Origin of the sequence: Hafnia sp. CBA7124, assembly GCF_002355555.1 — a bacterium.
In the GTDB taxonomy this organism is placed as follows: Bacteria; Pseudomonadota; Gammaproteobacteria; order Enterobacterales; family Enterobacteriaceae; genus Hafnia; species Hafnia alvei.
The window spans coordinates 2,819,123-2,876,793 of record NZ_AP017469.1; the positions used below are offsets into that span (position 1 = coordinate 2,819,123).

The 57,671-nt window shown below is 50.3% G+C and carries 41 protein-coding genes, 2 CRISPR repeat arrays and 1 riboswitch (2 of these 44 running past the window's edge); of the genes, 20 read left to right on the forward strand and 21 right to left on the reverse strand.

All coding sequences use genetic code 11. The annotated features are described in order from the left end of the window. Window positions 1–4,899: the start of an Ig-like domain-containing protein gene (locus tag CPY98_RS13130; protein WP_231899412.1), read on the reverse strand. 8,517 nt of this gene lie to the left of the window's left edge; the window shows 4,899 of its 13,416 coding nt (coding positions 1–4,899); it begins with the start codon at window positions 4,897–4,899; its stop codon lies off the left edge, out of view. A 495-nt stretch (window positions 4,900–5,394) separates the two neighbouring features. On the opposite strand from CPY98_RS13130, the gene cecR reads away from it, so the two are divergent. The 7 genes from cecR (at window position 5,395) to rcsB (ending at window position 14,629) form a co-directional block, all read left to right on the forward strand. Beyond that, on the forward strand, window positions 5,395–6,126 hold the full coding sequence (gene cecR / locus CPY98_RS13135) for a transcriptional regulator CecR (RefSeq protein ID WP_025798052.1): 732 nt from the start codon (window positions 5,395–5,397) through the stop codon (window positions 6,124–6,126). Continuing rightward, window positions 6,119–7,117 (forward strand): secretion protein HlyD, encoded by a 999-nt coding sequence (gene hlyD, locus CPY98_RS13140; protein WP_025798050.1) that lies wholly within the window; start codon window positions 6,119–6,121, stop codon window positions 7,115–7,117. The genes cecR and hlyD overlap by 8 nt, the downstream gene beginning before the upstream one ends. Window positions 7,118–7,125: 8 nt before the next feature. Further along, on the forward strand, window positions 7,126–8,865 hold the full coding sequence (locus CPY98_RS13145) for an ATP-binding cassette domain-containing protein (RefSeq protein WP_096388021.1): 1,740 nt from the start codon (window positions 7,126–7,128) through the stop codon (window positions 8,863–8,865). Then, a complete protein-coding gene (locus CPY98_RS13150) occupies window positions 8,862–10,007 on the forward strand; it encodes an ABC transporter permease (protein ID WP_025798046.1) in 1,146 nt (381 codons plus the stop codon). Before CPY98_RS13145 ends, CPY98_RS13150 begins: the two co-directional genes overlap by 4 nt. 9 nt (window positions 10,008–10,016) lie before the next feature. Further along, a complete protein-coding gene (locus tag CPY98_RS13155; protein ID WP_043494014.1) occupies window positions 10,017–11,141 on the forward strand; it encodes an ABC transporter permease in 1,125 nt (374 codons plus the stop codon). Between the two features lie 139 nt (window positions 11,142–11,280). Continuing rightward, window positions 11,281–13,986, forward strand: a complete 2,706-nt coding sequence (gene rcsD, locus CPY98_RS13160; RefSeq protein WP_046450248.1) for a phosphotransferase RcsD — start codon at window positions 11,281–11,283, stop codon at window positions 13,984–13,986. Beyond that, window positions 13,979–14,629, forward strand: coding sequence for a response regulator transcription factor RcsB (gene rcsB, locus CPY98_RS13165; protein WP_025798039.1), 651 nt, complete (start codon window positions 13,979–13,981; stop codon window positions 14,627–14,629). The genes rcsD and rcsB overlap by 8 nt, the downstream gene beginning before the upstream one ends. Before the next feature lie 124 nt (window positions 14,630–14,753). Here rcsB and rcsC read toward each other — a convergent pair whose 3' ends face one another. Together rcsC and gyrA are read right to left on the reverse strand one after the other, a co-directional pair. Beyond that, window positions 14,754–17,618: a two-component system sensor histidine kinase RcsC gene (rcsC, locus tag CPY98_RS13170; RefSeq protein WP_025798037.1), complete on the reverse strand. Its 2,865-nt coding sequence runs from the start codon at window positions 17,616–17,618 to the stop codon at window positions 14,754–14,756. Window positions 17,619–17,751: 133 nt separating this feature from the next. Beyond that, window positions 17,752–20,412: a DNA topoisomerase (ATP-hydrolyzing) subunit A gene (gyrA, locus tag CPY98_RS13175; protein ID WP_043494023.1), complete on the reverse strand. Its 2,661-nt coding sequence runs from the start codon at window positions 20,410–20,412 to the stop codon at window positions 17,752–17,754. A 288-nt stretch (window positions 20,413–20,700) separates the two neighbouring features. Here gyrA and ubiG point away from each other — a divergent pair, with 288 nt between their 5' ends. The 9 genes from ubiG (at window position 20,701) to CPY98_RS13220 (ending at window position 31,279) form a co-directional block, all read left to right on the forward strand. Then, window positions 20,701–21,408, forward strand: a complete 708-nt coding sequence (ubiG, locus tag CPY98_RS13180) for a bifunctional 2-polyprenyl-6-hydroxyphenol methylase/3-demethylubiquinol 3-O-methyltransferase UbiG (protein WP_096388023.1) — start codon at window positions 20,701–20,703, stop codon at window positions 21,406–21,408. A 653-nt stretch (window positions 21,409–22,061) separates the two neighbouring features. Next, the gene (nrdA, locus tag CPY98_RS13185; RefSeq protein ID WP_025798033.1) at window positions 22,062–24,347 is read left to right on the forward strand and encodes a class 1a ribonucleoside-diphosphate reductase subunit alpha; all 2,286 of its coding nucleotides are present in this window, start codon (window positions 22,062–22,064) and stop codon (window positions 24,345–24,347) included. A gap of 67 nt (window positions 24,348–24,414) precedes the next feature. Further along, window positions 24,415–25,545, forward strand: a complete 1,131-nt coding sequence (gene nrdB / locus CPY98_RS13190; RefSeq protein ID WP_025798031.1) for a class Ia ribonucleoside-diphosphate reductase subunit beta — start codon at window positions 24,415–24,417, stop codon at window positions 25,543–25,545. A 58-nt stretch (window positions 25,546–25,603) separates the two neighbouring features. Then, window positions 25,604–25,891: a class I ribonucleotide reductase maintenance protein YfaE gene (gene yfaE / locus CPY98_RS13195; protein ID WP_046449928.1), complete on the forward strand. Its 288-nt coding sequence runs from the start codon at window positions 25,604–25,606 to the stop codon at window positions 25,889–25,891. 356 nt (window positions 25,892–26,247) lie between these two features. Beyond that, entirely contained in the window at window positions 26,248–27,828 is a 1,581-nt protein-coding gene (locus CPY98_RS13200) for an ABC transporter substrate-binding protein (RefSeq protein WP_096388025.1), read from the forward strand. Between the two features lie 36 nt (window positions 27,829–27,864). After that, complete coding sequence (locus CPY98_RS13205; protein ID WP_025798025.1) at window positions 27,865–28,908, forward strand: ABC transporter permease; 1,044 nt, start codon at window positions 27,865–27,867, stop codon at window positions 28,906–28,908. After that, entirely contained in the window at window positions 28,908–29,732 is an 825-nt protein-coding gene (locus tag CPY98_RS13210) for an ABC transporter permease (protein ID WP_096388027.1), read from the forward strand. The genes CPY98_RS13205 and CPY98_RS13210 overlap by 1 nt, the downstream gene beginning before the upstream one ends. Continuing rightward, a complete protein-coding gene (locus tag CPY98_RS13215; protein WP_096388029.1) occupies window positions 29,725–30,576 on the forward strand; it encodes an ABC transporter ATP-binding protein in 852 nt (283 codons plus the stop codon). The genes CPY98_RS13210 and CPY98_RS13215 overlap by 8 nt, the downstream gene beginning before the upstream one ends. Next, a complete protein-coding gene (locus tag CPY98_RS13220; RefSeq protein WP_043494043.1) occupies window positions 30,563–31,279 on the forward strand; it encodes an ABC transporter ATP-binding protein in 717 nt (238 codons plus the stop codon). Before CPY98_RS13215 ends, CPY98_RS13220 begins: the two co-directional genes overlap by 14 nt. Before the next feature lie 86 nt (window positions 31,280–31,365). On the opposite strand, the gene CPY98_RS13225 is transcribed toward CPY98_RS13220, so the two are convergent. The 13 genes from CPY98_RS13225 to moaA form a co-directional block, all read right to left on the reverse strand. Then, window positions 31,366–32,076, reverse strand: a complete 711-nt coding sequence (locus CPY98_RS13225; protein WP_025798019.1) for a Bax inhibitor-1/YccA family protein — start codon at window positions 32,074–32,076, stop codon at window positions 31,366–31,368. A gap of 149 nt (window positions 32,077–32,225) precedes the next feature. Beyond that, window positions 32,226–32,804 (reverse strand): flavodoxin family protein, encoded by a 579-nt coding sequence (locus tag CPY98_RS13230; protein ID WP_043494046.1) that lies wholly within the window; start codon window positions 32,802–32,804, stop codon window positions 32,226–32,228. Between the two features lie 127 nt (window positions 32,805–32,931). Further along, a complete protein-coding gene (locus CPY98_RS21020; RefSeq protein WP_071842631.1) occupies window positions 32,932–33,189 on the reverse strand; it encodes a hypothetical protein in 258 nt (85 codons plus the stop codon). An 89-nt stretch (window positions 33,190–33,278) separates the two neighbouring features. Further along, a CRISPR array of direct repeats spans window positions 33,279–33,606; the repeat unit is 28 nt; unit sequence TTTCTAAGCTGCCTGTACGGCAGTTAAC. Window positions 33,607–33,815: 209 nt separating this feature from the next. Next, window positions 33,816–34,370, reverse strand: coding sequence for a type I-F CRISPR-associated endoribonuclease Cas6/Csy4 (cas6f, locus tag CPY98_RS13240; RefSeq protein WP_096388031.1), 555 nt, complete (start codon window positions 34,368–34,370; stop codon window positions 33,816–33,818). A 9-nt stretch (window positions 34,371–34,379) separates the two neighbouring features. Then, window positions 34,380–35,378 (reverse strand): type I-F CRISPR-associated protein Csy3, encoded by a 999-nt coding sequence (gene csy3 / locus CPY98_RS13245; RefSeq protein WP_096388033.1) that lies wholly within the window; start codon window positions 35,376–35,378, stop codon window positions 34,380–34,382. A gap of 10 nt (window positions 35,379–35,388) precedes the next feature. Beyond that, entirely contained in the window at window positions 35,389–36,321 is a 933-nt protein-coding gene (csy2, locus tag CPY98_RS13250; protein WP_043494058.1) for a type I-F CRISPR-associated protein Csy2, read from the reverse strand. Then, window positions 36,314–37,630, reverse strand: coding sequence for a type I-F CRISPR-associated protein Csy1 (gene csy1 / locus CPY98_RS13255; protein WP_043494060.1), 1,317 nt, complete (start codon window positions 37,628–37,630; stop codon window positions 36,314–36,316). Before csy1 ends, csy2 begins: the two co-directional genes overlap by 8 nt. Window positions 37,631–37,654: 24 nt before the next feature. Beyond that, window positions 37,655–40,897 (reverse strand): type I-F CRISPR-associated helicase Cas3f, encoded by a 3,243-nt coding sequence (cas3f, locus tag CPY98_RS13260; RefSeq protein WP_096388035.1) that lies wholly within the window; start codon window positions 40,895–40,897, stop codon window positions 37,655–37,657. Continuing rightward, window positions 40,894–41,877, reverse strand: a complete 984-nt coding sequence (cas1f, locus tag CPY98_RS13265) for a type I-F CRISPR-associated endonuclease Cas1f (RefSeq protein WP_231899413.1) — start codon at window positions 41,875–41,877, stop codon at window positions 40,894–40,896. The genes cas3f and cas1f overlap by 4 nt, the downstream gene beginning before the upstream one ends. A 168-nt stretch (window positions 41,878–42,045) precedes the next feature. Continuing rightward, a CRISPR array of direct repeats spans window positions 42,046–43,454; the repeat unit is 28 nt; unit sequence TTTCTAAGCTGCCTGTACGGCAGTGAAC. Window positions 43,455–43,593: 139 nt separating this feature from the next. Further along, window positions 43,594–44,046: a molybdopterin synthase catalytic subunit MoaE gene (moaE, locus tag CPY98_RS13270; protein ID WP_025798003.1), complete on the reverse strand. Its 453-nt coding sequence runs from the start codon at window positions 44,044–44,046 to the stop codon at window positions 43,594–43,596. Between the two features lie 2 nt (window positions 44,047–44,048). After that, window positions 44,049–44,291 (reverse strand): molybdopterin synthase sulfur carrier subunit, encoded by a 243-nt coding sequence (gene moaD, locus CPY98_RS13275; RefSeq protein ID WP_025798000.1) that lies wholly within the window; start codon window positions 44,289–44,291, stop codon window positions 44,049–44,051. Beyond that, a complete protein-coding gene (moaC, locus tag CPY98_RS13280) occupies window positions 44,288–44,770 on the reverse strand; it encodes a cyclic pyranopterin monophosphate synthase MoaC (protein WP_043494066.1) in 483 nt (160 codons plus the stop codon). The genes moaD and moaC overlap by 4 nt, the downstream gene beginning before the upstream one ends. Window positions 44,771–44,806: 36 nt before the next feature. Next, the gene (gene moaA / locus CPY98_RS13285) at window positions 44,807–45,793 is read right to left on the reverse strand and encodes a GTP 3',8-cyclase MoaA (protein WP_040044673.1); all 987 of its coding nucleotides are present in this window, start codon (window positions 45,791–45,793) and stop codon (window positions 44,807–44,809) included. Then, a riboswitch (molybdenum cofactor riboswitch) is annotated at window positions 45,784–45,938 on the reverse strand. (Overlaps the previous gene by 10 nt.) Window positions 45,939–46,188: 250 nt before the next feature. On the opposite strand from moaA, the gene yvcK reads away from it, so the two are divergent. Then, window positions 46,189–47,097, forward strand: coding sequence for a uridine diphosphate-N-acetylglucosamine-binding protein YvcK (yvcK, locus tag CPY98_RS13290; RefSeq protein WP_096388039.1), 909 nt, complete (start codon window positions 46,189–46,191; stop codon window positions 47,095–47,097). 89 nt (window positions 47,098–47,186) lie between these two features. Here yvcK and CPY98_RS13295 read toward each other — a convergent pair whose 3' ends face one another. Then, a complete protein-coding gene (locus CPY98_RS13295) occupies window positions 47,187–48,380 on the reverse strand; it encodes a nicotinamide mononucleotide deamidase-related protein YfaY (RefSeq protein WP_096388041.1) in 1,194 nt (397 codons plus the stop codon). A 208-nt stretch (window positions 48,381–48,588) separates the two neighbouring features. Between CPY98_RS13295 and tyrP the strand changes: the two genes are divergently transcribed. Further along, on the forward strand, window positions 48,589–49,800 hold the full coding sequence (gene tyrP, locus CPY98_RS13300; protein WP_025797991.1) for a tyrosine transporter TyrP: 1,212 nt from the start codon (window positions 48,589–48,591) through the stop codon (window positions 49,798–49,800). A 180-nt stretch (window positions 49,801–49,980) separates the two neighbouring features. Continuing rightward, the gene (gene trpS, locus CPY98_RS13305) at window positions 49,981–51,006 is read left to right on the forward strand and encodes a tryptophan--tRNA ligase (RefSeq protein ID WP_096388043.1); all 1,026 of its coding nucleotides are present in this window, start codon (window positions 49,981–49,983) and stop codon (window positions 51,004–51,006) included. Between the two features lie 82 nt (window positions 51,007–51,088). Here trpS and CPY98_RS13310 read toward each other — a convergent pair whose 3' ends face one another. Further along, the gene (locus tag CPY98_RS13310) at window positions 51,089–51,634 is read right to left on the reverse strand and encodes a YfaZ family outer membrane protein (RefSeq protein ID WP_025797986.1); all 546 of its coding nucleotides are present in this window, start codon (window positions 51,632–51,634) and stop codon (window positions 51,089–51,091) included. A gap of 388 nt (window positions 51,635–52,022) precedes the next feature. Here CPY98_RS13310 and CPY98_RS13315 point away from each other — a divergent pair, with 388 nt between their 5' ends. Next, window positions 52,023–53,456 carry a catalase gene (locus CPY98_RS13315; protein ID WP_025797984.1) on the forward strand — a complete coding sequence of 478 codons (1,434 nt, stop codon included), beginning with the start codon at window positions 52,023–52,025 and terminating at the stop codon, window positions 53,454–53,456. Between the two features lie 73 nt (window positions 53,457–53,529). On the opposite strand, the gene CPY98_RS13320 is transcribed toward CPY98_RS13315, so the two are convergent. The 3 genes in view from CPY98_RS13320 to CPY98_RS13330 are tightly spaced (at most 12 nt apart) and all read right to left on the reverse strand, a layout consistent with a single transcriptional unit that may run on beyond the window. Next, window positions 53,530–54,696 carry a fimbrial protein gene (locus tag CPY98_RS13320; RefSeq protein WP_080723951.1) on the reverse strand — a complete coding sequence of 389 codons (1,167 nt, stop codon included), beginning with the start codon at window positions 54,694–54,696 and terminating at the stop codon, window positions 53,530–53,532. A gap of 12 nt (window positions 54,697–54,708) precedes the next feature. After that, window positions 54,709–55,431, reverse strand: a complete 723-nt coding sequence (locus tag CPY98_RS13325) for a molecular chaperone (protein ID WP_096388045.1) — start codon at window positions 55,429–55,431, stop codon at window positions 54,709–54,711. A 12-nt stretch (window positions 55,432–55,443) separates the two neighbouring features. Beyond that, window positions 55,444–57,671, reverse strand: the 3' portion of a protein-coding gene (locus CPY98_RS13330; protein WP_367620831.1) for a fimbria/pilus outer membrane usher protein. 325 nt of this gene lie beyond the right edge of the window; only the last 2,228 of its 2,553 coding nucleotides appear in the window; its start codon lies beyond the right edge, outside the window; it ends in the stop codon at window positions 55,444–55,446.

Consider the following 57,671-nt stretch of genomic DNA (forward strand, 5'->3'; position numbering starts at 1 on the left):
AGCATCCAGTACGTCATTGCCCGCAAAGACGTTAACGCTAAGCAGCGGCGCAAATTTTGGATCAGAATCAACCGAAATAGTTTCTTGCAGGCTCGCTCCGTTACCGGCTTTATCTGCCACGCTCACGCTAATGGTGGTATCACCATTGCTCAGCGCTTTCAAATCGGTTGCAGGAATCGAGGTGGTCCAGTTGCCGCTCGCGTCTACCGTCGCGGTATACGTTTTGCCATTCAGAATAATAGTTACTTTTTGACCCGCTTCGGCACCTACAGCGGTACCCGAAAGCGTTTGTGCCTGAGTGGCTTCCTGAATATTCAGGCGGTTATCACCAGCGAAATTATTAATCGTAATCACCGGCGCAACGGTATCGACTGATGCGGTGAGAGATCCCCCGACTTGGTTACCAGCAATATCGCCAGCGGTCACTTTGATGACCTGATTACCATTTTGCAGCGCCTGCACATCAGCCTGTGGCACCACGACTGACCAATTGCCATTAGCATCTACGCTGCCGGTATAGTTATGCCCATTTAACGTCAGGGTGATAGTTTGCCCTGCGCCGGTGATCCCCGTTTTACCGGTGATGGTTTGCGCGCTCTGCGCTTCGGTGGCGTTAAGCACGCCGTCGCCAAACGGCACGTTGATGGTTGGGTTCGGCAAGGTATGCGTGAGCACATTGAGATCGTGCGTCGCACTCACTGAGTTGCCTTCTTTGTCTGTTACGGTCGCCGTCACGGTAGCTACGCCGTCTTTCAGCGCTTTTAAATCAACGCTGCTCACCGACGTTTGCCAGTTACCATTAGCGTCAACCGTCGCTTGATAGCTTTTGCCGTTCAGCTTGACGGTAACAGAGCTGCCAGCGCTCACGTTAGTGGTGGTGCCGTGAATGTTGAGAGTGCCGTTGCTCTCAGCAACGCTGAGATAGTCATCACCGGCGATAATGGCAATCGCAATACTGCCGTGAGCAGTATCGGTATCAACGTTGAAACTGAATTTGCCGTTAACGGTTTGCCCCGCTAAGTCGGTAACGCTAACATTACCGTTGGCAATGCCATCGGGGAGTTTTTCCAGATCGGCGGAAGGGATCGTCAGGCTCCACGAACCATTGGATAGCACATGTGTGGTGTAGGTTTGCCCGTTGAGCGTCACCGTAATCGTGCTGCCGGTTTCAGCGTTAGTGGTAGTGCCTTTGAGTATTTGAGCGGTTTGGGCCTCGCTGTTATCCAGCGTGCCATCACCGGCAAAGGTGGAAACCGTGACCGTCGGCAGAAGATTTTTCACCACGAAGTTATGGCTGCTGGTGGTGCTATTACCCGCGCTGTCGGTCAGCGTGGCGGTAATGGTGTGATTACCGTTAGTCAGCGGAGCGAGATCGGCAACTGGAACACTGACGCTCCAACGACCATCGGCCCCCACGGTGGCACTGTAATGCTTGCCGTTAATCTGAACATCAACCAATTTTCCTTGTTCGGAAGCAGAGGCTGTGCCTGACACGGTTTGTGCCGTTTTTTGTTCGCTGGCATTGAGCACATCGTCACCGGCAAAAACGGCAATCGACAGCTGTGGCGCAAGGGTATCAACGTTAAAGTTACCGTTTATCTTGCCGTTGTTGCCTGCCACATCGGTGGCAGACACTTGATACGATAGCGAGCCCTGTGGGAAGCCGTGCAAATCGCTAACAGGAACGGACACTTGCCAATGCCCTTGAGCATCAACCACGGCGTTATAAACTTTGCCGCCAAGGGTGATGGTGACGGTTTGTGCCCCGTGAATCCCGGAAGTCCCACTCAGGGTCTGAACCTTGCCAGACTCCTGCAAGTTCAAAATACCGTCGGTAAATGGTGTATCAATGGTTGGCGCTGGCAAATCATGCGTTAACACATTAAGCGTGTGTTGGTTAGAAACCACATTACCCTGTGAATCCGTCACCGACGCGGTGATCTTAATAGAGCCGTCAGCCAGCAGAGCAAGATCGGCTGGCGGTACGCTGACCGTCCAGTGTCCTGCTATACCCACCGTTGCGCCATAGGTTTTGCCGTTGAGCAGCACCGTAACATGTGCTCCAGCGCTCACGCCCACGGTGGTGCCGTTAATCGCCAGCGGCTGTAGCGCCTCGTTGGCGCTTAAATAATCGTCGCTAGAAACAATAGAAATGGCGATGGATGAGTTGTCGCCCGCGGCTTTAAAGCTGTGGGTGCTATTCGCAGTCTGGTTTGCCAAATCGCTCACGCTGACGGTGAAGCTATGGTTGCCTACCGTTAGGGAACTTAAATCACTGGAAGGAATAGAAACTTTCCAAGAACCATCAGATTGAACGGTAGCGAGATAAGTTTTGCCACTGTCGAGTTTGATTGTGACCACACGACCTGCTTCAACGTTGAGCGTACTTCCGCTGAGCACTTGGGCAGTTTTTGCCTCCGCACCGCTCAGGGTGTCGTCACCGGCAAATTGCGCAACGCTAATGGCTGGCGTGGTGGTTTTTACATCAAACTGTTCGGTCTTGGTGTTGGTGTTGCCGTATTTATCGGTAATGGAGACCAATAGATTATTCTGCCCCTGCGGCAGATGCTGTAGATCGCCGCTGGTGACACCAATGCTCCATGTGCCATCGACCCCGACTACTGCGGTATAGCTTTTCCCGTTAAGCGTCAGCGTGACTTTTTGACCGGCGTTATCCGCGCTGGTTTTTCCGCTCAAACTCTGAGTTAGCGAACTCTCTAGCTTGCTCAGAATATTGTCACCCGCAAAGGCATTGAGGGTTAAATCAGGCAGCACTGTTTTAACGTTGATCCCCAGTTGCGTCGTGGTGCTGTGGCCTGCGCTGTCGGTCAAGGTAGCGCTGATATTCAGGCTACCCTGCGGTAGCGCTTGTAAATCCGCGGTTGGAATATTGATGCTCCAACTGCCATCTTTGCCCACGAGTCCGGTATAGGTTTTGCCACCCAGGGTAACCGTTACCGTGCGCCCCGCATTCGAGGCCGTTGTGCTGCCGCTGAGCACCTGGCTGGCTAAACTTTCGTTGTGATTAAGAATGTTATCGCCCGCAAAGGCATTCACTTTTAAGGCTGGATTTCCCGTCGTTGTGGTGTCGACATTGAACTGCTCGGTCTTGGTGTTGGTGTTGCCATATTTATCGGTGATAGAGACCGATAACGTGTTCTTGCCCTGCGACAGATGCTGCAAATCACCGCTGGTGACACCAATGCTCCACGTACCATCGGCTCCGACTATCGCAGAGTAGGTTTTCCCGTTTAGCGTGAGCGTGACTTTTTGACCGGCGTTAGCCGCGCTGGTTTTCCCGCTCAGACTTTGAGTAACCGTGCTCTCTTGCTGGCTCAGAATATTGTCGCCAGCAAAGGCATTGAGGGTTAAATCAGGCAGCGCCGTTTTGACATTAACCGTTAGCTGTGTGGTGGTGCTGTGGCCTGCGCTATTGGTCAAGGTGGCGCTGACATTCAAGTTACCCTGCGGTAGCGCTTGTAAATCAGCGGTTGGAATATTGATGCTCCAACTTCCATCTTTGCCCACAATGCCAATGTACGTTTTTCCGCCCAGTGTGACTGTTACCGTGCGCCCTGCATTCGAGGCCGTTGTGCTGCCGCTGAGCACCTGGCTGGCTAAACTTTCGTTGTGATTAAGAATGTTATCGCCCGCAAAGGCATTCACTTTTAAGGCTGGATTTCCCGTCGTTGTGGTGTCGACATTGAACTGCTCGGTCTTGGTGTTGGTGTTGCCATATTTATCGGTGATAGAGACCGATAACGTGTTCTTGCCCTGCGACAGATGCTGCAAATCACCGCTGGTGACACCAATGCTCCACGTACCATCGGCTCCGACTATCGCAGAGTAGGTTTTCCCGTTTAGCGTGAGCGTGACTTTTTGACCGGCGTTAGCCGCGCTGGTTTTCCCGCTCAGACTTTGAGTAACCGTGCTCTCTTGCTGGCTCAGAATATTGTCGCCAGCAAAGGCATTGAGGGTTAAATCAGGCAGCGCCGTTTTGACATTAACCGTTAGCTGTGTGGTGGTGCTGTGGCCTGCGCTATTGGTCAAGGTGGCGCTGACATTCAAGTTACCCTGCGGTAGCGCTTGTAAATCCGCGGTAGGAATATTGATGCTCCAACTTCCATCTTTGCCCACAATGCCAATGTACGTTTTTCCGCCCAGTGTGACCGTTACCGTACGCCCCGCATTCGAGGCTGTTGTGCTGCCGCTGAGCACCTGGCTGGCTAAACTTTCGTTGTGATTAAGAATGTTATCGCCCGCAAAGGCATTCACTTTTAAGGTTGGATTGGTTGTTCCTCCATTGCCATTACCATTGCCGCCGTTGCCATTTCCATTGCCATTGCCATTTCCATTGCCATTTCCACCATTTCCATTTCCTGAGCTGCTGTCTCCATGCCCTCCGCCTCCCCCACCTGCGGCCAGTGCAATACCGCCGCCGATAGCTAATGCCCCGAGAACTCCGCCAATCACGCCAGCAGAGATGCCATCATGCCCAACTAACGTCGTGATCCCGTCACCCAGCGTCTCATAAGTCGGGATCACTGTTTGCGCGGTAGAAGAACCTGCCATGTCTGCAAATGGGAAAATGGCATGGTGTGTCGTTTTGCCATCATCGAAAACTAACTCGCTGTGCTCACCGTGCTCATCAATAAAGAAAAAGCGCTGATAGCGCACGGTAGATCCATCTTTCATGTGGACAATCAAATCATTGCCCTGCCGCTCATAGCTAGCCACTAAGGAAGTGTCACCGTGGATTTTCACCACGCTGGACTCCGTTAACGTTATGACTCGATTTCCTTGAGCATACTGAGCAATTTCTTTCCCATTGGAACGAGTAACAATATCAACGCTTCCTGAACCCGCAGATGCGCCAGAAGATAAATTTGACTGTGCCATAACCACTCCTTTCAATCACTTTGCCGTGTATAAAGCGCGCCTAAATGCAGCGCAAACTTAGCCGCAGCTCGGCTGAGAAGCCGTGCTGTGAAATCATTGACCTGGTTAAAAAATTAAAAACAGCGAATCGAAACGTGTAGACACTTTCTAAATTAAAAATTCTTACTTAGAAATATATAAACAACGATTGATATTAAGGCAATCCGATATTTACATAAATTTAACTATAACTCACAAATTAGACACAATTAAGCGATATGCCATTGGATGAATTTTTTATGACAAAAATTATTATCATTTAATACATATAGTTAAAAGAAAACATTCGGAGCGGGAAAGGAAATACCTAATGTTAATGATTAGTAAATTTATTCATTCACAAAATCCATTATTAGCCACACTAATCATAATTTCTAATTATTTATTATCGGTCTTTACAGCGATATCTTTAGCGCCTAAAGTTAATCAATCATATGATTAACTTTATAGCGTGAAATGAAACCATCAACAAAGCCATCAGATACGCCGATGACTTCTCGCGGCGAGCAAGCGAAGCAAGCACTGATCGACTCCGCTATTGCCTTGTTTGGTGAGCGAGGGTTGGAAGGTGCCACAACACGCGATATTGCCTTAAACGCGGGGCAAAACATTGCCGCGATTACCTACTACTTTCAGTCCAAAGAGGGGCTTTATCTCGCCGTAGCTCGCTGGATCAGCGACTTTATCACTCAGGCTTTCGCCCCTCTACAGCAAGAGTGTTCACTATTTCTTTTACAGAAAGACCCCAAACCTGATGCGTATTTAGCTTTCATTCATCGAGGGCTTGCTATCTTTTGCCACCTGATGACACAGCCAGAAACGCTGCACCTCAGCCAAATTATGTCACGTGAGCAGTTGGCCCCCACCGCTGCCTATCCACTGATACATCAGCAATGCATCGCGCCACTGCATCGGCTCATGACGCAGTTAGTCGCAGGTTACAGTGGCCTCCCTGCAGATAGCGCAGTGACAACGCTGCATACCCATGCATTGTTAGGCGAAGTGCTGGCTTTTCGTATGGCGCGTGAAACGATCCGCATTCAGGCTGGCTGGGAGTCAATCGGCCCCGAGCAAGCAGACCTGATTAATCAAGTTTTACAACAACATATTGATTTACTTCTGAACGGATTGCGTATGACTTATTCGTCAACGGCGCAATCGACTACGGATGGGATGAGTGATGAATAACAAAAAGCTCGTTGGAGTCGTTGCAGTTTTAGTCATTATCGCGCTGGTGATTGGCGGCATTTATTACTACCGCAGCCAAGAGGATCGGGATTTAACGCTGTACGGTAACGTGGATATTCGTACCGTTAACCTTGGTTTTCGCGTTAGCGGTCGTTTAGCCTCACTGGCCGTGGATGAAGGCGACACCGTCACCCCCGGTGCGCTATTAGGGAAACTCGATGATGCCCCATTCATTAACTCGCTTAATGAAGCCAAAGCTAACGTGGCCGCCGCGCAGGCTCAGCTCGATTTGCTGCTGGCGGGATACCGTACAGAAGAAATCGCTCAAGCGCGTGCAGCGGTGGCACAACAACAGGCGGCGTTCAGCTACGCCGACAGCTACTTAAAGCGTCAGCAAGGCTTATGGGCCAGCAAAGCCACTTCTGCCAATGATTTAGAAGACGCGAAAACAGCACGCAATCAAGCATTAGCCAATCTGCAAGCTGCCAAAGATAAGCTGTCTCAGTACGAGACGGGGAATCGCCCGCAGGAAATCGAACAGGCGCAGGCTACTTTAGCGCAGGCACAAGCGGCAGCCGATCAGGCTGAGCTAAATCTAAAAGACACCCAGCTTTTTGCACCTTCCACCGGCACCGTTCTCACCCGCGCCGTTGAACCTGGCACCATGCTGGCCTCCGGCAGCACCGTATTCAGCGTGTCACTCACCCGTCCGGTGTGGATCCGTGCCTATGTCAGCGAAGAAAACCTTAGCCGGGCGATACCCGGAACCGAGATTGAAATTTACACCGATGGCCGCCCAGATAAGCCTTATCACGGCAAAATTGGTTTTGTTTCACCCACCGCCGAGTTCACGCCGAAAAGCGTCGAGACGCCAGAATTACGCACCTCGCTGGTCTATCGCCTACGCGTCATTGTGACCGACGCCGATGACAGCTTGCGCCAAGGCATGCCTGTGACCTTACGTTTTAACGATAACGGTGCCAAACGCTAAGGGATGTGATGATGAGTGCGCAACATGAAATCGTGCTCGACGGCGTAGAAAAGCGTTTTACGGGCATGGATCAACCGGCGGTCGCGAGTCTCTCCACGCGCATCGCCAGTGGCGCAGTGATGGGGCTGGTTGGCCCCGACGGCGCAGGAAAAACCACGCTGATCCGCATGTTGGCTGGCTTGTTAAAGCCCAGCGCGGGCACGGTGAGCGTGGTGGGTTTAGATCCGCTGACGCAAGACAGCGAATTACACGCCATTTTGGGCTATATGCCGCAAAAATTTGGCCTGTATGAAGACCTTACCGTTATCGAAAACCTGACCCTATACGCAGATTTACGCGGCGTTATCGGCGAAGAGCGGCGCAAAACCTTTGAGCGCCTGCTTAAGTTTACCGATTTAACCCGCTTTACCGAACGCTTGGCGGGCAAGCTGTCAGGCGGCATGAAGCAAAAATTAGGGTTAGCCTGTACGCTGGTCGGCGAGCCTAAGGTTTTATTGCTGGATGAGCCGGGCGTTGGCGTCGACCCGATTTCTCGACGCGAGCTGTGGCGTATGGTGCATGAACTGGCCGATGAAGGGATGCTAATCCTTTGGAGCACCTCCTATCTCGATGAGGCCGAACAGTGCCGCGAAGTTTTGCTCATGAACGAAGGTAAACTGCTCTATAGCGGTGCCCCGCAGCAGTTAACCCAACGCATGGCTGGGCGCACCATTTTGCTGCGCGCCAAAAATATCTCACATCGAAAACTACTCCAGCGCGCTATCTGCTTACCTTCTGTTAGCGACGGCGTGATCCAAGGCAAGTATCTGCGCCTTATTCTCAAAGATAACGCCGATCACCACGCGTTGTTACTTGATTTAGACCAGCCGGACGCCGAATTGCTGGAGGCTGAACCTCGCTTTGAAGATGCCTTTATCGATCTGTTAGGCGGCGGGCCGGATCACGAATCTGAGCTGGCAAAAATAATGCCGCAGGTGAAAGTTGATCCCAACGAAACCGTGATTGAAGCGCAGCAGCTCACCAAAAAATTTGGTGATTTTGCCGCTACCGATCACGTTGATTTTCAAGTTAAACGCGGCGAAATTTTTGGTTTACTGGGGCCAAACGGCGCGGGTAAATCCACCACCTTTAAAATGATGTGTGCCCTTCTCAAACCCACCAGCGGTAAAGCGCTGGTGTTGGGTATGGATCTGAAAACAGACTCCGGGCGTGCTCGCCAGCATCTGGGCTATATGGCGCAGAAATTCTCGCTCTATGGCAACCTCACGGTGGCGCAAAACCTGAAGTTTTTCTCCGGCGTTTACGGACTAAAGGGGAAACAGCAGAAGGAAAAAATTGAGGGCATGGTTAACGCGTTTAACTTCACCCCCATTTTGAATCAAACGCCGGACTCTTTACCGCTCGGTTTTAAACAGCGGCTGGCGCTGGCCTGCTCGCTGATGCATGAACCAGACATCCTGTTTTTGGATGAACCAACGTCGGGCGTCGATCCCCTCACCCGTCGAGAATTTTGGCTGCACATCAACGGCATGGTGGATAAAGGTGTCACCGTGATGGTCACCACGCACTTTATGGACGAAGCGGAATACTGCGATCGTATCGGGTTGGTCTATCGTGGGAAAATCATTGCTGCAGGTTCACCCGATCAGCTAAAACACAGCGTCGCTAACGATGACAATCCAAATCCGACCATGGAGCAGGCGTTTATTGAGCTGGTTCAGGGCTACGACAAGGAGCAAACGGCATGAGTGAAAGCGCCAACAGTATTCACTTTTCGTGGCGGCGATTGCGCGCCCTGTGCCGCAAAGAAACGGCTCAGATCCTGCGCGATCCCAGCAGCGCGCTGATTGCGGTGGTGATCCCTCTGTTATTGCTGTTTATTTTTGGCTACGGCATCAACCTGGATTCCAGCAAACTGCACGTGGGTATTTTGATGGAGCAGCAGTCAGAAGACGCTCGCGATCTCACCAATACGTTTCTTGGCTCGCCGTATATTGCCGCTACGGTCAGCGATAACCGACAGGCGCTGATCCAGCAAATGCAGGCGGGTAAAATTCGTGGGCTTATCGTCATCCCGGTTGATTTCTCTGAACAACTGGCTCGTCCGCAGGGAAAATCTCCGATTCAGGTGATTACCGACGGCAGTGAGCCAAATACGGCAAACTTCGTCCAAGGCTACGCGGAAGGCATTTGGCAAATATGGTTACAGCAGCGCGCCGTTGATAAAGGGGGCGAATTCAAGCCGCTTATCGATGTGCAGCTACGTTATTGGTTTAACCCTGCCGCCATTAGCCAGCACTTTATTATTCCCGGAGCGATAACCATTATTATGACGGTTATCGGCGCCATCCTGACATCGCTGGTCATCGCCCGCGAGTGGGAACGCGGCACGATGGAGGCGCTGCTTTCTACTCAAGTAACGCGCACGGAATTACTGCTGTCAAAACTGCTGCCGTATTACGTATTGGGCCTGCTGGCTATGACCCTGTGCATGGTGGTTGCCGTTTTTGTGATGGGGGTGCCTTACCGAGGGTCACTACTGATTTTATTCGTGATGACCACACTGTTTCTCGCCAGCACCCTCGGGATGGGACTGCTTATCTCTACGATCACCCGTAATCAGTTTAATGCGGCAATGGTGGCTCTTAACGCGGGGTTCCTGCCTGCCGTTATGCTTTCAGGGTTCATCTTTGAAATTGACAGTATGCCAGCCATTGTTCAGGCCGTGACCTATGTGATCCCCGCCCGCTACTTTGTGAGCACCCTACAAACGCTATTCTTGGCCGGTAATATCGGCAGCGTGCTGATGGTTAACCTGCTGTTTTTAATTATTTCCGCCGTGGTCTTTATTGGACTTACCGCGTGGAAAACCAAGCGCCGACTGGATTGAGGATTTTTCATGTTCTATAGGCTGTGGACATTAATCATTAAAGAACTTCAATCGCTGCTGCGCGATCCCCAAACTCGCGCCATTTTGATCATGCCGGTCATTTTGCAAGTGGTGCTGTTTCCTTTTGCCGCAACGCTAGATGTCACCAACGCCAGCATCGCGATCTATAGCGAAGATACCGGCCAGTCGTCGATAGAGCTCACCCAGCGCTTTGCCAAGGCCGAAGCCTTTACCAACGTAATACTGCTGCACAGCCCGCAAGAGATTGCACCGACGATTGATAACCAAAAAGCGCTGCTGTTAATCCGTTTTCCTGCCAATTTCTCACGCGATATTTTGTCCGGCCATCAGGCGCCGTTACAGATAGTTTTAGACGGACGCAGCTCCAACAGCGCGCAAATCGCGGCAAACTATGTTCAGCAGATTGTCCGTGACTATCAACAAGAGCTTATCAGCGGACAGCCTGTATCCACTCACGATTTGGCCCAGAGAAACTCCGAGCTGGTTATTCGCAACTGGTACAACCCCAATCTGGATTACAAATGGTTTGTGGTGCCGTCGCTGATTGCCATGATCACCACCATCGGCGTGTTAATTGTGACGTCGCTGTCGGTGGCACGCGAACGTGAGCAGGGAACGCTGGAACAGCTGTTGGTTTCACCGCTGAATACCTGGCAGATATTCGTTGGCAAAGCCATTCCCGCCCTGATTGTCGCCACGTTTCAGGCCACCGTGGTGTTACTGATCGGGATTTTTGCCTACCAAATTCCGTTTGCCGGTTCCCTTTTGCTGTTTTACTTCACCATGCTGATCTACGGGCTTTCGTTGGTCGGTTTTGGCCTACTGATTTCATCGCTATGCTCAACGCAGCAGCAGGCATTTATTGGCGTATTTGTGTTTATGATGCCCGCAATCTTGCTGTCCGGTTACGTATCGCCGGTGGAAAATATGCCGGTTTGGCTGCAAAACCTGACGTGGATAAATCCAGTTCGGCACTTCACCGATATCACCAAAGAGCTCTATTTGAAGGATGTGAGCTTCGATATTATCTGGCACAGCCTATGGCCGCTTCTGGTGATTACCTTAACCACCGGCAGCGCCGCCTACGCAATGTTTAGGCGTAAGATTGCGTAGCGAGCTAAATCCACCGCGAGCGTAGCCAACGCATAAGCAGCTTCAAGTATGAAGGGGATAAGGACTCTTGCTATACTGCGGCATACCATCTTTGCCGCAGGCGCAATGTCATCATCTTAGATAGGGTTAGATCAGCATCATGTTAAGTTCGAAGGAATCATCTAATAGTGCCGATGCCTCCCTTTCTGGGATCACGCGCAGCTATATGCTGTTTATTTTTCTGCTGGTTATGGCTAATTTGCTCTACGGCTATAACTATGTGAATGCCTACATTAACAGCAAGCAAACCATGCTAGCGACGGTTGCCGATCAGCTGCAAAAGCGTATCGAGACCTACCGTTTTGTGACCTATCAGGTGTATGACAACCTTTCGGCCTCTAATTCTGTCCAACTGCCCTCTCCGGTCAACGAGGTTCGGTTACGTCCTGATATCTATCTATTGGAAAAGAGCCGCCATAAAACCGATGCCCTGATTTTTGGTCAGCATGATGCGAGCACCAGCGATTTAGCGCTACGCATGTCGAACTATCTCGATATTTTGTGGGGCGCGGAAACCGAAACCTATTCTATGTATTACCTGAACGGGCAGGATAATAGCCTGATTTTGGTCTCGACGATGCCGATGAAAGATCTGTCTGCGCGTTATAAAGAGGGATATTTGGGTAACGTGGTCGAGTCCCGTAAAACTGAAATGCTGCAACAGTCTAATTCACTAGATGAACGCGAAGGCTTCTCAGGGTTGCGCAAGTTCCGTTTCCTGAATTCTTACTATTTCACCTTGCGTACCACTTTTAATAACCCTGGGCATTTAGCTACCGTCGTGGCTTTTGATCTGCCTGTCGGCGATATTTTGCCGCGCGATTTGCCCGTTCAACGTTTTTTGATCACTGAAAATCCTGAATCACCATCAGAATTGATGTCGCGTGAAGAACTGCCAGAGGCTTTCTCTACGCTGAGATGGCCGTGGTTAACGATCAGCGCCCCGCTGTATAACACGCCGCTGAAGATTGATTTCAATATCCCGATGACAACGCTCACCGTGGATATGCTGAGGAATAATTTCTGGCTGGTGCTGATTAATTTATTGGTGCTCGTTCTGTCATTCACCGGTTTTTATTTCGTGCGTCACCAATATATTCGTCCGGGAAAACGCATGGCTGCGCAGCTCAGCGCCCAGCAGGAAATGAATCAGGAAATTATTACCCATTTACCAATTGGCCTGCTGATTTATCGTTTCGACACCGATACCGTGGTTGCCAGCAATAAAATTGCCGATCATCTGTTGCCGCACCTTAGCCTGAGCAAAATTGCTAGCATGGCTCAAGAACATCAGGGTCGAATTCAGGCAACGGTCAACAATGAAATGTATGAAATTCAGATGGTGCGCAGCCAGCAGAATATTAAATCTGCCCTGTTCTTAATGCGCGATCTGGATAAAGAAATGATGGTCAGCAAAAAGCTAAAACAGGCGCAGAGTGAATATGAGAAAAATCTGACCGCACGCAAAATCATGACCACCAATTTAAGCCGCGAGCTTAATGCGCCGATGAGTAATATTCAGCAATTAGTCGCTGACATTCAAAATAATAAAGATGATCCTCGTCTGCTAGATTTATTGTTGGGCGAAACACGTCATGCGCAGGCTTTGATCGATGAAATTACGCTGCTCACCGAAATTGAAAATCGGGACTGGCGTCCGGTGACCGAAACATTCAACCTTAACAAACGTATTGATGAGCTGCTAAAACGCAGCTTGCCTGAACTGCGCCGCAAAGGGCTAACGCTTATCAATCACACCGATATCGATCCAGATAAAGAGTTTATCGGTGATATTCGTTCGCTAGAACAAGTGCTTTCCATGCTGCTGCACTATTCCATCATTACCACGGTGTATGGAAAAATCACTCTCAAAGTGACGCAGAAACCTGAGTCTCCTGACCACATTTGTTTTGAGCTCAGCGATACCGGCACCGGCGTATCCAATAAAGAGATCAATGGATTGCGCTATCCAAATCTCGGTGAGCCGCAAAGCGATCGCTTCGCCAGAGGCTCGGGAATGACTTACTATCTGTGCGCCCAGCTGTGCAAACGTATGAGCGGCAGATTGGATATTCAAAGCAAAGACGATATCGGAACGCGTTATAGCTTTAGCTGCATCATGCATCCGGTGGAACATCCAGAAGAAGAGTCGGAGAAGCTGCTGGACGGGATCACGGCCTATCTGCAAATCACCTCCGATGAAATTCGCAGCCTGATTATGCATAAGCTTGCCGCTTTTGGTGCCGCGTCCATCATTGCCGACGGCCGCGATGCCAACGAAGAATATGATATTACGCTGACCGATGCTCCAGAGAATGCAGAAGATTACACCCTGCTGCTGGTCTCTGATATTGACGGTTTTGAAGAATACGCGCCGCATCGCATTAAGGCTAACTTCAACCTCACCGAGCCGCTCATTGACGCCATTTTGCTGCTGATTGAGCAACAGATTGCGGTCACAGAATCGCCAATCGATGCGGAATATGCTGAAAATGCAGATCCTTCATCTGATAGCTCTCCTTTTAAATCAAAGGATTACTTTTCTCTGTTTATGGAAACAGTACCGGAAGATGTACAGAAACTGTATACTGAAGCCGAACAGAGTGATTTATCCCCGCTTTCTCTGACTGCACACCGACTTAAAGGTGTTTTTGCCATGCTTAATATCCCCACCGGCAAAACTCTATGTGAACAGTTAGAACTCGCCATTAAAGAAAGCGATGTAACAAATATAAAGATTTTGATCAGTCAGATTGATACTTTTGTCAGCCGACTGCTTCTACTAGGTAGCCAACAACATGAATAACCTAAATGTAATTATTGCTGATGACCATCCAATTGTCCTATTCGGTATTAGGAAGTCACTTGAACAAATCGAATGGGTTAACGTTGTCGGGGAATTTGAAGACTCAACGGCATTAATCAATAGCTTATCTAAGCTGGATGCGAATGTACTGATCACCGATCTTTCCATGCCGGGCGACAAATACGGCGATGGCATCACCTTGATTAAATATATCAAGCGCCATTATCCGCACCTGTCCATTATTGTTCTGACCATGAACAATAACCCTGCTATTTTAAGTGCGGTTCTGGAATTGGATATTGAAGGGATTGTTCTTAAGCAAGGCGCGCCGGCTGATTTACCGAAAGCGCTAGCTGCATTGCAGAAAGGTAAGAAATTTACCCCAGAAAGCGTGTCCAAACTGCTGGAAAAAATTAGCGCCAGCGGCTACGGTGACAAACGCTTATCACCAAAAGAAAGCGAAGTCCTGCGCTTATTCGCCGAAGGTTTCTTAGTAACAGAAATTGCTAAAAAGCTGAACCGCAGCATTAAAACCATCAGTAGCCAGAAGAAATCAGCCATGCTGAAACTCGGCGTTGATAACGACATTGCGCTGCTGAACTATCTTTCTTCCGTCAATATTATGTCGGTAGATAAAGACTAAGTTATTGCTGTATTACCCCCTCCCAGCCTCCCCCTTGTCAGGGGGAGGAGCATTCTGCACTCAACATCAACATTGAGCGCCGTACGGCTCCCTCCCCTGATAAGGGGAGGGTTGGGGTGGGGTATTAAACCCCTTTGTCTCTTCCCTTCCTCACTACCTCAGCAAAATGATGCAGCGATTTTTGTAGCTCTTCCAACGTCACCGGCTTCGACAAACAGCTGTCCATTCCAACCTGAATACAGCGCTCCCGCTCTTCCGCCAGCGCGTTAGCCGTCACGCCAATAATTGGCGCGGTGCGGCCCTGCTGACGCAGACGCGCAGTGAGCTGGTAACCATCCATGTTTGGCATGTTAACGTCAGTAAGCACGATGTCGGCCTGCTGTTTCGCTAATGCGCCTAACGCATCCAAACCATCGCTTGCGGTTGACACCGACTGATAGCCTAATGAAATCAGCTGATCGGCCAGCAAACGACGGTTGATCGGATGATCGTCGACGATAAGAATATGCACATCGCTGTAATCTTTAACTTCAATATTGCCATTATCTTCAGAAAGATCGGGGAGTAATGCCGTGTCTTCTGGCACAAAAATGCGGCGTAGAATACTCAACAATTCTAGCGGTGCCGCCGTGCTGAGCACCCATGAGCCGTCCTCTTTGCGTTTCGCATGGCCTAAATACTCTGCGGATAGGCGGATGTGGGTCTTAACCGGAGTACTCAGAGTAACGTCATGATCTGAAATCAAAATCCCCTGCTCATCGCAATGTTCGCTGGCGCTGCATAGACGAACATCCGCACCGGCCATGGTCAGGAGTTTCAGCAGATAAGCTTCCAAGCGCGCATTGTGGATCTCAAGCCAAACGGTTTTTTGTGCTAGTGCGGCAATTTCAGGCGCTGATTCCACTGCCTGATACATCGGAATACGTACGGTAAATATGCTGCCCATTCCCGGCTCCGATTCCACGGCAATGTCGCCATCCATCAGACTGACCAGTTTTTCACAGATGGCCAGCCCCAGACCGGTTCCTTGGAAATGGCGTTGCACGCCGGTGCCTACTTGGAAGAATGGATCGAACAGCTTCATCACATCGCGGAATGGGATACCCAAGCCTGTATCACGTACGCGGAACTCAAGATAGAAATCCTGTACCCGCACCTGAAGGATAATGCAGCCGGTATCGGTAAATTTGATCGCGTTGCTCAGCAAGTTCGACAACACCTGCTGAATACGCATGATATCGCCAGAAACGGAATCTGGCACTTCTGGCTCAATAAAGCAGTACATCGCCAAGCGCTTGCGAACCACCAGCGGCAAGTAGTTGCCGATGATATGCGGGATCACCTTACGCGGCTCAAAGGTTCCCGGCTCTATTTTGAGCTGTTCGGATTCGATCTTGGAGAAATCAAGAATATCGCTGATGATTTTAAGCAACAGCCCCGAGGAGTTACTCATCGCCGCCAGCAGACGCTGGGTTTCTTCCGGCAGAGACTTAGTTTGCAGCAGGTCGAGATTACCAATGATGCCATACAACGGGGTTCTCAGCTCATGGCTGACCGTCGCCAAGAACATTGATTTCGACTGGCTGGCCTGCTCGGCGGCATTGGCGAGCTCTTGCAATGACTCTTCAATTTTAACGCGCGCACTCACGTCGATCATGACGCAAATCGCCACATCCTCATTGCGATAGCGGGAATGAACAAAGCTAATTTGTAGATTCTGATTCTGGCTGGTGATGACGTCGACCACGCTGCTGGGTTGCTCGCAGATAATGCGCGTGATCCGATGGCGGTCTTCAGAGGTAAACAGGCTGATATAATTATGCGCCAGTTCATTACTCAGAATATTGCTACCGTCTTTAATTCGCAGAATACAAATGCCCACCGGCGCAGAGGCGACAATTTTACGGTTAAATTGCTCATGTTCCTCAAGACGAAACGCATTATTTTCTGCCGGAGAAAACATTTTTCGCTCAAATAACCACGTCAATACACACAGAATAAGCGCGCTGATTAAGTTTAGGATCACCGCATTAATCAGGAGTAAATTAAAACGTTCGAGCAATACGCTGGTCGGCAGTGAATAGACAATGCTTAATCCCGACGGGCTCAGTTTCTTTTTCAGCAACAGGGTGTCATAGCCGCTGTTATAGCCAAAATAGTTATCGTCGTTCGGAATACCTGAAAGGGCGGGTTGCTCACCGCCGTTTTCAGTGTAGGTCATTAATACGTCATTATTTTCATTCAGCAATGTGACGCCTACCGGCAGCGTAGAAGGATTGGTAAAATCCTCTAAGCGAATATTTTGCTCGGTGCCTAGCAGTGCTTCCAGCTTGTTGGCGATGTAAACCGGCGTAATAACATAAAGCGCCCCCACGTCATTTTGAGTACCAGGGATCACCCAGAACAGCGTGTGTTCTTTCTCTTTATTATTGCTGTTTTGGAACATCAAAATCCGCTGATGCAGATTGCGGAACACATTGCTTTGGTCAAGTGGCGTATTACGAATGCCAAAATCAGCCAGACACAAGCTTTCACCACCGATAAAGAAGATTCGGTTTAGGTCATATGCGGCAACGAAATTCTCTTTCCAATAATTAATGAAATTACTCAGCGACTCTAACGAGTTCTGGTAATTATCGCTCAGCAGCTGGCAGTCTGACTCAGGAAAAATCGGCGTCAGCGGTGGGAGCGTATTCTTTCCACTGAATACGCCGTTGATCATATCTAGCCCAGTCACAGACCAGCTCAGTCGATTTTCCGCAATATAGCGAATATCCCGCATGATGCTTGAGGAGTGCTTGATCACCCCCTGCGCCTGATCAAAATTCAGGTTAAAGTCTTGGCGGATGTCCGACTCTTTCTCATGAAATTCATTGAGAATATAAAACGTGGTCAGCAAAGCGCCCAAGATCCACAGCATCAGCGCCAGCGATCGGAATAGATAGCGTGAAATTCGCAGCGTTGTTCGGAAAGAGGCTAGATATTTCAAAGGATTACCATAGCAGAAAACGGACTGTTAAACGAAAGGCCTACATTCAAGTATCACACTAGTCACTAGAGATAAAAAAAGCCAGTACAAACATCTGCACTGGCTTTTTATCGAGTCAACGAAACGCTAGTAATTAGGCGTTTTCATCGCCCTCTTCATCATCAGACTCTGACGCATCATCAACGCTTTCAGCATCGTCAACGACATCAGCAACATCGCCGTCAACCGCCGCATTCTCTTCGCCATCGAGAACTTCATCATCCTCTTCTGGTTCAGCAACGCGCTGCAAGCCAACAACGTGTTCGTCTTCGGCGGTGCGGATCAGCGTAACACCTTGGGTGTTACGACCAACAACGCTCACCTCAGCAACGCGGGTACGTACCAACGTGCCAGCATCGGTGATCATCATAATCTGATCGCATTCGTCGACCTGAACAGCACCAACCACGTTACCATTACGCTCGCTGACCTTGATAGAGATAACCCCCTGAGTCGCACGGGACTTGGTTGGGTACTCTGCAACGCCGGTACGCTTACCGTAGCCATTTTCGGTCACGGTCAGAATATCGCCTTCGCCACGAGGAATGATCAGTGATACAACGCGGTCTTCACCGTTGAGGTTGATACCACGTACGCCCGTTGCGGTACGGCCCATAGAACGCACTTGGCTTTCTGGGAAACGCACCACTTTACCGGCCGCAGAGAACAGCATCACTTCGTTGCTGCCGTCGGTCAGATCAACACCAATCAGCTCATCGCCTTCGTTCAGATTCACGGCAATAATACCCGCGCTGCGAGGACGGCTGAAATCGGTCAGCGCCGTTTTCTTCACGGTACCGCTCGCGGTTGCCATGAAGACGTGACGACCTTCTTCGTATTCACGCACCGGAAGAATGGCGGTAATACGTTCGTTGGCTTCCAGCGGCAGCAGGTTGATGATCGGACGACCACGCGCACCACGGCTCGCTTCAGGCAACTGATAGACCTTCATCCAGTACAAACGACCACGGCTTGAGAAGCACAGAATAGTGTCGTGCGTATTGGCCACCAGCAGGCGGTCAATGAAGTCTTCTTCTTTAATACGGGCGGCTGACTTACCTTTACCACCGCGACGCTGTGCTTCGTAGTCGGTCAGAGGCTGGTATTTCACATAGCCCTGATGCGACAAGGTCACTACTACGTCTTCCTGCGAAATCAAATCTTCGATGTTGATATCCGCAGTATTTTCAGTAATTTCGGTACGACGCGCATCGCCAAACTGGTCACGGACCGCGATCAGCTCTTCGCGAATCACTTCCATCAGGCGATCTGGACTTTCCAGAATGAAGATCAGCGCAGCGATCTGCTCTAACAGATCTTTGTATTCGTCGAGCAGTTTTTCATGCTCAAGACCGGTCAGTTTCTGCAAACGCAGATCCAGAATGGCCTGAGCCTGCTGTTCAGTCAGATAGTAATGACCGTCACGAATACCGAATTCTGGCTCCAACCATTCAGGGCGCGCAGCGTTATCGCCAGCACGTTCCAGCATCGCTGCAACGGTGCCCAGCTCCCAACCGCGTGCAACCAGCAGCGCTTTCGCTTCTGCAGGGTTTGGCGCACGGCGGATAAGCTCAATGATTGGGTCGATGTTCGACAACGCAATCGCCAAACCTTCCAAGATGTGCGCACGATCGCGAGCTTTGCGCAGTTCAAAGATGGTACGACGCGTGACAACTTCGCGGCGGTGGCGAACGAATGCCTGTAGGCAATCTTTCAGCGTCAGCAGTTTAGGCTGTCCCTGATGCAGCGCCACCATGTTGATACCAAACGTCACCTGCATTTGCGTCAGTGAGTACAGGTGGTTCAGAACCACTTCGCCCACGGCGTCACGTTTGATTTCAATAACAATACGCATACCGTCTTTATCAGACTCATCGCGCAGGGCGCTGATGCCTTCCAGACGTTTTTCTTTAACCAACTCGGCAATTTTCTCGATCAGGCGAGCTTTGTTCACCTGATAAGGAATTTCATGCACGATGATGGTTTCGCGGCCGGTTTTTTCGTCCGCTTCAACTTCGGCTTTGGCACGGATATACACCTTGCCGCGCCCAGTGCGATACGCTTCCTCAATACCACGGCGACCGTTGATGATCGCGGCAGTTGGGAAATCCGGGCCAGGGATATGCTGCATCAGGCCTTCAACCGTAATGTTTTCGTCATCAATATAGGCCAAGCAGCCATTGATCACTTCATTCAGGTTGTGTGGAGGAATATTGGTTGCCATACCTACGGCGATACCGGAAGAACCGTTCACCAGCAGGTTTGGAACTTTGGTTGGCAACACCGCTGGGATTTGCTCGGTGCCGTCATAGTTAGGCACGAAATCAACGGTCTCTTTTTCCAGATCCGCTAACAGTTCGTGAGCAATTTTGGACATACGGATTTCGGTATAACGCATTGCTGCGGCGGAGTCGCCATCAACAGAACCGAAGTTACCCTGTCCATCAACCAACATGTAACGCAGCGAGAACGGCTGAGCCATACGAACGATAGTATCGTATACCGCGCTATCACCATGTGGATGGTATTTACCGATAACGTCCCCGACGATACGGGCCGATTTTTTATATGCTTTATTCCAGTCATTGCCCAATACATTCATCGCGAACAGAACGCGACGGTGAACTGGCTTCAGTCCATCACGAACATCCGGCAGCGCACGCCCGACGATAACGGACATGGCGTAATCCAGATACGAGTTTTTCAACTCTTCTTCGATGTTGACCGGCGTAATCTCTCTGGCAAGGTCGCTCATGGAGCTGCTATCCCTCTACTGACTTCTGATGATTCATCTGCTGCCGCTACCCTAACAGACACCCTTGGGTATATTCATCGAATAGATCAAAGCGCATACACGATGACAAAGACCGCGAATTATATCATAAAGCCGGATTTAGTGCGAAACCCTGTGCGCTTTTCAATGCACGGCGGAATTAACCTCATTGAGCCAAGAATCTGTATAATCCACAGCAGTACTTTTCTCAAAAAATTATTTTCGGGTGAATGATTCACGCCACCAGAAATATCTTAGAAGGAGTGTTCGGTGTCTGAACAAAACGTAGACCATCAGGAAATTGCTAAATTTGAAGCCGTGGCATCGCGCTGGTGGGATCTCGAAGGGGAATTTAAACCCCTGCACCGTATTAACCCTCTGCGCCTGAACTATATCCAGCAACGCGCCGACGGTGTATTTGGTAAGAAAATCCTCGATGTTGGCTGCGGCGGCGGCATTCTGGCCGAAAGCATGGCGCGCGAGGGCGCCGATGTCACCGGCTTAGACATGGGCGCGGAGCCCTTACAGGTCGCGCGTTTGCATTCACTGGAAACCGGCATCAAAGTCACCTACGTTCAAGAAACCGTTGAGCAGCACGCCGACGAGCATGCGGGTCTCTACGATATTGTCACCTGCATGGAAATGCTGGAACACGTTCCCGATCCGCGCTCCGTGGTGTTGGCATGCGCCAAGCTGGTAAAACCCGGCGGACACGTTTTCTTCTCGACGATTAATCGCAATAACAAAGCCTGGCTAATGGCGGTTATTGGTGCTGAATACGTATTGAAAATGGTGCCAAAGGGAACTCACGATGTGAAAAAATTCATTCGCCCTGCTGAGTTAATCGGTTGGATCGATGAAACCCCGCTGCGCGAACGCAATATGATTGGCCTGCATTACAACCCGTTAACGGATAAGTTCAAGCTGGCACCGAACGTGGATGTGAATTATATGGTGCATACGGTGTGTGAGGAGTAACTCTTACTACCTTCATCAACAACCCCACCCCAACCCTCCCCTTCGCAGGGGAGGGAGCCGTTTGGAGTTTGCTGAAAGATCCTCGATCGGCCCCACCCCCAGCCCTCACCTTCGCAGGAGTGGGAGCCGTTTAGTGTTTACTAAAAGATCCTCGATCGGCTCCTCCCCCTGCCAAGGGGGAGGTTGGGAGGGGGTTATAACGCCAAGCTCCTGACAACCTTTTTCGTTAGAGATAAGACGATTGCCTAAATTGCATCTGCCTATGATATTAACCGTGATCAATATCGCCTTTTTAAGTAACGAATAAGAAACCAGCAGTCGATCAATTTATTTTATTTTTAAGTGGAATCTTATCCCCCTCACCTCTCAACCGCTGCCGCCAGTAATGACGGTACGTGAGCGCCTGACTTAACAATTCACCCCCAAGTTATCCACAATTATGCGCCGTTTTGTTCACTTGCAAAAGGAAGCTAAGAACACTATCTTGTTATCACTCCTTGATTAATACACCATATCTTGTGTTCACAACACGAAATCGACACTACACGTCAAGTTAATGCAACAATGATTTTGCATTGATTTAACGCGCATGGCTTTTATAGACACGATGACGGCTTGAACATGAGATCGCACACGGACAGGTAAATAGCCCTATGAATCAAAGTCTGCTGGTCACTAAGCGTGACGGAAGCAAAGAACGTATCAATCTTGATAAAATCCACCGCGTACTCGATTGGGCTGCTGAAGGCTTGAGTAATGTCTCAGTTTCTCAGGTGGAATTACGTTCTCACATCCAGTTTTATGATGGGATCCGCACCGCGGATATTCACGAAACCATCATCAAGGCCGCCGCAGACCTGATCTCCCGTGACGCTCCAGACTATCAATATCTGGCTGCGCGTCTGGCTATTTTCCATCTGCGTAAAAAAGCTTACGGCCAGTTTGAACCGCCTAAACTGTACGACCACGTAGTTAAACTGGTCGAAATGGGTAAATATGACAAACATCTGCTGGAAGATTACACCACCGAAGAGTTTGCTCAGATGGACGAGTTTATCGACCATTGGCGCGACATGAATTTCTCTTACGCCGCAGTTAAGCAGCTAGAAGGGAAATATCTGGTTCAGAACCGCGTATCCGGTGAAATCTACGAGAGCGCCCAGTTCTTGTATATTCTGGTCGCCGCGTGCCTGTTCTCTAACTATCCGCGTGAAACCCGCCTGAGCTATGTAAAACGCTTCTATGACGCGGTATCAACGTTCAAAATTTCACTGCCTACGCCGATCATGGCGGGCGTGCGCACCCCTACCCGCCAGTTCAGCTCTTGCGTGCTGATCGAGTGCGGCGACAGCTTGGACTCGATCAATGCCACGTCCAGCGCCATCGTGAAATATGTCTCCCAGCGTGCCGGTATCGGCATCAACGCCGGTCGGATCCGTGCGTTAGGTAGCCCAATTCGCGGCGGTGAAGCTTTCCACACCGGCTGTATTCCGTTCTACAAACACTTCCAGACCGCGGTTAAATCCTGCTCTCAGGGCGGCGTGCGCGGTGGCGCAGCAACGTTGTTCTACCCGTTGTGGCATTTGGAAGTTGAAAGCCTGCTGGTACTGAAAAACAACCGTGGCGTTGAAGGTAACCGTGTTCGCCACATGGATTACGGCGTGCAGTTGAACCGCCTGATGTATCAGCGCTTGATTAAAGGCGGCGACATTACGCTGTTCAGCCCGTCAGACGTTCCGGGGCTGTACGATGCTTTCTTTGCCGATCAGGATGAATTCGAACGTCTGTATATGCAGTACGAAGCCGATGACAGCATTCGTAAGCAGAAAGTTAAAGCGGTGGAACTGTTCTCACTGATGATGCAAGAGCGCGCCTCAACGGGTCGTATCTACATCCAGCACGTTGACCATTGCAACACCCATAGCCCGTTTGATCCGGCTATTGCACCGGTGCGCCAGTCCAACCTGTGTCTGGAAATCGCCCTGCCAACCAAACCGTTGAGCGACGTGAACGACGAAAACGGCGAAATTGCGCTGTGTACGCTGTCGGCGTTTAACCTCGGCGTTATCGAGTCGCTGGACGATTTAGAAGAGCTGGCGGTGTTAGCCGTTCGTGCCCTTGATGCCCTGTTAGACTATCAAGACTATCCGATTCTGGCGGCTAAGCGCGGTGCGATGGGACGTCGCACTCTGGGAATCGGCGTGATTAACTACGCTTATTATCTGGCGAAGAACGGCGTGCGTTACTCCGACGGCAGCGCGAACAATTTGACGCACAAAACCTTCGAAGCCATTCAGTATTACCTGCTGAAAGCGTCTAACGAGCTGGCAAAAGAGCAAGGCGCGTGCCCGTGGTTCAATGAAACCACCTACGCACAGGGCGTCCTGCCAATCGACACCTATAAAAAAGATTTGGATACGATTTGCAACGAGCCGCTGCACTACGATTGGGAAACGCTGCGTCGCGAGATTAAAGAACACGGCCTGCGTAACTCCACGCTGTCTGCGCTGATGCCGTCTGAAACCTCTTCGCAGATTTCTAACGCGACCAACGGCATTGAGCCACCGCGTGGCCACATCAGCATTAAAGCGTCGAAAGACGGTATCCTGCGCCAAGTGGTGCCAGAGTATGAGCGCCTGAAAAACGCTTATGAGCTGCTGTGGGAAATGCCAAACAACGATGGCTATTTGCAGCTCGTCGGTCTGATGCAGAAATTTATCGATCAGTCGATTTCCGCCAATACCAACTACGATCCGTCTCGCTTCCCATCTGGGAAGGTTCCGATGAAGCAGCTGTTAAAAGACTTGCTGACGGCGTACAAATTTGGGGCTAAGACCCTGTATTATCAAAACACCCGTGATGGCGCAGAAGATGTGCAAGACGATTTGCAGGCCGTTGCCGAAGACGACGGTTGCGAAAGCGGTGCTTGCAAGATTTAACCAAGACCAGCACGAAACCGCCGATATCCATCGGCGGTTTTATCCTAAACGGTAGGATTATAGTTTTATGGCATATACCACATTCTCTCAAAACAAAAACGATCAGTTACTCGAACCCATGTTCTTCGGTCAGCCGGTTAACGTGGCGCGTTACGACCAGCAAAAGCATGAAATTTTTGAAAAACTGATCGAAAAACAGCTCTCTTTCTTCTGGCGTCCCGAAGAAGTTGACGTGTCTCGCGACCGTATCGACTATCAAGCGCTGCCAGAACATGAAAAACACATTTTTATCAGCAACCTGAAATATCAAACCCTGCTGGATTCCATTCAGGGACGCAGCCCGAACGTCGCGCTGTTGCCGCTGATCTCTATCCCTGAGCTCGAAACTTGGGTCGAAACGTGGTCGTTCTCCGAAACTATTCACTCACGTTCTTACACGCATATTATCCGTAATATCGTTAACGATCCGGCGGTGGTGTTTGACGATATCGTCACCAACGAAGAAATCCTCAAGCGTGCGAAAGACATTTCCGGCTACTACGATGATTTAATTGAGATGACCGGTTACTGGCACCTGCTGGGGGAAGGCACTCACACCGTTAACGGCAAAACCGTCAACGTGAATCTGCGTACCCTGAAGAAACAGCTCTATCTGTGCCTGATGAGCGTCAACGCGCTAGAAGCGATTCGCTTCTACGTCAGCTTCGCCTGCTCTTTCGCTTTTGCCGAGCGCGAGCTGATGGAAGGTAACGCTAAAATCATCAAACTGATTGCCCGCGATGAAGCCCTACATCTGACCGGCACCCAGCACATTCTGAATCTGATGCGTTCAGGTCAGGACGATCCTGAAATGGCCGAAATCGCCGTAGAGTGCGAACAACAGTGCTATGACCTGTTTGTTCTCGCTGCGCAGCAGGAAAAAGAGTGGGCAGAATATCTGTTCCGCGATGGCTCCATGATTGGCTTGAACAAAGATATCCTGTGCCAGTACGTGGAATACATCACCAATATCCGCATGCAGGCCGTTGGCTTGGGGCTGCCGTTCCAAACGCGCTCTAACCCAATTCCTTGGATCAATGCTTGGTTGGTGTCTGATAACGTTCAAGTGGCACCGCAGGAAGTGGAAGTGAGCTCTTATCTGGTTGGTCAGATTGACTCGGAAGTCAACGCTGATGACCTGAGCGACTTCGAGCTGTAATCCCTTGAGCTTTTCACTCTACCAAGACTCGACGCTGGCGGCAGACGACGCCGCTAGCATCGAGGCTGAAAATGCCAGCGCTGAGCCACTTACGCCCACCATCACACTCGCCCTTTCTGGCGCTAAGCTTGCGTTCACACATGGCAAAGCCTCGCTGCTTGAAGCCCTTGAGCATCATAATGTGCAGGTGGAATATCAATGCCGCTCAGGCTATTGTGGCTCATGCCGTTGCAAAATGACCAAGGGCCGCGTGGTGTATCGCCAACAGCCGCTGGCCTTCATCAACGAAGGTGAAATTTTACCTTGTTGCTGCCATCCAGACGGAGACATCGAGGTGGAGCTTTAATCGCCTCCACCGCGATTTTTTACCTGCAATCCCTTCCCCTATCACACTGATAATTCACACAAGAATCTGTTCTTGCTCCCACATTTCTGCATGTTTATTTCAAACCGCGCATAATCAATTGTATGATGTAGCCAGCTTTTTATGTGATAAGGACTCGGTTTGGCTCAGACGTGTGCTGGCAGCCGATTTATAAATAATCAGCGACTGATCATAGATTATTTGGTTCTAGCAAACTCCTTTTGGGACTTTGCATGCTTAGCTGCGCTTTTTTAGTGTGGTGTCAGCTATTTATATTGCCAAGTAGTACGAATCGAGCCTTATCACGGAGCTGTTCAACGATGCAAAACACAATAACAATGAAAGCCAAACTATTACCTGTGCTGATTTTCGCCTCGCTTTCCGCCGGAACGTTAAGCGCCAACGCATGGGCGGCGACGCCACCGAAAACGCTGGTCGTGGTGCAAACTCTGGATGATATTGCCAGCCTTGATCCCGCAGAAAGCAACGAACTTTCCAGTATTCAAACGGTGCCGAGTCTTTACCAACGCCTGATCCAAGCCAACCGCGATAATCCAGCCAAGATTGATGCCGTACTTGCCGAGAGCTGGCAAGGCGACGCAGCCAATAAAACGCTCACCGTTAAGCTGCGTCCCAATGCCAAGTTCTCTTCCGGTAATCCGGTGCGCCCTGAAGACGTTATCTTTTCCTATACCCGCGCCGTAGCCCTCAATAAATCGCCAGCCTTCATTTTGAACGTATTAGGGTGGGAAGCGGATAACGTCGCCAGTCATCTGAAGAAAATTGACGACCATACGCTACAGCTCACGTGGACCGCCAACGTAAGCCCTGACGTGGCGCTGAACATTCTCTCGACGCCAATTGCCTCCATCGTTGATGAAAAAACCGTCACGCCTAATGGCAAAAAAGGCGACTTTGGTAATGAGTGGCTCAAAATGCACTCAGCGGGCAGTGGGCCGTTCAAAATGCGCGTATATCAACCGCATCAGGCCATCGTTTTGGATGCCAATCCGCTATCAAACGACGCGCCTAAAATCGCCAATATCATTATTAAAAACGTGCCCGATCCGGCGTCTCGCCGTTTGCTGATCCAGCAGGGTGACGCCGATATTGCCCGTGGGCTGGGCGCAGACCAAACCTCGGCGTTGCAGAATCAAGCCGGTATTAACGTGATGAGCATTCCTTCGGCCGAGCAAAACTATTTGGCGTTCAACACCGGCAATACCGCGAATCCGTTACTGGCAAATCCTGCACTGTGGGAAGCGGCGCGCTATCTGGTCGATTACAAAGGCATCACGCAGGACTTACTCAAGGGCCAATATTTTGTGCATCAGAGTTTCCTGCCGGTCGGCTTTAACGGCGCGCTGGAGAATAATCCGTTTAGCTTCGATCCTGCTAAAGCGAAAGCCATTCTCGAGAAAGCCGGGATCAAAAATGCCGCCTTTACGCTGGATGTTGAAAACAAAGCGCCGTTTATCACCGTGGCTCAATCCATTCAAGCCAGCTTCGCGCAAGGCGGCGTGAAAGTGGATCTGCTGCCTGCGGCAGGCAGTCAGGTTTATGCACGCGTGCGTGCGCGTCAGCATCAGGCCGCGATCCGCATGTGGCTGCCGGACTATTTCGATGCGCATTCCAACGCCAGCGCTTTTGCCTACAACGATAACAAAGGCAGCACCGTCGCGTGGCTAAACGGCTGGAAAATCCCTGAGCTAAGCCAGCAAACGCTCGCCGCCGTAGCCGAAGCCGACAGCGCTAAACGTTTGGATATGTATACCAAAATGCAGCAAGAGCTACAGCGTAGCTCGCCGTATGTGTTTATCGATCAGGCCAAAACTCAGGTTGTGCTGCGCGACAACGTGAAAGGCTATCAACAAGGTCTGAACGCCGATATGGTTTATTACGATCGCGTCACCAAGTAATTCGTCCGCTTTTTATCCACAGCAAGCGGAGAAACTATGGCTGCTGACTTCACGCCGGAGAATAATTTCCGGCGTCATTTACAGACCCTGTTGCAGGGTCTACTTACGCTCGCATTAACGCTTTTCGGGCTGCTGCTGATTACGTTTTTGCTTTCCGCGCTCTCTCCCGTCGATCGCGTATTACAAATCGTTGGCGATCATGCCAGCGTCTCCACCTACAATCAGGTTCGTCATCAGTTAGGGCTAGATCAGCCGCTGCCGGTGCAGTTCTGGCACTATCTGATTCAGCTTGGGCATGGCGATCTGGGCACCGCCAGCGCAACCGGCCAACCGGTGCTACAAGATTTACTCACGGTATTTCCTGCCACGCTGGAGCTAGCGACGCTGGCGCTCATTATCGGCGCCACCCTCGGCGTTCTGCTGGGCGTGCTGTGCGCACGTTATGCGGGAACGGCGTGGGATCTGACCATCCGCACGCTCACCCTGCTTGGTAATTCGGTGCCTATCTTCTGGCTTGGTCTACTGATGCTGTTGCTGTTCTATGCACGTTTACAGTGGAGCGCAGGGCCGGGAAGGCTGGACGATATTTATCAATACAGCGTTGAAGCCAAAACCGGCTTTGTGCTTATCGATACCTTACTCTCCGGCGACAGCGGCGCGTTTCTCAACGCCATTAATCACCTGACGCTACCGGTTTTGCTATTGGCCTACTTTTCGATGGCCAGTATCACTCGGCTAACCCGTTCGGCGTGTCTAGGCGAAATGAAAAAAGAATACGTCACACTTGCACGCGCCAAAGGGGCAAACGAAACCACTATTCTGATACGCCACGTGCTGCCCAATATTCGCGGTACGTTATTCACTGTGATTGCGCTGGCCTATACCGGCATGCTGGAAGGCGCAGTTCTGACTGAAACCGTATTTTCCTGGCCGGGCATTGGGCGTTATCTCACAACCGCCCTCTTTGCCGGTGACACCACGGCGGTGATGGGTGGCACATTGGTCATTGGCGTGTGTTTTGTGTTGATTAATAACCTGACGGATCTATTGGTACGTCTCACCGATCCGAGGGTGCACTAATGAATTTATTACACAAAATTCTCCGCTCACCAGCGGCCAGCTGTGGATTGGTGATTATCCTGCTGCTGATACTCTGCGCCCTTTTTGCACCGTGGTTAGCGGGGCAAGATCCCAATTGGCAAAACGCAGCGGCGCGTTTGCTACCGCCCGAACCGGGACATTGGCTCGGCACCGATGCCTATGGGCGAGATATGTTGGCTCGGCTGCTGTATGGCACCCGCCCGATGTTAGGCATGGTGCTACTGGTGACCGCAATTACCCTCCCTCTCGGCCTGCTGATCGGTATTTTATCCGGCTATTACGGCGGTTGGACTGAGCGCGTGCTGATGCGATTTACCGATGTTGTTATGTCGATGCCGCGCTTAATTCTAGCCTTTGCCTTTGTCGCGATGCTTGGCCCAGGGCTTATCAATGGCGCGCTGGCGCTGGCGCTCACTACGTGGCCCGCCTATGCCCGTCAGGCTCGAACTGAAATTCAAAAACTGAGGAACAGCGATTATCTCAGCGCCGCAGAAATGCTGGGCATTCGCGGTTTCAGGCTGATGTGGGGACATATTTTGCCACTCTGCTTACCTTCCGCCATCGTGCGCTTAGCGCTGGATTTAGCGGGTATTATCCTTGCGGCCGCAGGCTTAGGTTTCTTAGGATTAGGTGCTCGCCCACCGATGGCTGAATGGGGCGCGATGATCGCCGACGGCATGCAGGTGATCTTCGATCAGTGGTGGATTGCCGCCATTCCCGGCGCGGCCATTCTGCTCAGCAGCTTAGCTTTCAATCTGCTGGGCGATGGCCTGCGTGATATTTTGGAGTCCGATCATGACTGATATTTCACAGAACCATTCGCTGATTGAAGCCGTGGATTTATCGGTTCATTTTGGTCAGGCGTGCGTCGTCAACCAGCTAAATTTTTCCTTGGGCCATGAACGGTTAGCTTTAGTGGGCGAATCCGGCTCCGGCAAATCAATGACCGCTCGCGCGCTAATGGGGCTAATTCGTCAGCCGGGCAAAGTCAGGGCCACCACGCTACGTTTTGAACAGCAAAATTTACTGGCGCAGAAACCCAAACAATGGTCTGCACTGCGCGGTAACAGCATCGCCATGGTGCTGCAAGATCCTCGCTACGCGCTCAATCCGGTGCATACCATTTACCGCCAAATTGAAGAGGCGCTTACGCTGCACCAGCGTCTGTCGCGCCGTCAGCGCGATGAGTTGGTGTTGCACACCGCTGAGTCGGTCGGGCTTCCCGCTCATAGCCTAAAACGCTATCCGGGCGAGCTATCTGGCGGACTGGGGCAGCGCGCCATGATCGCCATAGCGCTGATCAACAATCCCAAGGTGCTGATTGCTGATGAGCCCACCTCTGCGCTGGATGCTCGGCTGCGCCATCAAATTCTTTCTCTTTTGGTGGAACAATGCGAACAACGCCAGATGGGGCTATTGCTAATTAGCCACGATCTGCCGTTGGTGGCCGAACACTGCGACCGCGTGATGGTGATGTATCAAGGGCAGTGCGTTGATGAACTGCGGGCGGCTGAGCTACCGCAAGCCACACATCCTTACACCCGAACGCTCTGGACCTGCCGGCCGAATGCCCAAACCTACGGTTCCCTGCTGCCGGTTCTGGATCGCTCACGCACTTTTGAAGGAGCACCTCGTGCCGCTGATTAATATTCAAGATTTACACGTCAGTTTTTCTGACGGACGACAGCGTAAACACGTGGTGAAGTCGGCGCATTTTCAGGTCAATGAGGGAGAAACCTTTAGCCTGATCGGCGCATCCGGCTGTGGGAAATCGACTATTTTGCGCGTCATCGCCGGTTTGCAGCGTGAATGGCAGGGACAGATTGATTTATTAGGCTCGCCTCTGCGCCCACAAAAACGGCTCAACGGCGAAATCCGCCGCAATGTGCAGATGGTATTTCAAGATCCCTATGCCTCGCTGCATCCTCAGCATCGCCTATATCGTTCTTTGGCAGAACCGCTGCAGATTCATCGCGAACCTAACGTAGAACAGCGGGTGGCTGAAGCACTGCAACAGGTAGGGCTCCCCGCCGATGCGGCGCAGCGCTTTCCTCACCAAATTTCGGGAGGGCAACGCCAACGCGTCGCCATTGCCCGCGCCCTACTGTTGCGGCCTAAAATCTTACTGCTCGATGAGCCCACTTCTGCGCTCGATATGTCGGTTCAGGCTGAAATCCTTAACCTGCTTAACCTGCTAAAGCGGCTGCATTCCATGACCTACCTACTCGTCAGCCACGACGCCGACGTGATTGCCCATATGTCGCAACGCGCGGCGCTGATGGAGGATGGAAAAATTATGCGGGAGTTTAACCGTGCGGCGTTAGCACGCGGCGAGCATCGTTTCGACTAACGCTGATTGATATGAAAAAGCCCCCTGAGCGGATAAAGGCTCAGGGGGCTTTATGTAACTGAATAATCAGTCGAGCAAATCAGCGATTAGCGGCGGTTGCCGAAAATACGCAGCAGCATCAAGAACAGGTTAATGAAGTCCAGATACAGCGTTAACGCGCCCAAAATCGAGTATTTACGGAAGTTATCTTTATCTTCAGGGTTCAGTTGCTCACCCATAGCTTTCAGCTTCTGAGTGTCATACGCCGTCAAACCAACAAAGATAATCACGCCCGCATAGGTAATCACCCACGTCAGCGCTGGGCTTTTCAGCCAGATATTTACCAACGACGCCAGAATGATACCGATCAGCCCCATAAACATCATTGAGCCAATGCCGCTTAGATCACGCTTGGTGGTGTAACCGTAAAGGCTCATGGCCCCGAACATACCAGCCGTTACCACGAACGTGCTCGCGATAGACGAATAGGTATAAACGATAAAAATACTGGCCAGCGTTAATCCGGTGAGTGCAGAATAGAGCATAAACAGCGATGTTGCGGCGGCGGCGCTCAGTTTCTGCACCATACCCGACAGCACAAACACCAAGCCCAACTGCACAATGATTAAACCGAAAAAGGTAATTTTGCTGGAGAAAATAAAATTCAGCACGGCTGGCGTATGTGCGGCATACCACGCCACGATAGACGTCAGTAATAACCCACAGGTCATCCAGCCATACACTTGCGCCATATACGCCTGTAGGCCCGAATTTGCGCGCTCTACGATCGAGCCATTATCACGAGGATATCGATCCATGAAGATCACCTTAAGCTAGGAATAACAATATTATCTGAATGGATAAAACAACCAGACAGTTCTCCTAATAAGCCTACCACAGAACCGTGTTTTTGCTGCGGGCTGAGTGTGCCGATATATTTCAGATTTAAGTAATATTTACTTATGCGTCAAACACTCGACCAGCGCTTGGTAACATGGGCTACACGCTCACCGAACTTGCGCGCGGTTTCTAAATCGCCCGGCAGCGGCGCTTCATCCGGCGAGGCATCGGAAGGCGACACCGTCATCAAGCCCGAAAAACCAGCAATATAGTTCACATCATTGCGGTTTGCCGCTTTGGTGTTGGACGGCAACATTCCCATCCCTACCCACACACCACCATGCTGCTGCGAGAGATGGAACATATAATCGAGCGTGCCAAGTTTGTCGCCGTTCATGCTGGCCGAGTTAGTGAACCCAGCAAAAACTTTATCTTTCCACTCTTGACTAAACCAAGGCTTGGAAGAGGCATCAGCAAATTTTTTAAACTGCCAAGATGGCCCGCCCATGTAGGTCGGGCTACCAAAAATAATCGCGTCGGCCTGCGCTAACAGATGCCATCCCCCTTCCGGCAAGTTGCCTTCGCTGTCGATAGCCAAAACCTCAACGCTCACACCGTCGATCTGCTGCGCGCCCGCGGCTACCGCCTCAGCGGCTTTGGCGGTATGCCCGTATCCACTATGAAAAACCACGGCTAATGCTGTCATCAAATAACTCCTCACACGTTGGTTAATTCGTTATACGCCTGAGAATATTTATACGTCGGGAATAGGATGGCGTCTAGGGCGATGGTTTTTCATTCAAATACAGCAGTTGGAACACCCGCGCCCATACTCAATAGACAATCGGACGCCTAAAGTCGGTGGTATCAGGTAAAAGCGCAACCGTTCGTAGGTGTCGATTGCAGATAAACCATATTTCATCCCGATCGTTAGATAATATGTAGTAAGCATCCGATGATTCAGAGGGATTAAACACGCCTAGCGCCCGATAGGCTATTTCACGACTAAACCCGCTACGCAGCGGCAAAGGCCGTGGCCCATTCTCCAACTCCTCAACCCGCAAATAAAGACCTTGCTCAAACCAAATCAAATTAGCCCCTTAGCTCAACGAAAGTTAGCTCGCATGCTGCCACAAAGATGCAGCGCTGAAATAAGTATAGTGAAAATGAGGCAGAAGATAATTTTGGCTGCCTGTACGGCAGTGAACGGCGTACACGGCATGCGAGCTGTGATTGTTTGTTTCTAAGCTGCCTGTACGGCAGTTAACATAAATCATAAGATGTATAATTGATTGAAATATTTCTAAGCTGCCTGTACGGCAGTTAACTCCACGCTTATCTCTGCATTAATTCAGCGAGATTTCTAAGCTGCCTGTACGGCAGTTAACAAAAATGGGAGAAAGAAGCAATGTTAAAGAGTTTTCTAAGCTGCCTGTACGGCAGTTAACTGCGCCAGAAGGCGAGTCGCCAGAGGCGGAGTTTTCTAAGCTGCCTGTACGGCAGTTAACTGTTGAAAATCAGCCAAAAACCTTTTCCTATCAAACCATTAATTCACTTTGAGTGGGTTTGACCCTTTTTTCTGCGCATTAGTTGCTGGCATTCAAAATCAACAACTTAGATATACCTTCAAAAAAAGGGTTCGTTAGATTTGTTCGATCGTTAGATGAAACATATCCCCGCCGTTGATGAGCACGGGGATATCAACGCGGATGACAAACTAAAACCACGGCACCGTTGCCGTTGCGCTTAATCCATAGCTACTAAATTTGCCCGCCGTTGGCTGCGTTTGCAGTTCGCCCTGACGAATAAACAGATGGAACATTTGCCCAGTAGACAAACTTTTTAGCACGACAAAAGGTAACGAGGTTCTTTGTTCGTTGACATCGAGAATTTGCAGGCGAGCCTGTTCTTCGGTGAGCCAACCTTTTTTCACCGATCTGCGCCGTAGCCTCTCCGCGCTGCTTTTTACCTGCACGCGACTAACCGTTCGGTAGGCCACTTTTTCTGGCACCGCTAAAATGTCGCTACACTGGGTATAATCTCGCAGCCCTTTCAGCCACGGCGTGGCTGCTATCGCAGAGAGTGCCTGCTGTGAACCGTGCAACCGGATAGTATATCCAAGGGTTTTCGCCGCTTGTGGAAAGCTGACACCGATATCGCCTTCACCGTACGCACCTAGGGCACGATGCAATTTAGCAAACAGCGCCGCCATCAGCATCGCTTCGCTAAACTCAGGGTCTTCCAACACGCGGATATCCTGATAAAAATTCATATCAGCCCCTTATTCACCTTTTTCGCCAAATACACCGCCGCGGATCAGAACCGCCATGACATAGTGTTGTTGCTCCGTCGCAGGCTTTTCACCTTTAGTTACCCACTTATCCAGCAGAGTGTAAAAATCCATTTTCTCTTTTGGCTGGCGACAAGCGACGCCGCGACTGGTCACTGAGCCATAAGGTTCCACGGCAATTGCGCCCAGCGATTCAACCATCGGATGCCAAGTATCAATAGTTCGTAGCGCGTTACCCACCTTTTGTGAATGCATCGCGGCAACGTCGCTGACTTGGTACAACACCTTACTTTTTTTGCTATTGCTATCGAGAACCAACTCTTGTGATGGGAAAATTTCCTGCCCTGCTCCTAAATGCACAAAAGCATTCACGGTGAGCAACGCAAAACTTTCTCCACGCAGCCCGGTTTCAATCACCTGCGCCAACGCCCTCAAGTCGCCTTTCGGCTGGCTAAACTCGCGCAGGCTATAATTTTGCGCATCGAATTTCCAATGCTGTTCGCCAGATGAAATATGCACTTCAATCGCTTCCGCGCCAATACGATTACGCCATAGGAAGCGACCATTTGCCAGATTCTCGGCATAGCGTGCTGCCAGTTCAGCAAAACCGTGCTCGGCGATGTAGCCCTCAATCACCTCCTGCAAGGCGGCCTGATACTCTTGATCGTTACACACCGACGGCGTAGACAAGTTACCCAGCACGCGCAGCGTAAACATCACTTTCAGCGTGTCCGCATCCATTGGCAAAGCGGCAACGTCAACGCGCTGTAGGTTAGCTTTTTGAATTTCGGCATCGAGCTTTGTTGGATCGCTGGCAATGGCATTCTTTAGTCGGTTTGAGATGGTGCCGCGCACCGCTTTTTCTTGAATACGTACTGGCTGCCAGACATCTCCATGCCAATTACCCGAATACATTACCGCGTCTGAATTAGCCAGTTTACGTTCAAAAGCGAGTACCGAAGCGGTTTTAATAACTGAAGTTTTAGCCATTTTTCATCCCTTAAAATTCGTCTGAGTAATGTGAATCATCTGGCATAATGTCGTCAGGCAAGGATTGCCCACGGCAGTAATATCCAGTGTCAGTAATGTGATAACGCCAGAACAGCTCATCCGGTTCTTTAATGCGATGTACCCCCCGCCACTCTCCGATGCCATATACCGGTTCGGCAAAGCAGAACGGTGTCTCGTTGTCTCGAGCATTAATCACGGTGCCGGGTTCGTAAAGCGGGGAAATTCGCTGCCAGCCGATCATCAGCGGAACCAGATATCCAGGGCGAGGTTTTTTCAAATATTCCCATGTTGCGCTGTCTTCCTGATCTTCATTTTTTTTCGCCGCCATTTTCAACGCGGCAAAATCAAGCCATGCGTCCATCATTTCCACATCAGGGTTTTGCTGTTTTAGTGCTTGGAAATGCTCGTCAAGCCAAAGTGAACGGTCATACAACGCAAAGCCCGGCATCAAGCTGTAGAGATTGGCGCTTAAGTTGCCAGCGCTACATACCCGAACCTCACGCAATTGCGTAATGGTGCCACCCGCTAGTTTTTGCGTTTGACAAAGATTTTGTAGATGCTCGGCCAGCGCCTGCATACCGACATCACCATTGGCAATTTCACCATGACACTCAATCACGAGAGAAACCGTCATATGCATACGTCCCTCTTCGTTGAACGAGGCGGTTTTGGCCTCTTTGGTCAACGGATTACGAGTGAGAGCAAACTGATAATCACGCCCAGATGAATAAGCATGGGTCTGATGACGATGGCAAATGACACCGCAACCTTCTAGCGTGAGTCCGTGGCTGATTTGCAGTTTTCGAGATAATGCATGCGTGTAACCCAAAAAATGGGTAATGGAGGGAAATCCCCAAGTGAGCCCAGCAACTGCGTTGGCGTTTTCTACCATAATCCACGGTAATATAATGATATTACTCATTGCGGCATCTCCTTATAGCCTGCTCCATTTCGTGCAGACGACGCTTGAAGAGTGGCTGGGTCTGCCATTCTCGGCGCTCTGTTTCCCCGACCTTGAGTTTGTCACACCACAAATGGCTGTTTAACCACTGGGCAAAATCATTGGCTACCGCATCTTGCCAGTCACCTTTTTCGCGCTCGTTAAAAAATGCCTCATCTTTTTTTGCCCGCCACGGATCGAGCCAAAGCTGCTGGTGAGGTTTGAGCTGGCAATTTTCATCTGCTGTCCAGCCCTCAAATTCCCTACGTTGTAGATCAGCCGCGATGTTGAATAACAAGTCGATAAGCTCGTCGATGTAACGGTCGCGCTGCTGGCGAATAGCGTGATTATTGCTTTCTCCCGCACTGACCAATAGTTGAATCAGTCGACGGCGCAACGTGTGGGTTGCACGTTCATATGGACCTCTACCGAAAAGGTTCTTCAATGCCACTGGCGGTTTGTCCTGAGTTTTCCACTGTGGTGACGCTGAGGATAGAAGCCACACACGCCCATTACGCGCAACGTTTAGCAAGGATCTCGTCTGAGGTTTAGCGCTGCAAAAATCCATTACCGCTAAGTTTGGAAATTTCACCAGAGGCTTCGGATGCCATGTCCCAGCCTTATACGCCGCCCTAATCTCTTTGCTTTCTTCGCTAAAACGTAACGCGATCAATTTGTTATGCAAAATCTGGGCTAGAGATGAGGAAAACAGCGGTCCAAGCAGATGGTATCCCCCTTCAACAGGAATATAGATCTGCTTTGCCAGCTTATGAGACGCAGGTGGCTTGGCTATAAGGACGCTAGTAAACCCCGTCATCCAAAACGCAAGCTGCTCGTCGTCTTCCGACAGTTCAGCCAGCACAGAGCTATCACCGCGTTGTAAACAGGCTAGCAGCGAATCGCCCTCTACTTCAGCTTTCAGCAGATTTGCGACATCAAAAACCGCCGCATTTCCTGTAAAATCAATACACTGATTCAAAATCGTTGCGGTAGAGAGATAGCCTTCGTTTTCTGTTGCTTCACTGATAACACTGCTACTTTTTGAATCACCATGAGCAAACTTGGCAACATGAGTAGCCGAACTGATTTGCCCAATACGGTTGACGGCATCCGTTAACCAGTTACGTGTTTCATAGCGCAACGCCACTTCGCGTCGCTCTTGTAGCAAGGTGCTTTCGTCTTCCCCTGCCGCCTGCCGTTTAGTCATTTCTTTATCAAATGCATCGAGTTTTGCTTGCCGTCGTCCGGCAATGTAATCTTCGATAAAAACGGCCAACCTTTGATATGACATACACACTCCTGTCCCTGATACGAATTAAAGAGGCCTAAACACACCCAGTACGGGGTTCCATAACCACGCTTCTGTGTCTTCTTCTTTACTCACACGCAGATTGATTTCGCCATACCGCTCGCAGACATTAGCAAGCGCTATCTCTCGAGCGTCGGCTACGCTCTGTAATACCTGTTCATAATCCATTGCCATCCATGCGGAAACGCCTTCTGCCATATTCAGCTGTTGATAAGTGAATTCTCCGGCGGCTTTCCAGCCTGCGGCACTACCTTCATCACGGAAGAAAAATTTCGGTTCATCAAACTCATCTTCCATACGCAAAAAATATTGCCTTTCAGGCTGAGACTGACGAAACGGCGTGCGGCGTTGCAGTTCGCCATTCCAGTTAACCGGCAGCCGCCACCAGTGCACGGCAACAGGATATTTCCTCTCGTTGCCCATTAACTCCAGCTGTGAACGCCCATGCTCAAGATCGACCAGACTGGTGTAACACTGACCCTCGACGGGTTTTGATAACATATCCAAAATCCGCGGCACCGCATTAATATGCTGATATTGCTCTGGTTGCAGGATCTCATTGAGATCGTGGCTGACGAGTTGAAAGCGTTTTGTTTCAAAACCCGGCTGACACATCGCTGGGGTTTTCTGGCGGTATGCGCGCACGTTTTTATTGAGGATGAGCAAGTTTGGACTTTGTGGAAGTTTCTGCCGATGGCGCTGAATACGCCCAGCAAACTGAATCAGTGAACGCATCGAGCTTGGCTCAATAATGCCCCAGTCGGCGTCCCAATCACGGCCAACTTCAACCACGGAAGTAGCCAGCACAACGAATAAATGATGTTTGGCTATGCTTTGTTCTACCACCCGCCGGATCTCCGGCTTATCCCAGAGTGAGTTATTCTCTCCCGAGCGGGAAAACGCGGCATCGAGCCGTTTTTCCATGTATGAACGCATCACCAACGGATGTTGACTGTGATAAACACAATAGTGAACGCAAAATCCATCAGGCGAAGACATCGCCATCAACGCTTTAGCGGTGGCGACCAACGGATTGATATTCGCCATGCGAACCAGCCCTAATGAGACTGATTTATCCGCATGCTCTTCATGGTGCTTCGCATGCAGCGCGAACATATTGTCGTGGAGAGTCTTTGTTATCGCATCAATGACCACCTCGGTTTTAGACGTCGGTGGTAAAACCGTAACAATCTCTGCCCTGCGCAGCACAGGTTTGACCGGTAGCCGTTTTGCACGCTGTCCTGCAAAATTACAATGAGCGTCATAAAAATCTTTAGGACGACCAAATTCACCCGTGCAGGCGTCATCTTCATCAAACCACGCACAGCAAACATTGAGCGGCAATCCCGGTTCACCACAGGCTTGCTGATAAGCTTGGCGCCCCGTGCAGTAGGCAGAGAATAAAACCTGTACAAACGCGGGCGGCAATGTGGCAGAAGAGAGCAACACACGTCCACCGAGCATTCCCGCCCAGTTCACCAAGCGACAAAGCGCATGCTGATCTTCAATCTCAAAATCATCCGGCTCATCGAGCACCAAATCGCTGGTCAGCAATCGCAGCATCGGGGCAATTTGCTTGCCACCACGCACGCCTTCAGTGGCTGGCATCAGATGATCGATAGTGGCGACCAGCACTGGTGCGTCCACCAATTGGCGCAGCTTAGTGTCCGTTTCCAGCCACTGACGCAGTGGCCCAGTATTAGGTACACCGTCGTAATGCACATATTGATGTGACTCAAAAAGGTCTTTTCCCGACGCGCTGTTATTATCGTCATCAGGCTCGTTGTGCAGCTCTCGCACCGCGCGAGAACCAACCAGCACCGCTAAATCGTCCTCACCCAACCCAAGCCTTGCGCGTAATGCTTCGCCGGTTTGTAATGTAAGCGTACGTAGCCCTAGCGCAACGGTAAAACGACATCCCTCGTCTTCACGTGCAAGTGCATACATGATACGTGCGTTGGCGAACGTTTTACCGCAGCCTGTAGAGGCCATATTGATGCCGAAGAAACCCTGACTTTGCGAACATTCACGTAGGCTTGCAGCCTTATCCCACGCCTTGTTTTGCCACTGGTAACGCGCACCTTTTGCCCTTTCTCGAAAGCCTTTATGTCGTGAAATAGCGGGCAACTGACGGCGCAGCGCGGCGAAAGTTCGTCCCAACAGGAAAGCATGGTGGCTAACGCCAACAACATGCTCATCCAGTTTTTGCTTTAGCTTACCCTCTTCGGTATTTGCCCATGCGTGGTAGGTTTCATCCTGCCAGCCAGGCATTGGTTTCTGCGAGGAATAATGATGATCCGCTAGCATCAAGGCTAAACGGGCAAGGTGCACGGTAAATGTTTGATCAAGTGAACCAAAATCGGGCAGAGACACGGCATGAGCAGCCCGCTTCGCCAGCTGATTAGCTTTATTACGCCAAGTTTGACTGCGCAGCGGCGTACCTTTGGGAAACGTCCAAACTTTATCAAAATCACTTTCGCGCCAATCGCTTTTTTCGTGGTTGAGCGCACTCCAATACACATTAAGTTGATTTTCCAGCCATGTCTTACTGCTGGATAGCTCTGGCTCATTTTTCCCTAAATACTGCGGCAAACGGTGATGAGAAATAATCAGCCAAGCGACCACTCGCGCCAGCGGTGGCAGATTGACAAGTGGGCTATCGCTCTTCTCTTTGCTGTCTTTTTGTAGGCTTGCCAGCCACTCATTTTCGTCTTGTGGTGCTAGCCTGCCCAATTTATCCAACCACTGTTTATCGGTTTGCGTACCAATAAAAGCCTGAAACAGCCGCACGGATATCCACTCATGGCGAAACGGCTGGTAACGATGGCCGCTTTTGCCCTGCAACACCCCTTGAAACAGCGCATTAGCTTTCCCAAAATCATGAAACAACCCAGCAATACCCGCCAATAAACTAATCGCTTCAGCGCTGTGCCACTGATTTTCATCTTGGCTTTTGAGAACATCGCGCATAGTGCGATTTGTCGGTACGGCTCCTTGGGCGTTAAACCGCCGGAGATTTCCTACAATCCATAGCAACTCAGTTTGCCCGCCGCTTTTAATCCAATGACAGGCGACCGCCGTGTTTCTTCTTGCCGTTTTGCGCAATAAACGGCGTAGCGTATTCAGCCCATCCAACGTTATCGCCGTTTGCCATGTACCGTCGCCTTTGCGCTCGGCAAACTGATCGAGGATCCGGCGCGAAGCAACCAGCGCATTTTTGCTGCATTGGGAGATAAGCAAAATATTCATGGCTTGCTCTGGCCGAGCTGCTGGGCGGTATCCTGCAATGTTTCAATCATCGTACCCAAGACTTCTGCACGCTGAAAACTGGTTAAACAACGTTGGCGAAACTCTTGCTCGTCGTCTCCCGCGATTGCAGCAATGAAGGCCTGTGGCAAAACCAGCGCGTCTTTGATCAAATCAGCAATATCGAAAACTAAGCCGCCGCGCCGCGTTTTACCATGCAGCACCGCGAGACCATGCGGTAAGCCAGTAACCCAAGCTGCCACCGCCGCCAGACCATAGGCCAAATAGTTGCCATGATCGAGAAAGCGGTTTGCCATATCAGTGCCGCCGCCTCGCTTGGCGCGGGTAAACTCACCGTATTGGGTTGAATCCGAGGCAAGCTTATACAAGGCCTTCGTCATTACCGCCTCTTGCACCATCAAATCGGTATGATTGGCGCACTTCTCCAAATTTTGCTCATAGCGTTGCAGCAAAGCCTGCAAGCGTGATTCATCTACTCTGAAGCGCTCCTCACGTTGCATTAACGAACCTAACCAATGACGACGAATTTGCTCGGTCCGCACGCGCTGAAAACGCACCGCAGCGGCTAAACGTTTATCGTCATCAAACCAAAAGCTCACCCAGTTTTGCAGGTACTCAGTGGGACGATACTCGCTTTGCGGAGCTAACCACGAGACATCTATCTCAACCTCATTCGCCGCAAATAAGGGCGTTCCCCCTCCGCCGCAAAAACCGACCAATACGCCTGCACGGGCAAACTCTCGCATTGCGGCCTGAGTGACCGAGGTTCCGGTGCCCAACATAACCACGGTGGTATTCGCGATGGGAATATTCCAATACAGTGATTCGCGCCCTTCATCCGTCACATATTCCACTCGACCACCGTTAACTAATACTCGGCAATATTGGAGGTAATAAATATTTGAGCGTTTTGAATGCAGAATAGTTTTCAGATCAGAGGGAGAGAAATCATTGCTGTTCACATCGTTATTCCATCGTTGGAGATAATGCAAAAATACCACCCAACACATTAGGGAAATTTAACTTAAATCACACTTAACGATGCAGTAATTCTTAATTTTGGAATATAACCAGCTTAACGGCTTAAGGTTGATACATAGCCAATAAAATTAAACACAAACCATGGTGAGTTTGTAAGCTGCCTGTACGGCAGTGAACCTTGGAAAAAACAAGTAAATGCATCTATGGATTTTCTAAGCTGCCTGTACGGCAGTGAACGTTCTATCGCGTAGGTTTCGCGCTTTTGATACTTTCTAAGCTGCCTGTACGGCAGTGAACCGACACAGGGCGTGGCGCTGGATTCGATGCTCTTTCTAAGCTGCCTGTACGGCAGTGAACTCTTCAGCTGAAAAATTCCCCTTCCACTCATGTTTCTAAGCTGCCTGTACGGCAGTGAACTTTTCGCATTAAATACAATCCAATCACTGAAATTTCTAAGCTGCCTGTACGGCAGTGAACTTTGCACGGAGATGCGACGCAGTGGAACGGAATTTCTAAGCTGCCTGTACGGCAGTGAACTCGCGAGAGTTGATTTCGATGCCGTATAGGACTTTCTAAGCTGCCTGTACGGCAGTGAACGATATCCATTCACGTGAAACATCGGGATCAGTTTTCTAAGCTGCCTGTACGGCAGTGAACGGCACAGCGTCTACAGAGTATTTTTCCCTCACTTTCTAAGCTGCCTGTACGGCAGTGAACTTGAGCGGGTTTGCAAGCATTTGCATCTGACCTTTCTAAGCTGCCTGTACGGCAGTGAACGTGTGCAGTCAACGTTCAGGCCGACTCATATCTTTCTAAGCTGCCTGTACGGCAGTGAACATCATATCCTGATTAAACACCATAACCCGCAATTTCTAAGCTGCCTGTACGGCAGTGAACTTAACGCAGAGCCAGTAATTAACGGCAGTCAATTTCTAAGCTGCCTGTACGGCAGTGAACGTTCGCCCGCCACACCCTCATGGGCTGAGCCATTTCTAAGCTGCCTGTACGGCAGTGAACAGGTTTGTCTCGGGATGACGGAACTAATACATTTTCTAAGCTGCCTGTACGGCAGTGAACCGTTAGTGCCAGAATTTTTAAAAACAGCAGATTTTCTAAGCTGCCTGTACGGCAGTGAACATATCAGTAAAAAATCCACGCTGGCCCCGAAGTTTCTAAGCTGCCTGTACGGCAGTGAACCCAGTGCATAAAAAAGCCCCTGCATATATTGATTTCTAAGCTGCCTGTACGGCAGTGAACTTAAACTGTTGCTGCTATAATGCAAGCCAAAATTTCTAAGCTGCCTGTACGGCAGTGAACTGATTTTTATGTTTACTGTTTATTGCAATATTTTTCTAAGCTGCCTGTACGGCAGTGAACTCTGATTTTTCGTTTAGATGCTCCATGATATTTTTCTAAGCTGCCTGTACGGCAGTGAACGTTTAATGCCTGGATAGCCATCTGCTCATGGTTTTCTAAGCTGCCTGTACGGCAGTGAACTGAATCATTTAAAATTCCTAATGGATGGGTTGATTTCTAAGCTGCCTGTACGGCAGTGAACTGTAGGATATTCGCAGAAAGCGTCGATTAATCAGATCGGTAGCTCATTTTGGGGAATTTAACCCTTTTTTCTTACGGTTCATTGGAGGAGTGAAAAATCAATGAGTTATCGTGAGGGCAGAAAAAAGGGTTGAAAGAACTTACCAGCGTTTTGCCGCTTGTTGGTCACTGTCGCGGGCGTCGACCCAGCGGTCGCCCTGCTCGGTGGCTTCTCGTTTCCAGAACGGCGCGCGGGTTTTGAGGTAGTCCATAATGAACTCGGCGGCATCAAAGGCCATGCTGCGATGTGCGCTGGTCACTCCAACGAATACAATTTCATCGCCGGGATACATGGCGCCAATGCGGTGGATCAGCGAAATACGCTGTAGAGGCCAGCGCGAACGGGCTTCTGCCACAATTTCATTTAACGCTTTTTCTGTCATCCCAGGATAGTGCTCTAAGGTCAATGCGCTGACGTTATCGCCAAGATTATGGTTGCGCACCTTGCCAGTGAAAGTCACCACTGCGCCATCGTCTTCGCACTGCGATAGCCATTGGTATTCGTCACCAACGCTAAAATTGTCGAGACCTACGCGAATACGGGTATTTTCCATCATTAACCCCCAGTAACCGGTGGGAAGAAGGCCACTTCATCACCCACTTGCAGAGGATGCGTGAACTCCACCAGCGTTTGGTTTACCGCAGCAAGCAATTTGCCCGTCTCCAACGCCAGAGCCCATTTGTCGCCACGCTCGGCCAGCGCAGCGCGCAGTGCTTCAACCGTCGGATAGAGTTCACATTGAAGCTCATCGGTTTCAATCAGCTCACGTACCTGAGCAAAAAATAGAACTTTAATCATGATGCATCCGCCTTAAAATCACCGGATTTGCCGCCGCTTTTCGCCAGCAGACGAACCGGGCCGATAACCATATCTTTTTGCACCGCTTTGCACATGTCATAGATGGTCAACGCCGCCACCGACGCGGCGGTTAATGCTTCCATCTCCACGCCGGTTTTACCGGTTAAACGACAGCAGGACTCAATACGCACACGGCTGGTATCGACTTCAGCGGAAAGCTGAACTTCAACTTTGGTCAGCAACAGTGGATGACAAAGCGGGATCAGCTCCCACGTACGTTTTGCCGCCTGAATACCTGCAATACGCGCGGTTGCAAAGACATCACCCTTATGGTGTTTGCCTTCAACAATCATCGCCAGCGTTTCGGGCTTCATTTCAACATAAGCTTCAGCGCGTGCTTCACGCACGGTTTCTGCTTTGGCAGAAACATCGACCATGTGGGCTTCACCGGCCGCATTGATATGGGTAAGTTGGCTCATAATTTTCTTTTAGATTAATAACGAGTTAAGGCAACGTTAGCCGCCGATGAAGGAAAGGTTCTGCGTATGCCCGATGTTGCCATCATGCAAGAAATGCGTTTGCTTTTTATGCCGCAAACCGCCTTGGATACGCATTTTCAGCTCATCAAGATGTTCATCGCCCGCCAATAGATCGCGTAACGGAATGCCAGACTCTCCGAACAAACACAGGTGCAGATTACCGATGGCAGACACTCGCAGGCGGTTACAGCTGGCGCAGAAGTCTTTTTCATAAGGCATGATCAGCCCGACTTCGCCCAGATAGTCAGGATGGCTGAAAACCTGTGCAGGGCCATCGCTGCGAGAGCGTTCTTGGCGCTGCCAGCCGAGGGCCAGCAATTGATCGCGGATGACTTCGCCTGAAACATGATGTTTGCGGAATAAATTGCCGCCGTCCCCGGTTTCCATCAGCTCAATAAAGCGCATTTGAATCGGGCGGGTTTTAATCCAGTTAAGAAAACCGTTCAGGCTGCGATCGTTCACGTCGCGCATCAGCACGGTGTTCACTTTCACCTTTTCAAAACCGGCATCAAACGCCGCGTCAATGCCCTGCATCACCTGCTTGAGTTTATCTTCACCGGTGATGGCGTGAAACTGCCGGGCATCGAGGCTATCCACGCTCACGTTAACCGCCGTTAGACCGGCATCGCGCCAATCAGCAATATCACGCGCCATACGATAGCCGTTAGTGGTGACCGCCAGCGTTCGAATCGATGGGTTTTCACGTACCGCAGAAATGATGTCGACAAAATCGCGACGCAAGGAGGGCTCACCGCCGGTTAAACGCACCTTCTCGGTGCCCAATTCGGCAAATGCACGACTGACGCGGCGGATCTCATCGAGAGATAAGAAGCTTTTGTTGGCATGACCATTCGGTTTGTAGCCGTCTGGCAGGCAGTACGTACAGCGAAAATTGCATACGTCTGTGATCGAAAGGCGCAAGTAATAAAACTTACGCTCAAATGCGTCAGTCAGTTGGAGCATTGTTAACACCTTTCCAATTCGGGAGGCACAGGCATTTCTACCTTGTACCCTGGTGGCTTATAGCCACGGCCCAGACACCGTATCAAGTGGAAAACAGCTGTTTTCGACTAAACTTAGGTAAAAGGGCTAGGAGTTCAGACGCCATGAGAGCATTAACGCTCACACCACACCTATGAATAATTCATTAAATTCTAGCGTTTATTTTATGGCTTACCAAACATATCTCGCTGTATAATTTCATATATAACGCTTTTATGTCAGTAACTTAGGAACAGAATACACTAGTTACGGCCCCACTATACTTGATATAAATCACGCAAATAAGTCTGGGTTTCGCCTTTTTCAGTGTGATCCGGTACTTTACTCACAGTTTATTTTCATTTTGTAGGATTTTTATGCGAAACCGCGCTTTAGCCGACCTCGATAAGGTCGTCGCTTTGGGAGGCGGACACGGTCTTGGCCGCGTCATGTCAGCCTTGTCTCCTCTGGGTTCACGTTTAACCGGCATTGTCACCACCACGGATAACGGCGGCTCCACCGGGCGTATTCGCCGCTCGGAAGGCGGTATTGCGTGGGGCGATATGCGTAACTGTTTGAATCAGCTGATCACCGAGCCCAGCGTGGCTTCTGCCATGTTTGAATATCGTTTTAACGGTAACGGTGAATTAGCGGGGCATAACCTTGGAAATCTGATGTTAAAAGCATTAGATCACCTGAGCGTGCGTCCGCTGGAAGCGATTAACCTGATCCGCAGTTTGCTCAAGGTTGACGCTTCGCTTATTCCAATGTCAGAACAGCCAGTCGATCTCAACGCCATCGATCAAGATGGCCACGTAATTTATGGCGAAGTGAACATCGACCAGCTTAAAGAAATGCCTGCGCAGCTGATGCTTGAACCACAGGTACAGGCAACGCGTGAAGCTGTTGACGCCATCGAAAAAGCCGATCTGATCCTGATTGGCCCTGGCAGTTTCTTAACCAGCCTGATGCCTTTATTGCTATTGGAAGATCTGACGCGTGCCCTGCGCCGCACCCGCGCGCATATGATTTACATCGGTAATCTAGGAAAAGAGCTGAGCGTTGCGGCGGCAGCCCTAACCCTGCCCGATAAGCTGCGCATCATGGAAGAAGCCATCGGCGGGCATGCTATCGACGGCGTTGTCGTGGGACCAAAGGTCAACATCCAAGGAATGGAAAACCGCGTGGTGGTGCAGGAAATGCTGGAAGCCAGCGATATTCCCTATCGCCACGATCGCGATCTGCTGCGCATGGCTATTGAGAAAGCGTTACAGCAGTTGAGTTAACTTGCGATTATCAGTAATACATCAGCCCTGAGCAGCCCAACGCCCGCTCGGGGCTTTTTTTCACCACAACGCATTGCCTTAATCACGCATCACAGCGTTTCTGTCGGCTTTAACCATTCATAATTGCCATAAGGCGATTGCCCTGTGAGCCATCGGCGCAGCATATCCAGCGCTAGCATTGCCGTCATTTCCTGACGAATACGTTGGCTGTGACGCTGTGAGCTATACACCATCGTTTGGCCGAAAGTATCTTGTGCCGAATGCAGCACTACGCTGATGCAATCGTCTTGCAGTTCGCCTATTGCAATCGTTAAATCCACGCCGCTGTGAGTCGCTAAAATACGTGCCCGCGATGCGACCTCTTTCAAGCTGCTGTTACCGCTGTGTTCTGGGAGTTCACCATTACCCAAAGGCGCATCGGCAGAACGTAACTGCCAGCTTAACAATCCGGCGGTAAATTGCTCGCTCAGGGCCAAACGTAGCCCGCGCTCACGCAGAAGAACAGCAACGTCGTGCGGCAAGCCCGCCGTGCCTTCAAACACACAGTTTTCGCCCGCAACCGCGCGCACATGCTGCCAAGTTTCAACCATCGCTTCGCACTGGGAAGACGGACCTGTCAGTTTTAATTCGATGATTGGCATCGACGAGCGATAGCCCAACGTGGTGTTTGGCGGCAGAGGTAATGAGTCCAGTTGCTGCGCTAAACCGCTTTCGGAGCGGCCAAACGTCGTCAGTCGTAAACAAAGCGGTGGCTCCGATAGCGTAAAGCGCTGACGCAAACGCGGCAAAATTTGCTTTTCGACCATCACTTTAAATTCAGAAGGCACGCCCGGCGTAAAGAAAATCCAGCAACCGTTGAGCTGGATAGCAAAACCGCAGGCGGTGCCGACCGGATTATCAATCATCTCGGCGCTGGCTGGGATCATCGCCTGCTTGCGATTGCTATCAGACATCGGACGCCCGCGTGAAGCAAAATAAGCTTCCATCTGTGCGATCCACTCAGGATGCTCAACCAGTCGCTCGCCTAGAGCGTCTGCTGCAGCCTGCGCGCTAAGGTCATCGCTGGTCGGCCCTAAGCCGCCATTCACGATAAGAACGTCAGCATATTGGCTACGCAACTGTAGAGTGGACACTAAATCTTCCAGTGCATCACCGACGGTGCTGCGCGCACGCATCGGGATCCCCTGCTGAAAGAGATAATCTGCCAGCCATGCGGAATTCGTATCAATGATTTGGCCGTGCAATACCTCGTCACCCGTACAGAGCATTTCTAGACGTAGCATACGCCTCTCCTGAAATTTATGACCACCGTAAAGCACCCACTTTAGAAACTGCGCTATCACAACACAATGCTTTATTGAGATAATTTAGCGCGAAATTATATGTAATTATTTATTTACACTAAATGTAACGCCAGTTTGACGAACTGAATATTTTCCCTTAATCTGCGGGTCATAAATAGTAATGGATCGTCTTAATGCAGAGGAAAGCGTGAAGAATCGCACTCTTGGCAGTATTTTCATCGTTGCGGGCACCACAATCGGAGCGGGAATGTTGGCCATGCCGCTTGCGGCAGCCGGCGTAGGATTCGGCACGACCTTTATCATGCTGGTCAGCCTGTGGGCATTAATGTGCTACACCGCCCTGCTGCTGGTTGAAGTTTATCAACACGAATCTGCGGATACGGGTTTAGGCACGCTGGCCAAACATTATCTGGGCCGGTCTGGGCAGTGGTTAGCCGGAGCCAGCATGCTGTTTTTAATGTATGCGTTAACGGCGGCTTATATCAGCGGCGCGGGAGAACTCCTCGCCTCCAGCCTAAGCCAATGGCTATCCCTTGAGATTAAGCCTAGCGTGGGCGTCCTGCTGTTTACCCTCATCGCTGGCGGCGTTGTCTGCATCGGCACCCACTCGGTTGATATGTTTAACCGCGTACTGTTTACGGCCAAAATTGTATTGCTGGTCATCATGCTCACGCTCATGATGCCGCATATTCATCAGGCTAACCTTCTCACGATGCCATTGGAAAAGGGACTTGCACTCTCTGCGATCCCCGTCATTTTTACCTCGTTTGGCTTCCACGGTAGCGTGCCAAGTATTGTCAGCTACATGAACGGCAATCTGCGCAAACTGCGCTGGGTATTCATCACCGGTAGCGCCATCCCACTTATCGCTTATATTTTCTGGCAGCTTGCGACGCTGGGTTCGATTAGTTCTTCGACTTTCGTCGGTATCCTTGCCGCGCAGTCAGGCTTAAATGGTTTGTTACAGGCGGTGCGCGAAGTCGTTGCAACCCCACATGTTGAGCTTGCCGTTCATCTGTTTGCGGATTTAGCGCTGGCGACCTCTTTCCTCGGTGTGGCGCTGGGTCTGTTTGATTATTTGGCCGATCTGTTCCAGCGCAGCAACAAAGCTTCTGGACGTGCGCAAACGGGCTTAATGACGTTTCTGCCCCCGTTAGCTTTTGCCCTGTTCTACCCACAAGGCTTTGTGATGGCGCTGGGCTATGCGGCGGTTGCATTGGCGGTATTGGCGTTGCTGATCCCATCTATGCTGGTGTGGCAAACGCGTAAGCATCATCCTCAGGCGGGATACCGCGTTATGGGAGGTAAGCCTGCGCTGGTGTTGGTTTTCCTGTGCGGTCTTTGCGTGATTGCCATTCAGCTATCAATTGCATCTGGGCTATTGCCAGCTGTCGGTTAAATTTGATAGGGTAAAAAGATGAATAGCATAATCCGAACTTCTCAGGTTGCCCGTTGGTGGCGCTGCATCTAGCGGCGGCACAGGATTCTGTTGATTCAAACATATCTTATACAAGCCGCCGGAGGGCGGCTTGTGACATTTTAGGACGCGCTCCGGCTACGATTTTTCAGGAGCGTTACCATGTCCGACCTTCAGACTCATTCAGCATCACACACTATTCTCACCGGCGATCGTCCAACAGGCCAACTGCACCTTGGGCATTACATCGGCTCACTGCGCCAACGTGTCGCGTTACAGGATCTGTATCCGCAGTTTGTTCTGATTGCCGACCTGCAAGGATTAACCGACAACGGTAGTAATCCGCAAAAAATCTCCCACAACATTTTCGAAGTGATGGCTGACTATCTCGCGGTGGGTATCGACCCGGCAAAAACGACGATCTGTTTGCAATCCGCTCTGCCCGCGCTGGCAGAGCTCACCATGTTGTATATGAATATCGTTAGCGTGGCGCGCGTAGAGCGCAACCCTACGGTGAAAGCCGAAATTGCCCAGAAAGGATTTTCACGCACCCTGCCCACCGGTTTTTTGGTTTATCCCATCAGCCAAGCTGCCGATATTACCGCGTTCAAAGCTGACCGCGTGCCGGTAGGTGACGATCAGTTGCCGATGCTGGAGCAGACCAACGAAATCGTGCATAAGATGAATAGTTTATTACCGGAACCCACTTTGGTGCCTTGTCAGGCGATGCTCAGCGCAGTGAGCCGTTTACCGGGCATTGATGGCAACGCCAAAATGTCAAAATCATTAGGCAATACCCTGACCTTGGGTGCCAGCGCCGATGACATCAGCAAGGCCGTTCATGCCATGTATACCGACCCCAATCACCTGCGCGTCAGCGATCCTGGGCAAATCGAAGGCAACGTGGTGTTCACCTATCTGGACGCATTCCATCCAGACACCGCCCAGGTTGCCGCCATGAAGGAACACTACCAGCGTGGCGGGCTGGGCGATCGTCAGTGTAAGCAGGAGCTTGAGGCGTGCTTACAGGCATTGCTGGAGCCTATCCGTGAACGGCGTCTTCAGTTCAGCGCAGATAAAGCAGCGTTGATGGAAATCTTGCAGGCAGGCACCGAAAAAGCGCGTGAAGTCACTCAACAAACACTTGCCGAAGTGAAACGCGGCCTCGGTTTACCTGTGATGTTTTGAACCCGTTACGTTTTGAAACCATTACGATTTGAAACAAAAAAGCGCCTGATAATAGGCGCTTTTGAAAAGCCATCGTAATGGTTTAGAAACCGATACCGGCCCCGACATAAGCACCATCGGCCACAACGTTATTACGATCGCCGTCTTTGCCTGACATTTCAATATAGCGATAGCCAACATCAATCGTCACAGGGCGAATGACGCTCCAGCGCAGACCCGCGCTCGCTTCTTTGTAATCGTTAATGCCGCTGGACAACGAATCTGGTGAATAGTATCCCTCACCGTACAGAGAGAAACTTTTGGTTAATGGCCACTGTAGACCACCACCAACGGCAATCGCATACCCATCGCTGCCATCTTTTTGCGGATTGAGGTAGAGCGCTTTGCCCCCTACGTTGGCAAGGAATGGTCCTAACGGCAGATTAATGCCCAAACCAAGGCCAGCAACATCACCGTCGTCGTCGTTATGCGCCCAATTCAGCGTGGAATACAAACCGGATGAATCCGTGCCAAATCCCGCTTCAACGTTCGTGTAGTGCTCACCCGCTTGCCCATGAATACTAATAGCATTTGCTGCCGTTGCAGAAAAAAGAGCGGCACATGCGCAGCCCAAAACAATCTTCTTCATCTAGTGATTATCCTTAAAAAAATAGCCCGGTTCTCAGGTTCCGGTGCGCGAGAGTTTAAACCAATCATCAACGAGAACCAGAGAAAACTTCTCTAAGTTTTGTAAAAAAATTAAGCAATTATGTGTCTGATAACTTTTAGCAATCTGGTTAATAACCCTTAACTATTTGCGTGAGATCATTAAGAGGTCTACAAATATTGATTAGATTGGTTCACGGAACACTTATGGAAAGCCGGTTTTCCCAGAGCAATCTTTTATGTCAGCTACATATTTTGGATTTAGCTGAAGAGCAATACCTGAGTGATAGGCACCTAAGCACGTCTGCCCTGAAACGAAAGGTATCACCCGGTTGAAGCAATTCACTGACTCTTGATGAAGGAGAGAAGTAATGAGCAAAAAAGGACTGACCACCGCCGCAGGCGCCCCCGTTGTTGACAACAACAACGTCATTACAGCAGGACCACGCGGCCCAATGCTGTTACAGGACGTCTGGTTCCTCGAGAAACTGGCCCACTTTGATCGTGAAGTCATCCCTGAGCGTCGTATGCACGCTAAAGGTTCTGGCGCACACGGTACATTCACCGTCACTCACGATATTTCCAAATACACACGCGCAAAAATTTTCTCTGAAATCGGCAAACAAACTCCGATGATGGTGCGTTTTTCAACCGTCGCCGGTGAACGTGGCGCTGCCGATGCAGAACGCGACATTCGTGGCTTCGCCATGAAGTTTTATACAGAAGAAGGTAACTGGGATCTGGTCGGTAACGACACGCCGGTCTTCTATCTGCGCGATCCGCTGAAATTCCCTGACCTGAACCACGTGGTAAAACGTGACCCACGCACCAACCTGCGTAACCCAGTCTACAAATGGGATTTCTTCTCGCAGCTGCCGGAAGCTTTCCACCAGCTCACCATCGACTTCAGCGATCGTGGCTTGCCTAAGTCCTACCGTCACATGCATGGTTTTGGTAGCCACACCTTCAGTTTTATCAATGCCGACAATGAACGTTTCTGGGTTAAATTCCATTTCCGTTGCCAGCAAGGCATTGAAAACCTGATGGATGATGAAGCTGAAGCGCTAGTCGGTAAAGACCGCGAAAGCTCACAGCGCGATCTGTTCGATGCTATCGAACGCAAAGATTTCCCTCGCTGGAATCTGCAGGTGCAGATCATGCCAGAGAAAGAAGCGGCGCAAACGCCTTATAACCCATTTGACCTCACCAAGGTATGGCCACACAAAGACTATCCACTGATTGATGTCGGTTACTTCGAACTGAATCGTAATCCAGACAACTATTTTGCGGAAGTCGAACAGGTTGCCATGAACCCAGCCAACGTCGTGCCTGGGATCAGCTTCTCTCCAGACAAAATGTTGCAGGGCCGTCTGTTCTCCTACGGCGATGCGCACCGCTACCGTTTAGGCGTCAACCATCATCAAATCCCAGTGAACGCACCACAGTGTCCGTTCCACAACTATCATCGTGATGGCGCGATGCGCGTTGACGGCAACAGCGGCAACGGTGCAACCTACGAGCCAAACACCTTTGGTGTATTCCAAGAGCAGCCTGATTTCAGCGAACCACCGTTGAGCATCGAAGGTGCCGCGGATCACTGGAATCATCGCGAAGATACCGACTACTACACTCAGCCTCGTGCGCTGTTTAACTTACTGAGTGAAGAAGAACATCAGCGTATGTACACCCGTATCGCGGGTGAGCTGTCTCAGGTGCCTGAAGCTATTCAGAAACGTGCTCTGTGCCACTTCGCGCAGATCCACCCTGACTACGCGGCCGGTATCATGAAGGCATTAGGCCAATAATCGTTCTCTTTCATGTTTGAAGCTACAAACGCAAACAGGAGCCTTTAGGCTCCTGTTTTTTATCGGCGAATTATCAGTAATAAGTGATGGTCACATTGGCTTTGGCGGTAATTTTTCCTGCAAAACTAGCCGAAGAAGAATCCGTGATCTCAGCAGCGGTTTGCACAATGGCGGCCTGATAATAAGCCGTATTTGCTCCTTGCTGTGCACTGCCAATATTTTGCTTTGTTCCCATGATGATGGGGTTACCTTGCGCGTCATAGAGCGCAACCGCGACTCCGGTGAGTTTTCCCCCGTCGGCCTCGCTATGAGCTACTAATTTATCGTTACCTTTCAATATTGCATTAGCATCATCAAAGGTGAATTCAACATTATTGGTATAGCTGCTACAGGTAAATCCAATACCAAATCGTGTTTGTGCTCCCTCTTGCGGAAACGATCCTGAACTACGCTTATTAAAATTACCCAAATCAACCGTTTGATGCGCTGAATCTAAGCTGCATGATGGCGCAGCCATATAAACTCCTGAGCCTAGAGGAACATCCACCGTCGCCACACCAGACATGCCATCAACGGTGAAAGTAAGGTGTGCGCCAGCGGGAATAACGGGAAGCGCGCTATATTCTATCCAGCCCAATTTAACTAACTCAGCACGCATGGACTCAATGGCATAATTATGCGTTTCATCAAACTTATATAAGCTTTTATCTGCATTATATTGAGCGCCAAACTCAAACAGCGTTGTATCGTCTTTACCGTTAATAACGGGGTACTCAACGCCAAGTAATTTCCTAGTTGCTAATTTAGCCGGTGAATAACTATTTGCTAGCGTTTCGTCATTGTAAGAAACCGCTTTGATATAAAGCCTAAGTTTAACGCCGTTATTATTGGTTTGAGCTTCCCCAGTCCAGTCCAGCGCAGTGTCGTTGATAGCACTGAGACTTAATGAAACCGTGCCATCAAAACCAGCCGGGGCGGCCACCTCTTGTCCATCAGTGGTACAGCTTAACCTCATATTGGGCAAAAACTGCGCATAATCGAGAGAAAGCAATACCGAATAATCGGGAGTATCCTCATCCACCGCTATCGGGTTTTCACGCGTATACGGCGAGAAAGGAGCTGCTCCACCGGTGTTAATGGTGCAGCGTAAAGCGCCTGCCCAAGTCGTCTGCGGGATAACGCCACCTAGCAATACGACAACACTCATCAACATCGTTTGAGCTCGCCACCATTTTCTCATCGTCGTTCTCCGCTAGAACGTCACCGTCTGATGCAATATCGGTGTGTCACCACCAAAATCGTTAATCAATGAATAATTGAGTTGGCTGCTGCCAACAACGCCTGCAGGTAGCGCATAGCGAGCTTCCCCCTTTGCTGGCACCATCGTATTTTTTCCAGCTAAAGGTAACTTTTTACCCGCGCTGCTAACCGATAATTCAGAGAAGCTGGCGTAGTATTCCGTCGGATTTTTCGCCACCAACCATGCTTTTCCTCCTTCATGGCTAACCTGCCATGTCAGCGCTTTAAGTGTATCGGCTGATTTCTCTTTCAAATCGGTTGGGCGTACAAATACTTTTAATCGCGTACGGACGGCCAGCTGTAATTGATTTTCTTTGCTTTTGCTAACGGGCGGAATTTCTTGGATCCACAGCCAATAGACTGACTCACGATCCTGCGGTATTTTTCCTGGCAATATCACCATTCGCAATCGCCCTTCCCGCCCAGCACTAATTTTGAATAATGGCGGAGTCAAAATGAGCGGCAAGCCTTTGTCATTTCCTTGCTGATCTTCAATCCACGACTGCACTAAATAGTCATGATTTTTATCATCATTAATCAGTTTAATCGGTGTTTCTTTATCACTTTCAAGTGCGACAATGCGCGTCAAGGCAGGACGTACGGCAGCCTGAACGCCGCTTGCGGCGATGAGAAGACCTATGAGCATAGGCACAACAACTTTTTTATTGAACTTCATATATTTCTCTTATTAGCGACAAATCGCATTGATTTGTTGATACCAAGGTTCAGAAGAATCTTTTGGCGCGGGTAAAACAAATTGGCACTGGCTTTCGTTTTCCAATGTCATATGCAATGTTGCATCGCCATCAGCCAAGATCCCATTCAGATACAGCAATCCATTATCGGCAACCATGCCAACCTGCTCCTTCCCTTGCCATACACTGGCACCAAAGGGGGCGGGTTTGCCGCTGGGCAGTGATAACATCACGATCGCCCTGCGCCCAACCTTTGTCTGGAAACGCCGTACCACCACGGCACCGTGCGTGGGCACCACATTGTCACCCGCATCCAGTAACTCAACGTTATCATCGGCATGACGTGAATCTAGCGACAATGCATTATCTCGATAAGGTGAAATTGATGGCACCACCGCCAAGCCCCAACGATTTGTCGCTACGCCGGGCTGTCCTTCTATGCTGATATTCTTTGCCCCTGGGGTTTCAACAATGGCGATGGTATCCCCCAACATCTGCGATAAAACAACGCCTCCGCTATAGGCAACGACTCCGCCCGAAAGTCCGGCAGAATACTGCCGACTTCCCTGCCCCATGCTTGCACTGGCACTCATATTGGCGATGTTATTGCGATAGGCCATCGACGCTATAGGTGAATATCCACCACGATCATGCTGAGCAGAAAATGAGTAATTCAACGCACTATCCAGCTCAGTCCCTGATACCGTTGCCATCTGAGAATCACCAGAATGATTGCTACTGCTAGTGCTAAACGACACATTGCGGCTCCGTTTTTCACCCAAATCCCAAGGCACAGACACATTTAGCGAAAACTGGCGGTCAGGATCGACATCGCCGTTTGAACTAGAATTCACCTGATAGCTATAGCTCATGCCGATATTTGCTGCACCAATATTGAAGCTGTATCCCATAGTTAATGAGGTATCTGTCGCGCTTGAATCGTAATAATTATCGCGTTGCAGCGTAAAATACCCGTTGCCAAACTCACCAAACCCCTGATTTAGCGTCGCTTGAACTTCACTCTTACGCTGATAGCGCGTGTCATCATCTCCCCAGCGCCAGCTGGCGTACTCAGGGAAATCCATAAAACTGGCAGATTGATAACGATAGGCCATCAATTGCAACGAGGTATCCGTACTATCAAATCGACGCGCATACAACACTCGCAGCGCTCTCCCGCTATCGCCAATTCTATCGGCAGTATCATCATCATAGGATTGGGTATCTCCGTCTGTCGCTTGTTGATGACGTTCAAAGGCCCAATCTAGCGATACACTCCCCAGGTAACCAAAGTTGAAAGCAGTACTCAACGCGGTCGACTGATACCCTTCACCCGCAACGATAAGATCGCTCAACGTCAACCAGTCAAAGCCGTACTGCAAGTCTCCTTGCACCACCATCGGCTCATAAGAAAGAGAATCATCGCGATATCGGCCTGCACTCAAGCCATAGCGCCACGTTCCAGGCCGCAACATATCCGGCAGTGAGGTATAAGGAACGGTGAATTGCTGTTTACTTCCGTCGCTTTCCTCAACAGTGACATCTAAATCAGCCCCAATCTGCCCATTATTTAAATCGTGGATAGCAAAACTACCCGGCGCGACCGTTTGGCTATAAATGATATTTCCGCGCTGGCGGATCACCACGCGCGCGTTGGTTCGTGCAACACCACGAATAACCGGTGCATAGCTGAAAGTATCGGCAGGCAGCATTTGATTATTCGTCTCAAGCGTCATCCCCCGCACGGGTAAAATACCTAGCACATCACTTGATGTACTGGCATAAACATCACCGACGGTGAAGCGAGACACCAGTGAGGCAATATCGCGTTCTGCATAAGCGCGATCGTGGTTTTGCTCCCAGCCAATGGGGGATTTATTAAAAGTATCAAAACTGTAAAAACGCCAGTCACCCAAATTCACACCTGAGTTCAGGCTTAAATATGCCGTGTCGCTACTGTCGTCGCCTGAGCTATTACTATTATGATTTTCAGTATGATAAATGTAGCTGGAATAGCTCAACCGTAGCGCATTAACCCCTTTGTCCCACAAAGAGGGATCGATCATTTCACTTTGTGTTGCCACACTCATCGCGGCCTGTGGCACCGTGATAATAAGTTGCTGCATGGCAGCATCATATTTTACGGTTGCATCAGGCCACTTAGCCGTGAGGTCGTAACATGTTTCACTCGCGCCTTTGCCTTTTTCGGGCAGTTCATGAT

What these genes read in the sequence shown, in the direction of transcription:
- rcsD (WP_046450248.1), top strand. Translation starts at nt 11,281, where the DNA reads ATGTTAAGTTCGAAGGAATCATCTAATAGTGCCGATGCCTCCCTTTCT.
- csy2 (WP_043494058.1), bottom strand. Translation starts at nt 36,321, where the DNA reads ATGAGTAATATCATTATATTACCGTGGATTATGGTAGAAAACGCCAAC.
- CPY98_RS13315 (WP_025797984.1), top strand. Translation starts at nt 52,023, where the DNA reads ATGAGCAAAAAAGGACTGACCACCGCCGCAGGCGCCCCCGTTGTTGAC.
- CPY98_RS13210 (WP_096388027.1), top strand. Translation starts at nt 28,908, where the DNA reads ATGAATTTATTACACAAAATTCTCCGCTCACCAGCGGCCAGCTGTGGA.
- CPY98_RS13145 (WP_096388021.1), top strand. Translation starts at nt 7,126, where the DNA reads ATGATGAGTGCGCAACATGAAATCGTGCTCGACGGCGTAGAAAAGCGT.
- CPY98_RS13225 (WP_025798019.1), bottom strand. Translation starts at nt 32,076, where the DNA reads ATGGATCGATATCCTCGTGATAATGGCTCGATCGTAGAGCGCGCAAAT.
- moaA (WP_040044673.1), bottom strand. Translation starts at nt 45,793, where the DNA reads ATGCTCCAACTGACTGACGCATTTGAGCGTAAGTTTTATTACTTGCGC.
- cecR (WP_025798052.1), top strand. Translation starts at nt 5,395, where the DNA reads ATGAAACCATCAACAAAGCCATCAGATACGCCGATGACTTCTCGCGGC.
- nrdA (WP_025798033.1), top strand. Translation starts at nt 22,062, where the DNA reads ATGAATCAAAGTCTGCTGGTCACTAAGCGTGACGGAAGCAAAGAACGT.
- csy1 (WP_043494060.1), bottom strand. Translation starts at nt 37,630, where the DNA reads ATGTCATATCAAAGGTTGGCCGTTTTTATCGAAGATTACATTGCCGGA.
- yvcK (WP_096388039.1), top strand. Translation starts at nt 46,189, where the DNA reads ATGCGAAACCGCGCTTTAGCCGACCTCGATAAGGTCGTCGCTTTGGGA.
- CPY98_RS13310 (WP_025797986.1), bottom strand. Translation starts at nt 51,634, where the DNA reads ATGAAGAAGATTGTTTTGGGCTGCGCATGTGCCGCTCTTTTTTCTGCA.
- rcsB (WP_025798039.1), top strand. Translation starts at nt 13,979, where the DNA reads ATGAATAACCTAAATGTAATTATTGCTGATGACCATCCAATTGTCCTA.
- moaC (WP_043494066.1), bottom strand. Translation starts at nt 44,770, where the DNA reads ATGAGCCAACTTACCCATATCAATGCGGCCGGTGAAGCCCACATGGTC.
- moaD (WP_025798000.1), bottom strand. Translation starts at nt 44,291, where the DNA reads ATGATTAAAGTTCTATTTTTTGCTCAGGTACGTGAGCTGATTGAAACC.
- CPY98_RS13200 (WP_096388025.1), top strand. Translation starts at nt 26,248, where the DNA reads ATGAAAGCCAAACTATTACCTGTGCTGATTTTCGCCTCGCTTTCCGCC.
- nrdB (WP_025798031.1), top strand. Translation starts at nt 24,415, where the DNA reads ATGGCATATACCACATTCTCTCAAAACAAAAACGATCAGTTACTCGAA.
- gyrA (WP_043494023.1), bottom strand. Translation starts at nt 20,412, where the DNA reads ATGAGCGACCTTGCCAGAGAGATTACGCCGGTCAACATCGAAGAAGAG.
- cas3f (WP_096388035.1), bottom strand. Translation starts at nt 40,897, where the DNA reads ATGAATATTTTGCTTATCTCCCAATGCAGCAAAAATGCGCTGGTTGCT.
- CPY98_RS13325 (WP_096388045.1), bottom strand. Translation starts at nt 55,431, where the DNA reads ATGAAGTTCAATAAAAAAGTTGTTGTGCCTATGCTCATAGGTCTTCTC.
- CPY98_RS13320 (WP_080723951.1), bottom strand. Translation starts at nt 54,696, where the DNA reads ATGAGAAAATGGTGGCGAGCTCAAACGATGTTGATGAGTGTTGTCGTA.
- hlyD (WP_025798050.1), top strand. Translation starts at nt 6,119, where the DNA reads ATGAATAACAAAAAGCTCGTTGGAGTCGTTGCAGTTTTAGTCATTATC.
- CPY98_RS13155 (WP_043494014.1), top strand. Translation starts at nt 10,017, where the DNA reads ATGTTCTATAGGCTGTGGACATTAATCATTAAAGAACTTCAATCGCTG.
- CPY98_RS13150 (WP_025798046.1), top strand. Translation starts at nt 8,862, where the DNA reads ATGAGTGAAAGCGCCAACAGTATTCACTTTTCGTGGCGGCGATTGCGC.
- moaE (WP_025798003.1), bottom strand. Translation starts at nt 44,046, where the DNA reads ATGGAAAATACCCGTATTCGCGTAGGTCTCGACAATTTTAGCGTTGGT.
- csy3 (WP_096388033.1), bottom strand. Translation starts at nt 35,378, where the DNA reads ATGGCTAAAACTTCAGTTATTAAAACCGCTTCGGTACTCGCTTTTGAA.
- CPY98_RS13295 (WP_096388041.1), bottom strand. Translation starts at nt 48,380, where the DNA reads ATGCTACGTCTAGAAATGCTCTGTACGGGTGACGAGGTATTGCACGGC.
- trpS (WP_096388043.1), top strand. Translation starts at nt 49,981, where the DNA reads ATGTCCGACCTTCAGACTCATTCAGCATCACACACTATTCTCACCGGC.
- CPY98_RS13205 (WP_025798025.1), top strand. Translation starts at nt 27,865, where the DNA reads ATGGCTGCTGACTTCACGCCGGAGAATAATTTCCGGCGTCATTTACAG.
- CPY98_RS13215 (WP_096388029.1), top strand. Translation starts at nt 29,725, where the DNA reads ATGACTGATATTTCACAGAACCATTCGCTGATTGAAGCCGTGGATTTA.
- cas6f (WP_096388031.1), bottom strand. Translation starts at nt 34,370, where the DNA reads ATGAATTTTTATCAGGATATCCGCGTGTTGGAAGACCCTGAGTTTAGC.
- CPY98_RS13230 (WP_043494046.1), bottom strand. Translation starts at nt 32,804, where the DNA reads ATGACAGCATTAGCCGTGGTTTTTCATAGTGGATACGGGCATACCGCC.